Here is a 57,671-nt window from a genome sequence, read left to right on the forward strand (position 1 = left end):
TCCGCCCCGCGCATCACCAGGATCTCGCCGTACACCACTCTGCTGGACTCAACTCCCCATCTGAGGGGTTAACCCCTGAGCTGGTGGGTTGCCCCCTCGGGATCTCGAGGGGCAACCCACCGTGCAAGCCAGCCCCACCCACCACCCCATCTGAGGGGTTAACCCCTGAGATGGTGGGTTGCCCCCTCGGGATCTGGAGGGGCAACCCACCGTTTGAGGGGTTAACCCCTCAGATGGGGTGGGGAGGGGTTAACCCCTCAAACGGGGTGGTGGGTGGGGCTGGGGTGGTGGGGTGGGGTGGGGGGTCAGCGGAGGTCGAGTAGGGAGCGGAGGAGTTGGCCGGAGCGGGGCCAGGTCCATTCGGCTTGCACCCAATCGCGGCCGGCCTTGCCCATGGCTTTGGCTCGGGTCGGGTTGGTGAGGAGTTCGGTGATGCGGAGGGCGGTGGCGATCGGGTTGTAGGGGTCTACGAGGTAGCCGGTTTCGCCGTGGCGGACGGTGTCCGGAGCGCCGCCGGAGTCGCCGACGATCACTGGCTTGGCGGTGGCGGAGGCTTCCAGGGTGACGATGCCGAGGGCTTCGGGTTCGAGGCCGAAACGCCTTGTTCTGCAGGGCATTGCGAAGATGTCGGCGGCATCGACGTACGGTGGGATGTCCTCCCAGGGGACCGCGCCGGTGAAGCGGACGGCGTGGGCTACACCAGTTTGTCTGGCCAGGTCTTCGAGCCGGTCTCGGTCGGGACCGCCGCCGACCAGGAGCAGGACGGCCTCCGGTACGCCGGCCAGCACCCGCGGCCACGCCTGGATCAGCGTGTCCTGCCCCTTCCGCGCCACCAACCGCGAGACGCAGGCAACGACCGGCACATCCTCGAGCCCGAGCCCCTTGCGGACCTGCTCTCCCCCGCAATCCGGGAAGAACCGTGACGTATCGACCCCAGGCGTCAGCCGCCGCATCCGGGCGGCCGCATCGGCAGACAGTGCCGGCGCGATCTGCTCCTCGCACCACCCCGAGACCGACGTCAACGTGTCGGCCGCGTCGCCGATCCGCCGCAGCGCCTGCCGCGTTCCCGGCGTACCGGCCCACCACGTCTCATGCCCGTGAGTCAGCGCCACGATCCGCCGCGCGCCGGCCCTCCGAAGCGCCGGCCCCATCAACCCCAGCGGCGCCGCGGCCCCAAAGACGACCCGATCAGCCCCGTACTCCCGCATCATCCGCACGGCGCTCCGCGTCACCCGCGGCGTCGGCAACAACATCGACGTCCGATCCCGCACGACGGGAAACGGCAGCCCGGCGTCGTACTCCGAACAGCCCGCCATCCGCGACGTCAGCACCACCAGATCCGGCAACTCCGAACACAGCGACCGGACGAACGTCTCGATCCCACCCTGCCGGGGCGGGAAGTCGTTGGTGACGACCAGGACCGTCACTTCTCGACCAGCGGCGGAACGGTCTCGCCGTGCTCGGCAGCCCACGCCCGCCCCATCGCGATCCGCTCCGGCGGCGTCGGGTGGTTGGCGAACAGCCAGTACCGCCAGCGGCTCGGCTCCAGCCCACTGATGTTCTTCACCGACAGCTCATGCTGCATCTCGACGAAGTCCGTCGGATCCTTCGTCAGCTGCAACGAGTGGTAGTCCGCCCGAGCCTCGATCCGGCGGCTGACCAGGTTCTGCACCGGCAACGCGAGCGTCGTACCGGCGACGATCAGCGCGAGCAACAGCGCGGTACCGCGTGGATCCGAGACGCGGGCCCCGAGCAACAACCTCAGCAGCACGATCGCAAAGGCCGACCCCAACGCGCCGACCAGCGTGCCGTGCAAGACATCGTCCTCAGCAGCATGACCGAGCTCGTGCGCCACCACCAGCCGAACCTGCGCCGGCGTCGCATCCTTCAGGAGCGTGTCGTAGACGACCAGCCGCCGCGTCGACCCGAAGCCGGACACATACGCGTTCAGCGTGGTCGTCCGCTTGGACGCGTCGGCGACGAGCACGTCCTTGACCGGTACGCCGTCCTGCTTCGCCAACTGCATGAACTCGTCGCGCTGAGCACCGGCCGGCATCGAGGTGAAGTCGTTGAACTGAGGCTCGACGATCACCGGATAGGCGAACGACACCCCGAGCACCAGCACCGCGCAGGCGATCGCCGCCGGCGCCCACCACCAGGTCTTCCAGCGCTTGGCCAAGGCAATCAACCCGAGGCTGATGGCAACCAACGCCAGCGACAGCAGCAACCAGTTGACCAGCCGGTCCCGCAGCCACAGGTCCCACGCCTCGGTGGACAGCCCGTACTTCCGGGTGACCCGCTCGGCCATCGCGTCGGTCGGCAGCGTGATGAGGCCGGCGATCAGGCCGAGCGCCAGCACCACGACCGGGACGGCCAGGTACCAGCGGCGGATCCGCGTCACGGCGTACAGGCGGCGGCCGAGTGGGCTGAACCCGATCGTCAGCGGAACCAGCAGCGAGAGCACCCAGGAGACCGTTGACCAGGGCAACAACTCGTGCCGGAACTGGTTCTGCTTGTCGATCTCGGCCGCGCTGAAGTCGAGCGCGGCATCAGGCTTCGGCAGGTCGATCAGGTGCCAGGGCGTCGTCGTGATGATCACGACGGCGAGGGCGGCGGCGAGCACCAGGGCGGCTCCGGCGGGAGCCAGTTTGGCGGCCCGCTCAGACACCGGCGAGCCTCTTCAGGTACTTCTGCCAGTCGGCCGTGAACTCCTGCTCGGTCGTCCCGAGCACGGTCTTGAAGGCGTCGGCCAGTCCGGTCCGGCTCTTCGACGTGTGCACAGCGCGGTAGAACTCCACCAACTTGCTCTGCCCTTCCCGCTCGCTGATCAGCCGGCAGGCCAACCAGGCCGATTCGTAGGCCTGGGGCAGCTCGGCCGACGAGGCGGCGAAGGCTTCCGGGGTGGGCAGCGTCTTCGGCGTCCTGCCGGCCCGGACCGCCTTGAACAGCTCCTTCGCCGCCGATTCGTCCTGGACGGACACGGCGGTGAAGGCGACGTAGTCGGCGAAACCCTCGGCCAGCCACAACGGTACCGGCGAGGCGGTAGCGGTCGAGGCGACGTGGGTGGTCTCGTGGGTGAGCACGATCCGGCGGCCCTGCCGGCCGAGTTCGTCGAACAGCTTCGGGTTGGCGACGATCCGGGTCGGCGCACCGGTCGCCGGGGTGTCCAGCTCGGCCATCGTGACAGCGGCGATCTGGGTGTAGGTGCCCGGCTGCGCGCCGAGCACGTACTCCATGTCGGACTGCTTGGCGGGCAGGTAGATGACCGCCTTCTGCTTCCAGTTCTTGCCCCAGACCTTCGTCACCGAGGTGACCGCACGATCCGTCACGTCCGCGTAGTCGTCCGCGTCGGCCTGCGAGTCCAGGCTGATCACCAGGCTGCGCTCGCCCTTGGCGACCTCGATCCCGCCGAGCGCCCAGATCGGCCGCCGCTGGCCGGCCACGAAGCGCTCGCTGAAGGACGCCGCGTACGTCGTACCGTCGCGCGTGACGAAAGTGACCGGCAGGGTCTCGCGGGCCGGTTTGGTGTCGAAGCCGCTGAGTTGCCAGGACACCTCGACCTGGGCCAGCCAGGACTCGGTGCCGCCGAGCTCCCTCTGCCGGTCCGGCGGCAGCGCGCCGATGTCGTCGCTGACGTAGCGCAGCTGGAAGGTGGCCAGCGGCAACTTGCCGAGGTTGCTGTAGATCGTCCGGGCCTGCGCGTCGAAGCTCTTGGCCAGCGGGTCGATGGTGCCGAGGAAGGCCGACTTGCGCTTCTCGTCGATCGAGTCGGCCATCTTCTGCAGGACGGCCTGGCCCGCGGCGGCCCGGCGTACGCCCTCGGCTGCCTCGTCGGGGGTGGACTTCTCGGTGCCGGGGGTCTGGGCGCTGCGGCCGTGCGCGTCCGGATCGGCCGGCGCGTCGGCGATCTTGCGGAGCCCGGCGAACCCGGCCACGCCGACCAGGCAGACGGCGACGCCGAGCGCGACCTTCTTGACGATCGGGCCGTGCGCGGAGGTCCAGGTGCTCACCGTCTGGATCGCGGTCGGGCGACCCGGACCGTCGCCGACCGCGTGCTGGGCCGGGATCTGGATGGTGGTCTGCTCGGACGGCGAGACCCGGTGCTCGGCGAAGTCGTCGTGCCGGCTGAGGTCGCCGCCGGGGTGCTCGCTGGAGTCGGCAGGGGGCATCGTGCTGCCGCGCTCGTCGACCACCTCGGCCCCTCGCTGCTCGTCTGCCCCAGTCAGAGGAGTCAATTCAGAGCCCTCCGGGGACAGTCAAGCATGGGCGAGGTGGGGGTGAACAAACGAGGGCGGCTCCGGGGGCTGATGTCCCCGGAGCCGTGATGCATGTCTGACTGGGCTCAGCCCGGGCGGACCGCGCCGACGTAGCCGCTCATGTAGTCGAGGTCGTCGGTCTTGACCGGCTTGCCCGGGTTCGGGGCGTGCACCATCCGGCCTTTGCCGATGTACATCCCGACGTGGTGGATCGACGGGTTGCCGTAGAAGACCAGGTCACCGGGGCGGAGCTCGGAGCGGCTGACGTGCCGGCCCTCGCTGTACTGCGCCTTGGACGAGTGCGAGAGCGAGACGCCGGCCTTGCCCCAGGCGTACATCGTCAGACCGGAGCAGTCGAACGAGCTCGGGCCGTCGGCGCCCCAGACGTAGCTGTCGCCCTGCTGGTCCAGCGCGGCCTGGACGGCGACGCCTGCGCGGCCGCTGACCGGCACATTGCCGATCGGGTCGTCGGAGGTCCGGTCGCCGCCGCGGGTCGGCCGCTCGTCGCGGGCCTTCTCCGCTTCCTTGTCGGCTTCCTGCTTGAGCCGGTCGCGCTCGGCGTCGCTGAGCTTGCCCAGCACCTTCTCGGCGGCGTCCAGGTTGGCCTGCACCTGCTTCTTCAGGCTGTCCTGCTGCGACTGCACGGCCTGCAGCGCGGCGAGTTCGCTCTGCTCACTGGCCTGCAGGTCGGTGAGCTTGCCCTGGGCGGCCTGGAACCGGCGCAGCGCCGAGTTCTGCTGGCCGGCGAACGCCTGCGCGGTGGAGGCCTGGCTGAGGAACTGGTCGGGGTTCGTCGACAGCAGCAACTGCGCCGTCGTCGTCATCCCGGAGGTCTGGTACCCGGCGACCGCGAGGGAGCCGATCTGGCGCTTGACCGCGTCGACCTGCACCTGCTGCTTGGCGATCCCGGCCTGCAGCGCCTTGACCCGGATCTGCGCGGCGGTGATCTGGCCACGAAGGTCGTTGGCCGCCTCACCGATGTCAGCTGCCTTGGTCTGCAGCGCCGCCACCTGGGCCTTCGCCTGCTCCAGAGTCGGTTTCGGATCCGCGTCCGCCCCCGTCTGGATGAAGATCACTCCCGCTACGACGGCGGTGGAGGTGATGGCGGCGAGGGCAATTCCCTTGAAGCGCTTCGTGCGGCCGATGGACACAGCCCGGTCGGTCCCTTCCTCTTCTCGACGCCGTCCCCGTCAACCCACCTGGCCACTACAGCCGGTCGGTCACCCCTCGGCTACATCTTCGCTGCCCGTCCGGCCTGGTCGACCGACACTGTGAGGCAACGAGAGGTAACAGTAGTAACCGATTCGTGACCGGTGCAATCCGCCCCTCTGGTTTGATCCAAACTTAACGTCCGGAAAGCCTTTGCTTCGGGGTCACTAGACTGCCCCCGACACGGACGGATCGATGGCGGGGGTGGGATGAGCGAGATCGGCCGGCGGGTCAAAGCGCTGCGCCAGCGCTCAGGACTGACCCAGGAAGAGCTGGCCGACAGGTCATCGCTGTCGGAACGGTCCTTACGCGATCTCGAGTCGGGCCGGGTCACCAAGCCCCGGGCGAAATCGATCCGGCTGATCGCCAGCGCACTGGAACTGTCCACCGACGAGACCCGGCACCTCCTGAGCCTGATCGTTGACGAGACACCGGCACCGGCCGCCACGCCCCGACCGGTCCTCCGGCCCGATCAGCTTCCGCTGGACGACATCCACTTCACCGGCCGGTTCGCCGAGCTCCGGGATCTGGATCTGCTGATCTCCGAACGCCCACCCACCCGGATCGCGACGATCTCGGCGATCGGTGGCAGCGGCAAGACCGCCCTTGCCGTCCACTGGGCCCACGGAGCGACCGGCCATTTCCCCGACGGCCGCCTGTACGTCGATCTGCGCGGCTTCACACCTGATCATGAACCGCTCGACCCGGCCGAGGGGCTGGGCCGGATCCTCACCGCGTTGGAGGTCAAGCCGGCCGACCAGCCGCCGACGCTGGAAGAACGCGCGACCCTGTACCGATCTGTGGTGGCCGGTCGCCGGTTGCTGATCATTCTCGACAACGCGGCAACGGCTGACCAGGTCCGGCCGTTGCTGCCCGGCTCCCCCACTTGCGCGACGATCGTCACCAGCCGGGAGCGGCTTCCCGGTCTGATGGTGCGGGAAGGCGCTCATTCCCTGATCCTCGACCCGCTGACGGAGTCCGAGGCCGGCGAACTTCTCCGTACCGTCCTCGGCAACGCCCGGGTGGACGAGGACCGTGCCGCCGCGGCAGAGATCATCTCGCTGTGTGGCCGGCCGCCGTTGGCCCTGCGGGTCGCCGGAGCCAGCATCTCGCTCGGTGCCTACCGAACCCTCCGGCAGGCAGCCGACGAACTGAGCTCCGCGGACCGATTGGAACGCCTCTCGTTGCCCGGTGATCCGACCTCGTCGGTCCTGCCGGCCTTCGAACTGTCCTTCGCCCGGTTGCCCGGTGACCTCAAGGAGTTCTTCGGCCGATTGGGCCTGCTGCCGGGCAGCATCTTCCGGACGAACGCCGCAGCGTCGCTGACGGCCACCTCCGCCGAGCTCGCGGATCGACGACTCCAGCGCTTGGTCGCACTCAATCTGGTGCAGAGCCGGGCCGACGGCCGTTTCGCGCTGCACGACCTCGTCAAGTTGTTCGCCCAGCGCTGCGCGCCCGTGGACGAAGCCGCCCAGAAACGGGCACTCGACTACTACCTGCAGTCTGCTGACGAGGCCAACCGGCAACTGCGGCCGACCAGGGTCCGGTCCCCGATCGATCCGGCACTCGACGGCGTGATCGTGGAGGAACTCAGTACTCCGGACGCCGCCCTGCGGTGGTGCACCGAGGAACTGCCGACGATCGCCGATGCCGTCGACGTGGCCGCCGCCGCGAACCTTTCAGCAGCCGCGATCCAGCTGCCGACGAGCATGATCGACTTCTTCCATGTCCGCAAACACTGGCCGGTCTGGCTGGCCACTCACCAGACAGCGCTGGAGGTCGCGCGCCGGGTCGGTGACCGCGAGCACGAGGGCATCCTGCTGTCCGGGATGGGAATCGCCTGTCTCGAACTCGGCCGGATCGACGAGGCAACGAAGTACCAGGAAACCGCTGCCGGCATCGCCCGTGCAGGCGATCACCGCTTTCCGCTCGCCCGGGCTCTGACGGCGCTGGGCATTCTCGCGATGCACCGGGCCGACTACGCAGCCGCCGTGGAGCACTTCGCCGAGTGCGAGCGACTCGCAGCGGAGGACCAGGACCCGTACGGCGCGATGCTCGCCGTCTTCAATACCGCCTACGCCCACCTGTGGGCGGAGAACTTCGACGAGGCCCGGGTTCTCTTCGAGAAAGCCCTGCCGATGGGTGAGACGCTCGGCGCCGCCGACGTCATCGGAGGGTCCATCAATGCGCTGGCCCTGATCCTGCAAGCCGACGGACAGCTCGAGCCCGCGCTCGACCGATTCCGCCAAAGCGCCGCCGTGGCCGAGCAGAACGGCAATCTCATCGGACTCGCCGAGGCTCGCGGAAACATCGCGCAGACACTCGCCGCGCTGGACCGGCCCGCCGAAGCGCGATCGGTCTTCCTGGCTGCTCTCGAGGCAGCCGAGCAACTCGGCGATCGACGCCTGCAGGCCGAGCTGCAATCGGACCTGGACGCGCTGCCTGCGGCCGGCACTGTCCGATGACAGCCGGCCTCAGCCGAAGCGGCGTACCAGCAGGCAGCCCGCCTGGAAGCGGGACGTGGCACCGAGCGCGACGACCATCGCGCTGATCTCAGCTCGGACGGTGCGCAGCGAGATGCCCAGCTGTCGCGCGATGGCGGCGTCCTTGGCGCCGGTGGCCATCAGCTCGCCGATGACGCGCTGACGGTCGCTCAGGACAGGTGGGCGGTCCAGCGCACCGAGCTCGTAGACCTGGCACACCCCCGCCGGCATCTGGTCGTTTCTCTGCCCGGCCAAGACCAACTGCTCCATCGACATCTCTTCTCCCCAGTAGATGGTCTGACGCTATCCAGGGTCACCGCCCGGTGACAGGCGGTTGACCGGCAGTTTCCCGGCAGTCAGGCGGTATCCGCGGACGCCTGCGGACCTTGCTGTCCATCAGCCGGCAGCTCGATGCTGCTGACGGCGTGGACCAGGCGCAGGGGTGGGACCAGGCCGGATTGGGCGAGGACGTCCAGGGCGGCCAGTTCCTCGTCGTCGATGCGTAGTGAGGTTTGCTCGGGTGGCATGCCGAGCACCACGCTGACCACGCAGTCCCGGCAGCCGGGGCCTCTCATCGCACACGCGTCGCAGTCGATCAGCACAACGTCCTCCAAAGTGGGGAAGCACCCGGACTTGCATCCGGCTGAGAAGGACGCTAAAGACCCCCACCGACAGTTTTCTGCGGAGCACTCAGAGGAAGCGGCCGCCGGGGAGGTACGGGGCCGGTGCGGGCAGGCCCCGGACGGCTAGATATCCCTCGGTCGCCAGGTTGAGTCGCGCGGCCATGCCGACGTCGACCGCCCACTCGTTCGCGCTGGTGATGCAGTTGACCAAAGTGTCGTCCGAGGAGGCTGCCAGAGCCTCCCAGAGGAGGGTTTGGGCCGTTTGGGCGTCGGTGGCCGCCAGGAGTGATGGGCGGGCACGCTGGTCGATGTACACGTAGCCGCGGTGCGGGCGGTCGACGACGAGTCGCTGCGTGGTCAGCAAGAAGGCGTGGTCGGGGCCGTGGCCGGCGCCGCGCAGGCGGGTGTCCAGCTCGTCCATCCAGCCGAAGTCGCTCTCGTCGCCCTCGGTGAGGCCGGTGATCGCGGGGATCGTGGAGCGGTCGACAGCGCCGATCATGCGCATCTGCGGGATCAGCGAGAACCCGGCCAGCCGGTAGCGGCGGGTGGCGGCGGGGTGGGTCGTCGACGAGAACATGCCGGGGCGCTCACCGGCGTACGCGAGAACTGTGCCGAGGAGTTGCTTGCCGATGCCGGTGCCGCGGAGTTCGGGGAGTACGCCGTACGTGGCCAGGTACCAGAAATCGTCGCGGTTCTGGGAAAGCGCGAACCCCTTGATGCCCGAGGCATCGACCGCGATCCAGCAGCCGGCCGGATCGACGGTGAGCAGGTGCCGCGCCCAGCCGATCCATGCCTGGGTGATGTGCGGCGGCCGGGCGGACTCCCCCGGCTCGAGGAACACCTGCTCGGACACGCGTTCGACGGCCGCCAGGTCGTCCTCCCGCAACTGTCTGAGCTCCACCTGGTCGACGGTACGCAGCGGGACGGCGACCCGGCCATTGGTTTTAACCGCGGGCGATCCGGTTGATGAGGGTGGTTGCGGAGAGGGCGCGGGCGCCCATCGTGACGGTGCTTTCGGCCACTTCGCGGTCGGTGGAGACGACCACGATCGGGCGGCCCGGGGGCTCGGCGCGGACCAGTTGGCGGATCACCTCGTCGGCGATCACACCGGCGGGGCTGAAGCGGACGCGGACGCCGCGGGGTGGGTTCAGCTGGACCGGGCCGGACAGTTCGGCGCCGTCGAAGACGACGGTGACCTCGATTCGCCGTTGGGCGACCAGGGCGCCGAGTGCGGTGACGAGGCGCTGGCGCTGGGAGTGCAGCGGGGTGTTCGGCCATGCGGTCTTGGTGACGTTGTAGCCGTCGATGATCAGGTGCACCTGCGGCAGCGCGAGCAGCTCGTCGAAGAGCGTTGGGTCGTCGGCGGGCGCGGTACGGCCGACCGGCGCCGTCGCGGGCTCGACGCCGGCAACTGTGTCGGCCGGGCGGAGGTCTCCCCCGAGTGGCAGGGTCAGTTCGCGACGGAGTCCTCCCGCTGCTTCGACCAAGGTGTCCAGCAGCAGGCGGGTTCTGGTCGAGGCCAGTTCCTTCTCCTGCCCCGCGGTACGCCGGGCCGCGTGCTCGACTGCCTCCAGCTCGGTGATCCGGGCCCGGAGCTTGCGCAGCTCGCGCTCGACCTCGGCCCGGGCCGCGTCGACGCGCTCGTCGGCCGTCGTGGCTTCGACCGTGCGCAGTTCGAGATCGGTCTGCAGGCCGGCGATCCGCTGGCGCGCCTCGTTCAGCTTGCGGCGCAGCGTGACGTTCTCGGCCTTGAGCTCGGTGACCTGCTCGCGCAGGCGTTCGCGCACCTGGCGTGTCTCAGTCCGGGCCTGGTCGAGCTGGTCGTGCAGGCGCGTGACGGCGTCCTCGTCGACGCCGGGCTTCTCCGGCGGCAACTGGGCGGCCTCGGCGACGCGTTGCTCCCAGTCGTCGGGCCTGAGCAGGTAGGCGAGCGCCGCGACCTCTGTCGGCTCGGCGGCCGGTACTGCGAGCCCGTCGGCTACGGCGTCACCCAATTCGGGGTGCCCACGGCGTACCTCGAAAGCGACCAGTTTGCGGAAGTGGTCGTCGGTCTCGAGGATCGGGCCGAGTACGGACGCCGAGAGCTTCGCGCGCTTGCCGGGCGCGAAGCTGGCGAACCGCCGCAGCGGAGCCGGGATGTCTGTCGCGGGCAACTGCCCCAAGGCCTGGGCGGCCAGGGTCAGAACCCGTTGCCGGACGGGTTCGGGCAAGGTGGTGGCAGCGGAGCTCGCGGCGGTGCCTGCCTCAGCCACCGGTCCGCAGTCCGGTCGGAACGGCCCCCTGGCACAGCCAGTGATGCAGACCACAACGCCCGGGCGCGCGGCCCGGAATCGCGGTGATCGCTTGTGTACGCATGACTAGAGCGTAGTCGGTTCACCCCCGTCAGCCACGCTGTTTGTTGTTGATGCTTCACCGAAGTGGCGTGTCCCGGGACGGAATTGTCGGTGGCGGCTTCTAGCGTCGTCGGCATGAGCAGTCAAAGCTCGCCGATCCGCGGCGTCCAGCCGAGCTTCGACGACCTCGGTACGCCGTTGCGCGACGTCACCTTCTGCGTCGTCGACCTGGAGACGACCGGTGGCGCGCCGGGCGAGTCGGGCATCACCGAGATCGGCGCGGTCAAGGTGCGGGCCGGCGAGCTGGTCGCGGAGTTCCAGACGCTGATCAATCCGGCCGAGCCGATTCCGCCGTTCATCGCCGTGCTGACCGGGATCACCGACCATATGGTCGCCTCGTCGCCGCGGATCGAGTCGGTGCTGCCGGCCTTCCTCGAGTTCGCCCGGGGCTGCGTGCTGGTCGCGCACAACGCGCCCTTCGACGTCGGCTTCCTCAAACACGACACCCAGGTGCACGGCTACGACTGGCCCGACTTCGCCGTCGTCGACACCGCGCAGCTGGCCCGCCGGGTGCTGACGCCCGACGAGACACCGAACTGCAAGCTGGGCACGCTCGCGAAGTTGTTCAGGACAACGGTCACACCGAACCACCGGGCGCTGTCCGATGCGCGCGCCACCGTCGACGTGCTGCACGGGCTGTTCGAGCGGGTCGGCTCGCTCGGCGTACAGACGCTGGAGGATCTGCAAACGTTCTCCTCGCGGGTCGCGCCGCAGGTCCGGGCGAAGCGGCATCTGGCCGAGTCGTTGCCGCACGCACCTGGCGTGTACCTGTTCACCGACGATCGCGGCGAGGTCCTGTACGTCGGCAAGTCGAAGGATCTGCGCAACCGGGTCCGGTCGTACTTCACCGCGTCGGAGCAACGCACGCGGATCGGCGAGATGATCGGGATCGCTTCCGGCGTACGGGGAATCGAGTGCGGTACCGCGCTGGAGGCCGAGGTGCGTGAGTTGCGGCTGATCGCCGAGCACAAGCCGCGGTACAACCGGCGATCGAAGTTTCCCGAGCGCCAGCACTGGCTGAAGGTGACGGTCGAGCCGTTCCCGCGGCTGTCGCTGGTCAAGCAGGTGAAGGACGACGACGCCGGGTATCTCGGGCCGTTCAGCTCGCGTAAGACGGCCGAGCGGGCGATGGCGGCGCTGCATGAAGCGTTTCCGATTCGCCAGTGCACGGACCGGATGTCGCGGTCGCCTGCCGGATCGCCCTGTGTGCTGGCCGAGATGGGCCGGTGTGTGGCGCCTTGCGACGGGCGGATCTCGGTGGAGTCGTATGCGCCGTTCGTGACGGGGTTGCGGGCTGCGCTGACGGATGATCCGGCGCCGGTGGTCGCCGCGCTCGATCGGCGGATCGATGTGCTGTCGGCGGATGAGCGGTTCGAGGATGCGGCCGTGCAGCGGGATCGGTTGAGCGCCTTCGTGCGGAGCAGCGCGAAGATGCAGCGGATGGCGTCCGTCACCAGTTGCGCGGAGATCTGCGCGGCTCGGCGTACCGACGACGGTGGGTGGGAGTTGCACGTGATCCGGCGCGGTCGGCTCGCGGCGGCCGGGATCAGCCCGCGGGGCACGGATCCCCGCAAGTACCTCGAAATGCTCCGAGCCTCCGCCGAGACGGTCCTGCCAGGCATCGGTCCGGTCGCGTCGGCCTCACCGGAAGAGATCGAGCTCGTACTGCGCTGGCTCGACTCCCCCGGCATCCGCCTGGTCGAGATGGACGGCACCTGGACCTGCCCGATCAGCGGCGCCGGCCGACACATCGCCCGCCTCGACAACTCCCACTCCGAAGCTCACCACCACCCCAGCGAACGCCGCCGCCGAATGCGCCCCCTCAGCCCCACCGCCCGCTGACCTCACATGCGGGGTGGTGATTGCCGTGGTGGTTCGGTTCGAGCTCGGGGTTGAGGATCTGGCGGATACGCGGTTTGCGATTTCGCCTGTGCAGGAGGCGTTGTTCAGCCTTTGGGTGGTGCGGGATCCGGGGTTGCTGGCGATTCATCTGCCGTGGCGGCGTTCCGTGGTGGACGAGTTGGGGGCGGTTGATACCGGGCTGTTGTTGTCGTTGGTGGGCGAGACGCTGGCGCTGCCGGATTTTCTGACTCCTCGGCCGACGAGTTTTGCGGTGTCGTTCGACGAGGAGCTGGGGGTCGTACGGGCAACGCCTGTCGAGATGGTCCGGCGGGATCTGCTGGCTACGCATGGCGGTCGGCCGCCGGACGCGTTGGCTGCTGCGCGATCGTCCGATGACGCCCAGGTGGCCAGGCTGCTCGACGCGATCTGTTCGGAGCTCAAGGCCTATTGGGAGATCGCGCTCGCGCCGTCGTGGGCGAGGATGCGACTCGTGCTCGAGGGCGATACGACGTACCGGGCCCGGCAGTTGGCGGTCGGCGGCGCGCGGCTGCTCTTCGCCGATCTGCATCCGAACGTGCAGTGGAACGACGGCGTACTACGGATCGACCAGATGCTCGGCAAACACGACGTCTCCGTGTCCGGGCGCGGACTGCTACTGGTCCCGTCGATCTTCGCCTACAAACCGGTACCACCGCTCAGCCCGCACGAATCGCCCGCACTCGCCTACCCCAGCCGCGGCGTCGCCACCCTGTCCACCTCGAACAAACCGACCGGATCCGCCGCCCTCACCGCGCTACTCGGCCAGCCCCGCGCCGTCCTGCTGCGGATGCTCGACGAGCCGCTCCCGACCATCGAGATCGCGCGTCGCCTCGAGGTCACCCCGAGCGCCGTCTCCCAACACCTACAAGTGCTCCACGCAACCAACCTCGTCACCCGGGCGCGCGACGGCCGATATCTCCTGTACCGCCGCAGCGCCCTCGGCGACCAACTACTCGACGGGTAGCGGCGCCCTCTCGTCGATCAGCCCTGCGGCCCGCAGATCCACCCACAGCTGCGGCGGTACCGACGTCTCGAACGACCCAAGATTGGCCTGTACCTCACCCGCCGATCGCATCCCGATCACCACCCCCGCCACCACCGGATGAGCCAACGGAAAGGCGATCGCCGCCGCAGGCAACGTCACCCCGTGCGCCTCGCAGACATCCGCGATCCGATGGGCCCGCTGCAGCAACTCCTGCGACGCCGGCCCATAGTCGAACCGCGCCCCCTCGACCGGCCGCGCCGACGCGAGCAACCCCGAGTTGAAGACCGCCGCGGCCAGGATCGACACCCCACGCTCGGCGCAGGCGGGCAGCAGCGTGTCCAACGCGCTCTGCTCGAGCAACGTGTACCTCCCGGCGAGCATGACCGCGTCGACCTCCGTCTCCTGGACGAGGGTGGTCAGCAACGCCGGGTCGTACATCCCGGCCCCGATCGCCTTCACAACGCCTTCTTCGCGAAGCTCGGCGAGCGCGGGATAGCCGTTGCGCAGGGCATCATCGAAGTGCTTCTCGGCGTCGTGCAGATAAAGCACGTCGATCCGGTCCAGCCCGAGTCGCGTGAGCGAGTCCTCGACGCTGCGCCGGATCCCGTCGCGCGAGAAGTCCCAGACCCTTCGATGCGTCGCCGGGACCTGGAACGCCTCGTCCATCCGCCCTTGCGGATCCTGCTCGACCAGCAACCGGCCGACCTTGGTCGACAGGGTGAACTCGTCGCGCTGGTGTTGGCGGAGGAATTCGCCGATCCGGCGCTCGGAATGGCCGATGCCGTAGTGCGGTGACGTGTCGTAGTACCGGACTCCCCCGGCCCACGCGCTGGCCAGCGTCTCCGCGGCCGTCTCGTCATCCAGCGCCTCGAACAGTCCGCCCAGCGGGCCGCCGCCGAACCCGAGTGCGGTCACCTCGACCCCGGTCCGGCCCAGCTCGCGTCGTACCCCGACCTTCGTCTCTGTCATGGGTCCAGCCAACCGCTCGCCTGCCTGTCCACGAATCGATTAAGGCGGACGCTTAATCGGCGCACATGGCAAAGTTGAGGGGTGACCGATCCGTTCCAGTTCTTCACGCCCTCGCACCGGCACGGCGGCCCCGGCTATCGGGCGCCGGACGACGCGATCGAGAGTTGGCAGAAGCTGGCCGAGGAGGTGCGGCGGGAGCTGGAGCGGATGGGGTTCGCGGCTTCCGTGGTACCGGGTGGTGATCCGCAGGGGTTGCCGCCTGGCGCGCACGTCTGGGTGAACACGGTCGAGCCGTTCGGGGTGACGATCGACTGGGATCCGCCGGTCACCGGCAGTCCGGAGTACGTCGAGAAAGTGCTGACCCAGGACGTGACGAGCGGGCTGTTCTCCTACGTGGTGAACGCCTCGGAGATCATCGTGCGGGCGCTGGTCGAGGTGCTCCGGGAGGCGGGGTTCCAGGTGCTGATCGATCATGCCGGCGGGCGGACGTACAACTACCGGGTGCTGGCGGCTCCGCGGTTCCCCAAGTTCTGAACCGGCTGGGGTGGTGCCGGTGGGGTCGGCACTATGCTTCAGCGCGGTAGGGGGCTGGTTTCGAGGAGAGGACGACATGGTCACCGCGATCGTGTTCATCAAGGCCGACGTCGCACGGATCCCGGAGGTCGCCGAGCAGGTGGCCGCGATCGAGGGCGTCAGCGAGGTGTACTCCGTGACCGGCGGGCTCGACCTGATCGCGATGATCCGGGTCGCCCACCACGATGACCTCGCCTCCGTCATCCCCGACCACGTCAACCGGGTCCCCGGCGTACTGAGCACGGAGACGCACATCGCCTTCCGGGCCTACTCGACGCACGACCTCGAGGCTGCCTTCAGCCTGGGCGAGGAATCCGGTTTCTGAGGTTCTCCTGGTTTTCGAGGGCAGAATTCCACGGTCTGACTGACACGCGCTGAAGTTACGGTGAACGCATGAGCAACCCTCCCGCCGGCTGGTATCCGGACCCCACCGGACAGCCCAACACCATCCGCTGGTGGAACGGGACGCAATGGACCAACCGCACCGACAAAGAAGACCCCGCTGCGGACTCCGCCCCCACGGACGACCCGGCCGCGCCCGACCCGTCACCCGCAACCGACGCCTCGTCGGCACCCCGCATCAAGGCGGTCACCCCTGACGCCACGACCTCCGGGACCGCCGCCTCCGCGTCGGGCGCCACAGCCCCGACGTCCGGCGCCACCGCCCCCACGTCAGGCGGCACAGCCCCCAGGTCCGGTGCCGCCGCTTCGACGTCCGGTGGCACAGCCCGCACGTCCGGCGCCGCCGCTTCGACGTCGAACAGCTTCTGGCCCGCTGCCAACGCCGAACCTGATGGTGCGGTGCTCGATGCTGCTGCTTCGGCGGCGGCGCTGACGCCGGCGGAGAAGGCGAAGTCGACATGGATGGCACCCGTCGAGATCCCGGAAGCCGCCAACCACTGGACCCAGCGCCCGGTACCGGACGACGCGGAGCCGATCACCCAGGAGCAGTTCGAGGCCGAGCCCACGCCCCAAACCGGCTGGACCCTGAGGCTGGCCCCCAACACCTCCAGCTCGGAAACGGCTGCGACTCCCGACCCAGAACCCCAGTCCTGGTCAGCCACCAACTGGACCGAGCCCCCCACGGTCGCCCCGACCCCCAAGGGCCCCGTACCAACCCCAGCCACCACCCAGGTCGATTCCTCGCAGCAGCAGGCTGGTTCGACAGGTACTGACGGCGGCTGGGGCCAAGCCGGCGGCACCCAAGCCCATGGCGCAGCAGCCACCGGCTGGGGTCAGTCACCTCAGAACGCAGCCGACGGCTGGTCGCAGACCGCAAAAGCCACCAACGACCAGACAGCACCTGCCACCTCGCCGCGAACCGGTCAACCGGCCGACGACCAACCTGCCGGCAATCCCTGGGCCGCCGGCGACGACCTAACTGCTTCGAACCAGAACTCCAGCGGCCAACAGCCCGCCGCCACCAACACCGGGTGGGGCACCTCCACTCCCCAGCAACCAGCCGCTGACGGCTGGAGCCAAACCCCCGTGCAAGAAACCGGCTCTGGTCCCTGGACCCAAACGAACGGCCAGCAGACCGACGCAGGCACCTGGCCCCAAGCCAACGGCCAGCAGGCCGGTACGGGCGGCTGGAGCCAGGCAGGCAACCAGCAGAGCGGTGCAGGAGCCTGGACCCAGGCCGACGGTCAGCAGGCTGGTGGCGATGGCTGGGGCGCAACCAGTGGCCCTCAGGCAGGTACTGATGGCACAGCAAACGACGCAAAAGCATCCGGCACCCAGCAGGCGGCAGCCAGCGGTTGGAACACTCCCAGCACCCAGAACACGGCCGCCGAGGGCTGGGGCGCTGGCCCTCAGCAGACCGGCACCAACGGCCCGGACTCCGGCGTACCGCACACCGGCATCGAGGGCCCGGACTCCGGCGGACAGCAGACTGGTCCGGTGGGCTGGGGTTCCGGCACACAACAGGCCGACGACAACGGGTGGGGTTCCGCTGACCCGCAGACCGGCGGACCCGACAGCTCGGCAGCTTCTGGCTCTCCGGAAGCAGGTACCAACGGCTGGGGCTCCTCAGGAGCACCAGAGACTCAGGCCGACGGCTCCGCGGCGTCCAGCACACAGCAGGCTGGCACAAACGGCTGGGGCTCCCCCAGCACGCAGGCCGGTACAGAGGGCTCGGGGTCGTCTGCAGCGCAGGAGACCGGCGCCGCGAGCTGGGGATCTTCGCCCGCACAGGAGACCGGTGCTGCAGGCTGGGGCGAGTCCGCCCCGCCGACGAACAATGCTGCGGGTTGGGGCGAGTCCGCCCCGCAGGCAAACGGTGCTGCGGGTTGGGGTGAGTCCGGCACGCAGGCGAACGGTGCTGCTGGCTGGGGTGCGTCCGGTGCGCAGCAGGGTGGCGCCAGCGGCTGGGGTGAAGCCGGTGCGCAGCAGGGCGGAACCAGTGGTTGGGGTGAGGCCGGTACGCAGCAGGGTTCGGCTGGTGGGTGGGGTCAAGCTGGTGGTCAGCAGGGTGGAGCGGCTGGGGACGGGTGGGGAACTGGCGGCGTACAGGAAGCTGATGCGGGGCAGTGGGGTAGTTCTGCGGCTCAGCAGGCCAGTACAGACCAGTGGGGTAACTCTGTGGCTACCCAGCAGCAGGGTGGTGCTCCGTGGGGAGCTACCGGGCCGCAGACAAGTGAGGCCTCGCCTTGGCAGGGGGATGACGGATCGCAGGGTGGTGGGACTCGTAAGGGCAAGGATGGGAGCGGTGGCGGTGGTGGCGGTAAGACGCCGCTGATCGTCGGCGGGGCAATCTCCGTCGTACTGCTCGTCGTGGCGGCGATCTTCCTGATCACCAACCAGGGCGACAAGAACACCGCCGACCCGACTCCGCCGCCCACCGGCAGCGTACCGACGAACGCCGGCGGCACACCCGGCCAGTCGAAGAACCCCAAGCTCCACGAGGGCAACCGGATCACCTCCGACGCGATCTCGTTCCCGCGCCAGGGCAACGGCTGGTCCGACCGCAAGCGGCTGATCCCGCAACTGCTGAACTCCAGCGGCCAGTACGTCACGCTGCAGAAGGACTTCGACGGCAGCAACGACTGGTACGCGGACATGTTCGTCGGCGGGCTCGGCAACAAGACCCCGTTCAGCGGCGACCCGAAGGCGACGGCGGCGGTACTGCTCGGGCAGGTACACACCTGGAACTACGGCGACATCCCGGTCACGTACAAGGCCGTCGGCAACGGCGCCATCAAGCGTTCGGACAAGGCGGGCTGGTACTTCCAGGAGACCGTCACGGCGAAGTCACCCAAGGTCAAGTCGGTACTCCTGCTGACGGTCGCGGTCTTCGACCTCGGCGACGGAACCGCGGTCGCCTACATCAGTGACATCCCCACCAACCGGCCGGATCTGAGGACGGCCGAGAGCCAGGTCTACAAGGGAATCAACGTTGGCTGAAAACGAACCACCCCGCCCCCCTGCCCGCCACAGCGCCCCGCCGCCCCCACCCCCCGCCGACAACCACACACCCCCGTCAGCACCCCACCCCACCGCCCCGTCCCCCACGGACTACTGGTTCGCCGACTCAGAACCCCCACCCGCCACCCCCTCCACCGACCCAGCCATATCACCCACCAGGTCGGACATACCGTCGCCCGCCGAGTCAGACGGCCTGCCATCTGGCGGGTCGGACAGGCAGACGTCCAGTGGATCGGATGGGTTGAGGTCCAGTGGATCGGACCGGCCGACGTCCGGCGGATCGGACGCGTTGACGTCCGGCGGATCGGACCGGCTGACGTCCGGCGGATCGGACGCGTTGACGTCCGGCGGATCGGACCGGTTGACGTCCGGCGGATCGGACCGGTTGAGGTCAGGTGAATCGGACCGGCTGACGTCCGGCGGATCGAACGCGTTGACGTCCGATGGGTCGGACCGGTTGAGGTCAGGTGGATGGGACGGGTTGACGTCCGGTGGGTCGGACGGGCTGACGTCCGGTGGGTCGGACGGGCTGACGTCCGGTGGGTCGGACGGGCTGGAGGCGGCGGATCCGTTGCTGGGTCAGTCGCGTGCCCCCGCACCACCACCCCCGCAACCACACCGCGCACCGGCAACACCGCCAGCCCAGCCACAGCTACAGGCACCGACCGGTACTACGGCTGCGCCGGTCGGTACTACGGCTGCGCAGACCGGTACTACGGCTGCGCAGACCGGTACTACAGCTGCGCGGCCCGCGGGTACCGGTCAGCAGCAGGCGGCTCCCCCGCCAACGCAGCACTCCCTCCCCACTCAGCAGACCACTCCGGCGCAGGCGCAGCAGCCGCTCCCAGGACAGCAGACGACTCCGCCGCAAGCGCAGCACCTACGCCCAGGCCAGCCAGCGGCCTCGCTGCAGACGCCGCAGACGCCGGCAGTAGAGCAGACGGCTCCTCTGCAAGCGCAGCACCCTCTCGCGGGCCCGCCATCGACGCCGGTGCAGGCGCAGCACACGTTCCCAGCACAGCAGGCGGGGCAGGTGCCGGCGCAGCACCAGCTCCCCACGCAGCAGACGGCTCCGCCGCAAGCAGAACACCCGACCCCGGACCAGCAGACAACTCCGCAGCAGTCGCAGCACCCGCTTCCGGCGCAGCAGACTGCTCCGTCGCACACGGAGCACCCGATCCCGGGTCAGCAGACAGCTCCGCAGCACTCGCTTCAGGGTCAGCAGATAGCTCCGTGGCAGGTCGGTGGTTCGCAGGGTGGTACGCCTTCGGTCGGCGGCGCCTCGCAGGCCGCTGGCTCGCAAGTCGGCCAGCCGGACGTCGGTGGCGCCCAAGCAGGCGCGCTTCAGGCAGGTACAGGTCAAGCCGGTCCAGCTCAGCCGGGTGCGGCGCAGTCCGGTCCGCCTTGGGCAGGTACAGGTCAAGCCGGTGCAGCTCGGCCGGGTACGGCGCAGGCCGGTCCGCCTCAGCCGGGTACAGCGCAGGCCGGTTCGCCCTGGGCAGGTACAGGTCAGGCCGGGGCAGCTCAGCCGGGTGCGGCGCAGGGCGGTTCGGCTCAGGCGGGTGCAGCGCAGGGCAGTTCGGCTCAGCCGGGTGCGGCGCAGGGTGGTTCGATTCGGTCGGGTGTAGGGCAGGCCGGTGCGGGTCAGGCGGGTATGTGGCAAGCGGGTTCGTCGCAGCCGGGTGCAGGTCAGGCGGGTGGGCAGGCGCAGGATGGCGGCTGGTGGGGGCGTCCGTCAGGTCAGCCGGGCGAAGCCGGTCAGGTGCAGAGGCAGCAGGATGCGCGGCCGGGAGTGGGTGGGCCGGCGGATTCGCAGGTTCGGCCGATGTCCAATGAAGTGGGCCGACCCCCAGCGCCATACGGGCCGTCTGCCCACCCGGGGCAGGGTGGGGCGGTTGGTTTGCAGGGGCAGCCGGGTTCGGGGAGGCCAGAGGGCTTTCAGGGTCAGGCGACTTCGTATGGGGCACCGAGTCAGCCTGGGCCGTATGGGGCGCCCGGCCAGCCAACGCAGGCAGGTCGGCCCGGTACAGGTGGACAGCCTGGTGCTTTCAGGCAGACGGGTCCACAGGGGCCTGGCGGCCAGGGCGGACCAGTAGGCCCGCAGGAGCCCTACAGTCCGGGACCGCAGGCGCAATACGGTCCAGGGCCGCAGGAGCCGTACGGGGCGGGTGGGCCTGTTGGCTCGGCTGTGCAGGCGGGGTCGGATGGTTGGGGTGTTCAGCCGGGCGGTGTGGGTGGGCAGTCGGCGGTTGGTGGGCAGCCTGGTCGCTACGGGGCGCAGGGTGGGCAGGCGTCGGGCGGTCGGGGTGGTTGGCAGGCGCAGGCTATGGGCGGCGGGCAGGAGCAGCAGTTCGGCGGTCCGCCGATGGAGGTTCGTGGGTCAGTTGCGGGCAGTTCGCAGGCGCACACCCTTGGGGCGGGTGGGGGTCCTGTTGGGCCTCGCTTGCCGGGTGCAAGTGGGTCGGTGGCGGCTGGGGATGAGTGGGTTGAGGGGGATGAGGGGTACGGGATTGTTGAGGCCGGCCGCCGCGGTGGGGGTGGTGGTGGGCGGAACGGGCGGTTGATCGGGGTTGTGGGGCTGGTTGTCGGGGCGTTGGTGGTGACCGGGGTCAGCGTCAACTGGATCTGGGACAAGGCCGATGCGGTGACGCCGGTTTCGTTGCCGTCAGCAAAGAAGGAGCCATTGCCGACGGTCAGTCCGTCGGCGATTCCGACGACGCCGCCTCCGCCGGAGGGGCGGGTGCTGGGGTCCAACATCGTTGCCTTCAACAAGGACACCATGCCGTTGATGGGCCCGGCCTGGGAGGACAACGGCAGTGGGGAGAGCGTCGGACTGCTCGGCGGGGCGGCGACCTGGTTCACCGTGCACGACAAGTACGACGGCAAGAACGCACGGTGGGGCAACTATGTCGCCTTCGGCGGGCTCAACCCGAAGATCAAGTTCACCAACACGCCCGCAGGGCTGAAGGAAGCGACCGTCCAGGCGACCAGTGCGGCGATCGTGAAGCTGTACGACCCGAACGTGAAGCTGATCGGCAAGGCGACGCACACGCCGATCACGGTGGACGGGCATCCCGGCCACGAGCTGACCATCAAGGTGGAGGTGAAGGTGCCGAAGCTGAAGGAGACCTACTCCAACATCATGGCCGCCGTCATCGACCGCGGTGACGGTACCGCCGACTTCGTGATCGCCGACATCGCCGGCAGCACCCCGACCTGGATCCCGGTCTGGCGCGCGAAGGTGCAGGAGATCAAGATCGGCGGCTGACAAGCCCGAAAGAAGAGCCCGCCGCCCCCAACGACAACGGGGACGGCGGGCTCTTTCAGTACAAGAACTACGAGCGAACGGAAGCGCAGGCATCGACCCAACGGTCCAGCACGTTCTTCGCCTCGCCGGAGTCGATCGCCTCGGCCGCGCGGTCCATCCCCGAGCGGATCCGCGCCACCAACGGCCCGGTACTTCCCTCATGCGCCGCCAACGCCGCGCCGGCGTTCAGCAGTACGACGTCCCGCACCGGCCCCGTCTCGCCGTCGAACAAAGCCCGAGCAACCTTCGCGTTGTACGTCGCATCCGCACCCCGCAACGCCTCGATCGGAGCCGGCGCGATCCCGAGCTCCCGCGGATCCAACGTCTCCGGCCCCTCAACCACCCCACGCCCGACCGTCCAAACCTGCGACGTCGTCCGCGTAGTCAGCTCATCAAGCCCGTCATCGCCATGAAAGACCAACGCATCGATCCCCCGCCGCGCCAGCACCCCGGCCATCAGCCCAGCAACCCGCCCATCCCCGACGCCAACAGCCTGCGCCGACGGATTGCCCGGGTTGGCCAACGGCCCAAGGATGTTGAACGTCGTCGGCACCCCGAGCTCACGACGCGGTACCGACGCATGCCGCAGCGCCGGGTGGAAAGCCGGAGCGAAGCAGAACGTGATGCCGGCCCGCTCCCCCACCGCCTCAACCTGCGCGGCAGTCAGATCAAGCGGAATCCCCAGCTCCTCGAGCACATCCGCCGACCCACAAGCCGACGACGCCGCCCGGTTGCCGTGCTTCAGGATCTTCGCCCCGGCACCGGCCGCGACGATCGCCGACATCGTGGAGATGTTCACAGTGTGTGCTTGATCACCACCGGTACCGACGACATCGAGCGTCCGTCCCGGTACGTCGATCCGCGTGGCGAACTCGCGCATCGTGGCGACCATGCCCTCGACCTCGGACACCGTCTCGCCCTTGGAGCGCAACGCGATCACGAACCCGGCCAGCTGAGCGGGTGAGGCCGACCCGGACAGGATCTGCTCCATCGCCCAAGCGGTCGCGGAGGCGTCGAGGTCCTCGTGCCGGAGCAACGGGTTGAGCACCTGCGACCAGGTCAGCGCACGCCCGCCAGGCGTAGTACCGGCGGGTGAATCCTGTGGGGCGGACACGGCGCCGGGATCAGGTGGTCGCGGGCAGCTTGGCGACCCGCTCGCGGAGGAGCCCCGCGGTCGCCTCGGCCAGCCGGACCGGGTCGATCGGGTGCGAGACAGCGGCCTCCGCACGCGACCAGGTGGCCAGCCACGCGTCCTGCGGGCGGCCGATCAGCACCAGGATCGGCGGGCACTGGAAGATCTCGTCCTTGAGCTGACGGGCGATCCCCATCCCACCGGCCGGAACCGACTCGCCGTCGAGGATGGCCAGGTCGATGCCGCCCTTGTCCATCAGCTTGATCACGGCCGGCTCGGTCGCGCACTCGAAGTACTCGAGCTCGGGCAGATCAGCGGCGGGCCGCTTGCCCAGGGACAGCCGGACGGACTCCCGGGTGCTGCGGTCGTCGCTGTAGACCAGCACCTTCAGCGGACGCTCTGAACTCATCGATTCATCCCAAGCTGTTTGTCTGTAACCAACGGACCCATATCCAACACCGCGAATGCTACCGGGGAGCCTGGTCGGCTCTGCGCGCCTGCTCCTCCAACCGGTCCAGCCGGCGGTCCTCACGCTTGGCCTCACGCTGCGACTGGCGCACCCACTGGACGAACAGCACCCCGAAGAAGACCAGCCCCACGATGTCACCGGAGCCCCAGAGCAGACCGCCCGCGATGTACTGGTCACGCAGCGGCGACGGCGGCCAGGAGCGGCCGAAGCTCGTGTACCAGTCCTCCGCGATCAGTTTGTTCGCGGACATGATCGTGATCCCCAGGAACGCGTGGAACGGCAGCGTCAGGAACGTCAGCAGCAGCCGGAACGGGTAGATCACCCGGCCGGGCACCGGATCGAGGCCCAGCAGCGGCCAGAAGAACAACGAACCGACAACGATGAAGTGGACGTGCAGGAGGTCGTGCAGGCCGGTCGACCGCAGCGTCGCGTCGTACCAGCCGCTGAAGTAGAGCGCCCAGGGGCTCAGGACGAACAGCACGAAGCCCACCAGGGGGAAGCAGAGCACCTTGGCGACATGGGAATGCAATACGGAGAGCAACCATCCGCGGGGCCGCTGCGGAAGGGTGCGCAGGGCAAGCGTCACCGGCGCGCCGAGCGCCATCGCCAGCGGGGTGAGCATCGACAGGATCATGTGCTGAGCCATGTGCACGCTGATCAGCACCGTGTCGTACGTGCCCAGGGCCGACTGGGTGGCGATCACCGCGCTGCCCAGACCGAGACCGACGAAGGAGAAAGTGCGGCCCTTCGACCACTTGTCGCCGCGGGCCTTGAGCCGGTGGACGCCGTACAGGTAAAGAGCGCCGACGACCACGATCACGCTGAGTAGCACCGGCTCGAAGGTCCAGGCGGTCAGCAGCCTGACCGCGCTGAACGGCTCGATCCGGTCGCCGGGTCCGGCATGAAGAGGAAGCACCTGTCAACAGTAAGAAGAGTTACTGGGCGACATGCATGGGGGTGGGCGTGCTGTCGGATACCTCGACCGACATAATGACGCCGTGGCCACTGCAACCGCGCTCCCAGCGTCTCGTGAACACGGACACCACGACCGTCCCAGCATGGTCAGTGTCGGCACGATCGTCTGGCTCTCGAGCGAACTGATGTTCTTCGCCGCCCTGTTCGCGGCGTACTTCACGATCCGGTCGGTGACGACCGCTGCCGCGGCACAGGGGGTGGCATCGCTGTGGGACACCTCCACCGCGATGCTGAACGTCCCGTTCGCGGCCGTGAACACGACGATCCTGGTGCTGTCGTCGGTGACCTGCCAGCTGGGCGTGTTCGCCGCCGAGCACGGCAAGGTCGGCCGGACCGGCTCGGTCGCCAACGTGCGCGCCTGGGGCATGCGCGAGTGGTTCATCCTCACCTACCTGATGGGCGCGGTGTTCATCGCCGGCCAGGTGACGGAGTACGCGAAGCTGGTCCACGAGGGCGTGACGATCTCGTCGTCGCCGTACGGATCGGTCTTCTACCTGACCACCGGGTTCCACGGCCTGCACGTGACCGGCGGTCTCATCGCTTTCGTGTTCGTCCTCGCCAGGACGTACATGGCTCGTAAGTTCACCCACGAACAGGCCGTCTCGGCGATCGTCGTGTCGTACTACTGGCACTTCGTCGACGTGGTCTGGATCGCCCTGTTCGCGACCATCTACCTGCTCAAATGAGTGAGAAGAGACTTTCCTTGTCACCGGCGCGCTTCCTCTCCGCGCGACGACGGCACCGGTCAGCCGGCCTCGTCGTGCTCCTGTTCGGCCTCCTGGCGGTGGGCTCCGCGTACGCCGCGTTCGCCCCTGACAACGCGACGGCGGACACCTCGGCCCAGACCCAGCAGATCGAAGAGGGCAAGAAGCTCTTCGCGGTCGGCTGTGCGAGCTGCCACGGACTGAACGCCGAAGGCGGTGGCAACGGTGAGGGCAAGTTCGCCGGACCCTCGCTGATCGGTGTCGGCGCGGCCGCGGTCGACTTCCAGGTCGGTACCGGCCGGATGCCCGCGATGCAGCCCGGCGCGCAGATCCCGCGCAAGACCCCGGCGTACACCCCGGCCGAGATCGAGGCGCTCGCGGCGTACGTCGCCAGCCTCGCCCCCGGCCCGGCGGTACCGGCCGAGGAGTCGTACGACATCAGCAAGGTCACCGACGAGCAGGTCACCCGTGGTGGCGAGCTGTTCCGGACCAACTGCACGGCGTGCCACAACTTCGCCGGCAAGGGTGGCGCGCTGCCGAACGGCCGCTACGCCCCGTCGCTGATGAACGTCGACCCCAAGCACATCTACGAGGCCATGCTGACCGGCCCGCAGCAGATGCCGGTCTTCTCAGACCAGGTGCTGCAGCCGGACGACAAGCGTGACGTGATCGCGTACCTGAAGGCGCTGCAGGAGCAGAAGGACCCGGGTGGCTTCGGTCTCGGCCGGCTCGGCCCGGTCTCCGAGGGTCTGTGGGGCTGGCTGGTCGGTATCGGCCTGCTGGTCGGCGTGGCGGTCTGGATCGGCGCCAAGGGCGTCAAGGCCAAGGGAGTGAAGGCAGAGTGAGCGACGAGAAGTCGAACCTCCCCGCGGTGAGCGGGGAGCACGGCCATGACAGCCAGGTCGTCCTGGCAGAGCCGATCCCGGACCCGGGTATCGAGCCGCACGAACTGCGCATCACCGACGTCGACCCGAAGGCAGCCGACCGGGTCGAGCGTCAGGTCTCGACGATGTTCGGCCTGGCCGGACTGCTCTTCCTGGGTTCCTGCGTCGCGTACTTCGCGATCCCGCGCGACTCGATCGTCGAGTTCGGGCCGCTGTCGGGCAACGCGAACAACCTCACCCTGGGGCTGTGCGTCGGGATCGGGCTGTTCCTGATCGGCGCCGGCGCGATCCAGTGGGCCAAGAAGCTGATGGTCGACACCGAGATCGCCGAGGACCGGCACGACGCGCACTCCACGCCGCAGCAGAAGACCGAGATCATGGACGCGTTCCAGGTCGGCGTGGCCGAGTCGGGCTTCACCCGGCGCAAGCTGATCCGCCGGTCGCTGCTCGCCTCGATGGGTCTGCTCGGGCTGCCGGCCATCGTGTTCCTCCGCGACCTGGGCCCGCTGCCCGGCCGCAGCCTCTACACGACCATCTGGGCCAAGGGCATCCGGGTCGTCAACGACGTCACGCTGCGCCCGATCAAGCCGTCCGACCTGATCGTCGGCCAGCTGGTCAACGCGGCGCCGGCCAACCTCGCTCCGATCGAGGAGGAGAGCGCGGTCACGTACCAGAACGAGAAGGCCAAGGCCGCCGTGATCGTGGTCCGGATCAAGCCGGAGGAGATCCGGACGCCGGCCGGCCGGGAGAACTGGGGCATCGACGGCATCCTGTGCTACTCCAAGATCTGCACCCACGTGGGCTGCCCGATCTCGCTGTACGAGCAGACCACGCACCACGTGCTCTGCCCGTGCCACCAGTCGACGTTCGACCTGGCCGACGGCGCCAAGGTCGTCTTCGGCCCCGCCGCCCGCCCGCTGCCGCAGCTACCATTGGCCGTGGATTCAGAGGGCTATCTCGTCGCGCAGAGCGGCTTCAACGAGCCGGTCGGCGCGAGCTTCTGGGAACGAGGGTGACAACCGTGTCTGACAAAGACTTTCCGCCTCCGGTCAAGTGGGTCGACGACCGGCTGGGCATCGGGAAGATCGGCAAGAAGAACCTGCGCAAGGTCTTCCCCGACCACTGGTCCTTCATGCTCGGCGAGATCGCGCTCTACAGCTTCATCATCTTGCTGCTGACCGGTGTCTTCCTGACCTTCTGGTTCAAGCCGTCGATGGCCGACGTCACCTACCAGGGCTCGTACAGCCTGCTCAAGGGCCTGCACATGTCGGAGGCCTACGCCTCCACCCTGGACATCTCGTTCGACATCCGCGGCGGTCTGCTGATGCGGCAGATCCACCACTGGGCGGCCGTGCTGTTCGTCGCCTCGATGATGGTCCACCTGCTCCGCATCTTCTTCACCGGCGCGTTCCGCAAGCCGCGTGAGCTGAACTGGGTGATCGGCTTCGGCATGCTGTTCCTCGGCATCATCGAGGGCTTCATCGGCTACGGCCTCCCCGACGACCTGCTGTCCGGTACCGGTCTGCGGATCACCCAGGGCATGATCCAGGCGTCGCCGATCGTCGGTTCGTACCTGACCTTCTTCATCTTCGGCGGCGAGTTCCCCGGCGACGAGTTCGTCTCCCGGTTCTTCACCGTGCACGTGCTGCTGATCCCGGGCCTGATCCTCGCCCTGGTGACCGCGCACCTGTTCCTGGTCGTGTACCACAAGCACACGCAGTACCCGGGTCCCGGCCGGACCGAGAAGAACGTCGTCGGCTACCCGCTGATGCCGGTCTACATGGCCAAGGCCGGTGGCTTCTTCTTCGTCGTCTTCGGCATCACCGCCCTGATGGGCGCGCTGCTGCAGATCAACCCGGTCTGGCTGTACGGTCCGTACAACCCGGCCGAGGTGACCGCAGGCTCCCAGCCCGACTGGTACATGGGCTGGCTGGAGGGCTCCGTGCGCCTGATGCCAGGCTTTGAGAGTCATTTCTGGGGTATCACGCTCAGCTGGAACCTGCTGATACCGGCGCTGATCATCCCGCCGGCGTTCGTCACCCTGGTCGCCCTGTATCCGTTCATCGAAGGCTGGATCACCGGCGACAAGCGCGAACACCACCTGCTGGACCGGCCGCGCAACATGCCGACCCGGACCGGGATCGGCGCCGCGTTCATCACGTTCTACGGTCTGCTCTGGATCGGCGGTGGCAACGACCTGATCGCCACCCACTTCGGGGTATCGCTGAACAACGTGACCTGGTTCCTGCGGTTCGCGGTCTTCCTCGGCCCGGTGCTCGCGTTCTGGGCCACCCGGCGGATCGCGATCTCCCTGCAGCGCGCCGACAACGACCGGATCCTGCACGGCCTCGAGTCCGGCATCATCGTCCGGACGCCCGAGGGCGAGTACTACGAGAAGCACACCCCGATCTCGAACTACGAGGCGTACGAGCTCACCGCCCGCGAGCGGCTGCTTCCGCTGGACATCGGCCCGGAGACGGACGACAACGGCGTACGGGCTCCGAAGCGGGCGCTGAACAAGGTCCGGGCCCGGCTGTCGAAGTTCTACTTCGCCGACGCGGTCCAGAAGCCGACGGCCGCCGAGATCGAGGAAGCCCACGCGCACGGTCACCACGACGAGCACGAGGCAGTAGAGGGCGCCACCGGCACGGTGGAGCTCGACGAGGGCACCTCCCGCGAGGTCTCGCACCACTAGTCACCAGCAGTCGCAGTACCGAAGGCCCCGGCGACCACGCCGGGGCCTTCGCCGTTTCCGAGGGCTGTGTCAGGTGGTGTCAGGGCCGGTGGACGTCGTGGGCGGCATGGGCAGATTGGGCAGGGCGTTCCGGGGCAGGTTCCTCCGACGAGTGGGCGGGGCTGGTAGGGGCGTCGCTGGGCGGGTTGACGGCTCCTGGGGCTCCAGGGGCCGGCTGGGGTCGCTGGGCGGTACCAGCGGCCTCTGACGGGCCTACGGCCGCTTCTGCCGGGCTGAGAGGGTCCACTGCCGGCTTGGAGCGACCGGAAACAGGCAGCCCGCCTGGCGGCTGCGGGGCCCTCATGTACAGCTCGGCCGACGGCGCCCGCACGATGGCCGCCTCGGTGACCACCGGCGACGCAGCCATCGACGTAGTCACCGAATTCAGCAAAGCCCTCCCCAGCTCCTCACCGCCGTCTTCTGCACCAGCTGAGTTCAGCCAGCCGTCGACAACGCTGAACTCCGCGCCGCAAGACCACTCAGCCGTCGCCGGGTGTCGCGAAGCTCGGCCTCCCTGGCATCGAGCCGCTCAGCCAGGGAGTCCAGCTCAGCCCGCAGCCGAGGGCAAAGCTCCAGCGTCGTCCCATGCTCGCCGGTACGAGCACACTCGAGGTACTGCCGGATGATGGCCGTCCCCAGCCCAGCGGCGATCATCGCCTTGATCTGAGCCACCCTGATGACGTCGGCTTCGGCATAGTTCCGGTACCCGTTGCTGTCACGCTCCGGTACCAGCAGCTCCTGCTCCTCGTAGTGCCTGAGCGCCCGCGCGCTCACCCCGCTCACCTCAGCCAACTCACCGATCAGCACCTGCCGCCTCCCCCGTCGCCGACTTGACCTTCACGCTGACGTGAACCCATACCGTCCAGCACCATGACACCAGCAACAACCCACCAGCGCGCCACAATCATCCACGGCTACGGAGCAACCCCCGAAGACCACTGGTTCGGCTGGCTGGCCCAACAACTCGAGTCCCACGGAATCCCCACCAGCGTCCCGCGCCTCCCGAACCCCCTGCACCCAGACCCCACCCACTGGTCAGCAATAGTCCGTACCGCCGTAGGCACCCCCGACGAGCACTCAATAGTCATCGCCCACAGCCTCGGCTGCCTAACCGTCCTCCGCCACCTGGCCTCACTCCCCACCCCTTGGCGGCTAGGCACCCTCATCTTGGTCGCCGGCTTCGTAGACCCACTCCCCGTCTTCCCAGAACTCGACGCCTACATAGCCGACGGCTGCCCCCTGGAAGCGATCACTCCCAACGTCGACCAGCTGACGATCATCCGCTCAGACGCCGACCCGTACGTCCCCCCAGCTCACACAGACCGCCTAGCCGCCCTCCTAGGAACCACCTCAACCGTCATCCCCGCCGCCGGCCACTTCCTCACCACCGACGGCTTCACCACCCTCCCCCAAGCCCTCCGCCCCCTCGGACTCCGACTGGCAACTACCGGGCGGCACCACACGGCGGCTGCCTCGCCCCGCTGACGGCCTTCAGACGTGTTTGCGACCCTCGGCAGTGGCGCACGGCTGTCATCGCCCGAAGGGTCGCCCAATCTGCTGAGACAGGCATCGCCCTCGGCCGCGACGCGCTCAGCGCCAATGAGGTGGCACGCAACGCTGGAGCGCTTCGTAGGAGCCGATGCCCGAGTGAGCCACGGAGCAACAAGCCGGACACCGGCCGCCTGTCGATCGCGGCGGAGAACCGGCACCGGACGTGGAGCTGGCCTCAGCTGAGTCGGCCCAAGTGAGTCGGGCCGGGTGAGTCGGACCGGGTCAGTTGGGCCCAGGTGAGTCGGACCCAGGTGAGTTGGGCCAGGTGAGTTGGGCCAGGTGAGTCGGGTGACGGGTCAGTCAGGTGACGGCTGCCATACGCGGTACCCCCTCGGCCAGGACCAGCGCCAACGATCTGCGGGCGCCAGCCGGGTGGTCGTCTTCGCGCGACGCAGGAGCGCCCGTCGGGTGAGTGGGAGCCGGCGTGGGAGCGAGCGGCGTAGGAGCGAGCACAGTACTCACCAGCCAGCAGCACGAGTCTGCACCAACACCAGACCCAACCCTCATTAGGAGTGGCTTTCAGCACGGGTGGGTGGGAGCTGGCGGCCGTAGGGAGCGAGCGTGGGCGCTGGTGTGGGGGATGCTGTACGACGCAGAACAGCAGCCGGCCGGAAGTACCGGTCGGCTGCTGTCAGGAGAGTCAGGCTAGGGCTGAGCCTGCTTTGTACTGGGCCCAGGTTTCGTTCCAGTCGGTCCAGCCGTTGCCCTTTTCCATGTGGCGGGTGGTGCCGGTGACTACCACCGGGTCGCCACGGAGGGTCTGGCCGAAGTACCACTGGGCGTCTTTGAGGCTCATGCCGACGCAGCCGTGGCTGACGTTCTCGCTGCCCTGGGCGCCGCCGGACCAGGGGGCGCCGTGGATGAACTCGCCGGAGCTGGTCACCCGCTGGGCCCACTGGACGTTGCTGATGTTGTAGTAGTTCGGGTCGCCGGGCTTGATGCCGATGGTGGCGGCGTCCATCCGCTTGGTCTTGAACTTCTCCATGATGACCTTGACGCCGCTGCGGGTGGTGAAGCCGTCCTTGCCCGCGGTGATCGGGATCGTCCGGGCCAGTTTGCCGTTGATCGCGACCGTCATCGTGTGCTTCTTGACGTTGACGGTGGTGACGACCGACTTGCCGATGGTGAAGCTGATCTTGCGGTTCGCGTTGCCCCAGATGTTGCCGCCGGCGTTCACGCCCTGGGTCTTGATGTCGACCGTGACCTTGGTGCCGGCCGGCCAGTACGTCTTCGGGCGGTAGTTGACCTGCTTGCTGTTCTGCCACGACCAGGTGCCGTCGACCGGGACCGACGTGGTCACCTTCAGGCGCTTCTCGACCGCGGCCTTGTCCTTGACCGGGTTGTTCCAGTAGATCTGCACCGGCATCGCGACACCGACGGTCTCGCCGTCGAGCGGGGCGACCGAGGCCTTCAGCTTGCCGCCGGCCGGGCTCAGCGTCTTGAAGGTCGAGCTGATCGGGATCGTCCCGCCGTCGGTGCCCTTCGCGGTGCCGGACAGCGTGTACTTCGCCCCCGGCTTGAGCCCGGGCTCAGCGGTCCACACGGACTTGTCCGCGTTCAGCGAACCGTCGATCTTGTTGCCGTCGTCGTCCTTCAGCGTGATGTCGGACAGCTCACCGCCGGTACTGGTCACCGTGACCGCCTGGTCGGGCTTGACCGCGGTGGCGCCCTTGGCCGGGACGATCTGGACGTTCGCCGCGGCCGGGTCGCCCGACGGCGTGCTGCTCGAGCCAGGCGTCGACGGGCCGCCGGAGGGGTTCGTGCTGCCCTGTGTGTTCCCCGCTGACGGTGCCGGATCGCCCGCCTTGGTGTCGCTGCAAGCGGTGCCGGCCAGCAGCATCGCGCAGATCCCCGCTACGGCAAGACCGTGCTTACGGACGGTACTACTCAACACCCTGAGCTCCCCTGAGATAACGTTCAGCCGCCACGCGAAGCCTAGCTCGCCGAACGGTCATAGCCACGCACTGCATACGTCACCAGTACGGCGGAGCCCCCACGGCCCGCTGTACTGGTGACGTCCGGCAAGCCGGAAAAGTTGACGATCCGATCGATTAGTGAGCGTGGTCACCGCGGTAGTACTCGAAGACCCAGCCACTCAGCGTGACGATGCCGATGCCGGCGCCGACGATGAACAGCCACCAGCCGAAGACCAGCCCGAGCACGATCACCGAGACCGTGCCGGCGCACCACAGCGGCCACCAGGAGTACGGCGGGAAGAAGCCCAGCTCACCGGCTCCCTCGACGATCTCGGCTTCCTTGCGGTCCTCCGGCCGGGCGTCCATCCGGCGGCCGGTGATGGTCAGGTAGAACGCGACCAGCAGGGACAAGAAGAACGTCATCACCAGCGCGGTGGTGCCGGTGGGGTCCTCGGACATGATCCAGTAGATCGGCGTCACGATCAGGACGAACACCGTCAGGATGCCGAAGACCCAGGCCTCCGCCTTCATGCCTTACCCTCTCCGTCCGCGCCGTTGCCGGCCGCGATGTTGCGTTCCAGGTTCTCGACCCGGCCCTGGTCCTCACCGGCGTCCAGCAGGTTGTCCCGCGGAGCGCCGCTGTCCGGGTACTCCGCCATGGCGATCTCCGGGTGGTGGAGGTCGAAGGCAGGGCTCTCGGACCGGATCCGGGGCAGGCTGACGAAGTTGTGCCGCGGCGGCGGGGAACTGGTCGCCCACTCCAGCGAGCGGCCCCAGCCCCACGGGTCGTCGACGCCGACCAGCGGCGACTTGCGCGACTTGTAGACGTTGTAGAAGAACGGCAGCATCGACAGGCCGAGGATGAAGGCGCCGACGCTGGAGACCTCGTTCAGCGTGGTGAAGCCCTCGTTCGCCCCGTACGACGCGTAGCGCCGCGGCATGCCCTCGACACCCAGCCAGTGCTGCACCAGGAAGGTCGTGTGGAAGCCGATGAACAGCAGCCAGAAGTGCAGCTTGCCGAGCTTCTCGTCGAGCATCCGGCCGGTCATCTTGGGCCACCAGAAGTAGAAGCCCGCGAACATCGCGAACACGACGGTGCCGAAGACGACGTAGTGGAAGTGCGCGACCACGAAGTACGAGTCGGACAGCTGGTAGTCCAGCGCCGGCGACGCCAGGATGACGCCGGTCAGACCGCCGAACAGGAAGGTGGTGAGGAAGCCGACCGACCACAGCATCGGGGTGTCGAACGACACCGAGCCGCCCCACATGGTGCCGATCCAGTTGAAGAACTTCACCCCGGTGGGCACCGCGATCAGGAACGTCATGAAGCTGAAGAACGGTAGGTTCACCGCTCCGGTGACGAACATGTGGTGCGCCCACACCGCCACCGAGAGGACCGCGATCCACAGCGTCGCGCCGACCAGGCCGATGTAGCCGAAGACGGGCTTGCGGCTGAAGACCGGCAGGATCTCGGTGATGATGCCGAAGAACGGCAGCGCGATGATGTAGACCTCGGGATGCCCGAAGAACCAGAACAGGTGTTGCCACAGCAACGGCCCGCCGTTCGCGGCGTCGAAGACGTGAGCCCCCAAGGCTCGATCCGCCTCCAGCATCAGCAGCGCGCCGGCCAGGATCGGGAAGGCGATCAGGACCAGGATCGACGTCACCAGGATGTTCCAGGTGAAGATCGGCATCCGGAACATCGTCATACCGGGCGCCCGCATCGTGATGATGGTCGTCACGAAGTTGACCGCACCCAGGATGGTACCGAGACCGGCCATCCACAGACCCATGATCCACAGGTCACCGCCGACACCCGGCGAACGGACCGCGTTCGACAGCGGCGCGTAGGCGAACCAGCCGAAGTCGGCCGCACCGCCCGGCGTGAAGAAGCCGCTGATCGTGATCAGGCCGCCGAACAGGAACAGCCAGAAGCTGAACATGTTCAGCCGCGGGAACGCCACGTCGGGCGCGCCGATCTGGACCGGCATGATCACGTTCGCGAAGCCGACGAACAGCGGCGTCGCGAACAGCAGCAGCATGATCGTGCCGTGCATGGTGAAGAGCTGGTTGTAGACCTCTTCGTTGACGATCTGCAGACCCGGCTTGGCCAGCTCGGCCCGGATCAGCAGCGCCATCACGCCACCGATCAGGAAGAACGCGAACGACGTGATCAGGTACAGATGCCCGATCAGCTTGTGGTCGGTCGTGGTCAGCCACTTGACCGCGATCTGGCCCTTGGTGCGCCGCCTGGGCAGCGCGGTCGCCGCACCGATGGCGCCTGTGCGCTCGGCGAAGTCGGTCACTTCTCGCCCTCCTGCTCACCGTGGCCGGGAATGGTCGTCGCGTCCTGACCGCCGGTCGCCGCCCCGGTCTGGCCCTTGGCGGCCAGCTCCTTGAGGTGCGCCTGGTACTCGTCCGCGGTGACCACCTTGACGGTGAAGATCATCCGGCTGTGGTAGAGACCGCACAGCTCCGCGCACTTGCCCGCGAAGGTGCCGGTCTTGGTCGGGGTCAACTCGAGCTTGTTGGTGCGGCCCGGGATGACGTCGAGCTTGAAGTAGAAGGCCGGCACCCAGAACGAGTGGATGACGTCCGGCGAGGTCAGGTCGAAGTGCACCGACTCGTTCACCGGCAGCCACAGCGTGGCGGGGTTGTCCAGCGTGCCGGTCTCCCAGACGCCTTCCTGCCCGTCGACGGTGTCCTTGTAGTTGAAGGTCCACTGCCACTGCTGGCCGACCACGTTGATCGTGTGGGACGGGTTGTCCGACATGTGCGTGATCTTGTTGCCGTGCTCGACGGTGTAGAAGAACAGCACACCGATGATCGCGAACGGCGCCAGCGTGTAGAGCACCTCGAGCGGCAGGTTGTAGCGCGTCTGCCGCGGGGCGTCCTCGTTGCGCCGGCGGTACCGGACCGAGGCATACAGGATCAGGCCCCAGGTGAGCACACCGATGATCAGGGCGGCGATCCAGGCGCCGATCCAGAGGCTCTTCATCGCCTCGGTGCGGTCGGACGCGCCCGGGGGCAGACCGAGCCGTTTCCACTGCTCGGTGGTCTCCGACGAGCAGCCGGTCAGCACCAACGTGCCTACCGCTACTGACGTCGCCACCAGCAAGCGTCGCTTCGCCGGACGTACCGCGGCGCGGGCCCTCTTCAGACCTGCTGCGCGCACCACTCCGGGCGTGCCGTTCGAACCCACGGGGCGCCTTTCCCTTCCCAGGTGAGACTGACGACAGAACACTACTGGACACCTCTGGCGGTTCTGCGCATAGGTAGGGCTTAGCGTTTCCCGTGTGAGCAACCGTGCATACCTAGATGCCGCGACAGCGGAACCACTGCATCCCGCAGCGCGGGAAGTGTTGCTCTCGGCATTGGAATCCGGGTGGGCCGATCCGGCCCGGCTGCACCACGAGGGACGGACGGCCAGACTGCTGCTCGACAACGCCCGTGCGGTGCTGGCCGAAGGCCTCGGAGTACGGGTGGATGAGCTGTTCTTCACCGCCTCCGGCACGGCCGCCATCCATGCCGGGTTGCTCGCTGTGACGGCTGCCCGGCGGCGGGTCGGGGACGTGGTCGTGCACTCTGCGGTGGAGCACTCCGCAGTACTCCATGCGGCGGCAGCAGCCGGTACTGCGAACGAGATCCCCGTCGACAGCCTCGGACGAGTCGACCTGGACGCCTTCACGGCACAGGTCAGGCAACCCGGTGTAGCCGTCGCTGCGCTCCAGTCGGCCAACCATGAGGTCGCTACCCGCCAGCCGATCGCGGAGCTCGCCGAGGCGTGCGCAGCCGCGCAGGTGCCGCTGTTCGTCGACGCAGCCGCCTCGATCGGGCATGACGTCGTACCAGCCGGGTGGTCCGCGTTGACGGCCAGTGCCCACAAGTGGGGCGGGCCGGCGGGCGTCGGGCTGCTCGCCGTACGGAAGGGGACGCGGCTTGCGCCGAGCTGGCCCGTGGACGAGCGGGAGGACGGCCTCTCCCCCGGCCACCCGAACGTCCCCGCTGCTCTGGCGGCCGCAGCGGCTCTGCAGGCGCGACTGCTGGAGGCTGAGGAGCTCAACAAGCAGCACCGGGCGTGGATCGACGAGCTGCGGCACCGGGTCGCGGCAGACATCACCGACGTCGAGGTAGTCGGCGACCCGGACGACCGACTGCCACACGTACTCACCTTCTCCTGCCTGTACGTCGATGGCGAGGCACTGGTCACCGCCCTGGACGCCGAGGGCTTCTCCGTGTCGAGCGGCTCAGCCTGTACTGCGAGCACGCTCCGCCCCTCGCATGTGCTCGCAGCCATGGGTGTGCTGACCCACGGCAACGTACGCGTCTCCCTGGGCCGCACCTCCACCCACGACGAGGTCGACCGCTTCGCTAGCGTCCTGCCCGGCATCGTGCAGCGGATCCGGGCCGAGGTGGGCATGTGACGCTGGACTGCCGCGGCATGCTCTGCCCACTCCCCGTGATCAAACTCGCCCAGGCGTTCCCCAGCCTGCAGATCGGCGACACCATCACCGTCCTGGCCGACGACCCCGCCGCCGCCACCGACATCCCCGCCTGGTGCCGCATGCGCGCCCAGGAACTCGTCTCCGCGACCGGCGGCGAGTACGTCGTACGCCGGCTCAGCTAAAACGGTTGGCGCCCACGGGCGGGGCGTTGCGAGACTTCGCTGCGTGACTGACTTCGCCTACAAGCCGACGCTGACCGGAGAGCTGGTCGTCCTGCGGCCGGTGACCGAGGACGACTATCCGGCGATGCAGGTCGCCATGGACGATCCCGATGTGGTGCGGTTCACCGGGAGTCGGGGGGAGATCGGCGAAGAGGCCGCGCGCAAGTGGTACCGGACCAGGGGCGAGCAGACCGACCGGCTGGATCTGGCGATCGTCGACAAGGCCAGTGGTGAGGTTGTCGGGGAGGCTGTGCTCAACGAGTGGAGTCCGGAGGACGAGAGCTGTAACTTCCGGATTCTGATCGGGCCGGCCGGCCAGGGGCGCGGGCTCGGCACCGAGGCGACCCGGCTGATCGTCGGGTACGGGATCGAGCAGCTCGGGCTGCACCGGATCGATCTCGGCGTCTACGCGTTCAATCCGCGGGCGCAGCGGGCGTACGAGAAGGCCGGTTTCGTCACCGAGGGGGTCAAGCGGGATGCCCTGAAGTGGGACGGCGAATGGGTCGACGAGATCGTGATGGCGGTACTGGCCACCGACTGGAAGCCGCTACCTTCGACCACGTGACCGATTTAGTCTCGAAGGCCCAGCGGATCGCCGTACTGACCGGCGCCGGAGTCTCCACCGCCTCCGGGATCCCGGATTTCCGTGGTCCGCAGGGCCTGTGGACGAAGAACCCGGCCGCGCAGGCGATGTTCGACATCGACGAGTACGTCGCCTCGACCGAGGTCCGGGCCGAGGCCTGGAAGTTCCGCCGCGCGGCCGCCGCCTGGGACGCCGAGCCCAACGCCGGCCACCGCGCCCTCGTCGACCTCGAACGCCAGGGCCGCCTGACCGGCCTGATCACCCAGAACGTCGACGGCTTGCACCAGAAGGCCGGCTCGGTGCTCGTCCACGAACTCCACGGCACGGTCTGGTACGTCGATTGCCTCACCTGCGCCGATCGCGTCCCCATGGCCGAGGTCCTCCCCCGCCTCGAGGCAGGCGACCCCGACCCGGCCTGCGAGCTCTGCGGCGGCATCCTCAAATCCGCCACCATCTCCTTCGGCCAATCCCTGGACCAAGCTGTCATCGACGCAGCCACCAGAGCCACCCAGGAAGCCGACCTCTTCCTCGCGATCGGCACCTCCCTCCAGGTCTATCCCGCCGCCGGCCTCTGCGACCTGGCCCTCCGGGCCGGCATCCCGCTCGTCATCCTCAACGCCGAGCCCACCCCGTACGACGACGAAGCCACCGCCGTGATCACCACCCCGATCGAGGAAACCCTCCCCGGCCTCGTCGCCTGATTCACGGATTCGCGGTAAAGGTGCTGACGATTCGGGCCGGCGCGGTGAGGGACTCCGGAGCGCCGCCGGCCCTGTTGGGCGGGCCACTGGCAGGTTTCGGCCCCGGACCGCCCTGCACGCACAACCCGCGGCAACCCCTTCGACACGCCGAGGTAACCGCTTACCCGTCGAGTTGTGCATGCACCCACCGCCCCTGTTGCCCCAAGCAACCAAATTCGAGCCAGCTCGCCTCGCTGCCCTAGGCTCAGACCCCTCCTCGGGATCCCGATAGCTGCGAACCACGGCCGTCCTCACCGCGGCAACCACGACCCTCCCCGGCCACCCGTCACCTGACCGCGACCTTCCAGGTCTTCCGTCGGGCTGGGGAGGGAGTTAGCGTCCCCGGCAGGCCGTACTGGCGTGGGAGGGGACCGAAATGCGTGGGTTCAGGCGAGGTATTGCAGGCGTGACCGTGGCGGCGGTGATCGCGCTGGGACTGGGGACAGCGTCGACCGCGACGGCACAACAGGCGACAGGACTACCGGCGACGGCGCAAGCGCAACGGGTGATCACGGTCGCCGGTTCGCTGCAGAGTGAGCTCGGCTGTCCGGGCGACTGGGATCCGGGCTGTGCTGCGACCAGTCTGGGCGCGGCCGCGCCGTACACGAAGGTCTTCGACGTCCCGGCCGGCAGCTACGAGTTCAAGGTCACCGTCAACGGCGCCTGGGACGAGAACTACGGCGCCGGGGGTGTGCGCGACGGGGCCAACATCCCGCTGCGGCTCGAAGGGCCGGCCAAGGTCCAGTTCAGCTACGACGACACGAGCCACGTCGTCGCGATGAAACCGGTCGACCTGGCCGGGCCGGCGGTGACCGCGGCCGACCAGGCGCTCGCGTCGCCCAGCCTGCGGCAGGACCTCACCAAGGAACGCTTCTACTTCCTGATGGCCGACCGGTTCGCGAACGGCAACAAGGCCAACGACTCCGGCGGCCTCACCGGCGACCGGCTGACCACCGGGCTGGACCCGGCCGACAAGGGCTTCTACCACGGTGGCGACCTGGCCGGCGTGATGCAGAAACTCGACTACATCAAGTCCCTCGGTACGACGTCCATCTGGCTGACCCCGTCGTTCAAGAACCGGCCGGTCCAGGGCGAGGGCGCGAACGTCAGCGCCGGCTACCACGGCTACTGGATCACCGACTTCACCCAGATCGACCCGCACTTGGGCACCAACGCGGACATGCAGCAGCTGATCACGCTGGCGCACCAGAAGGGGATGAAGGTCTTCTTCGACATCATCACCAACCACACCGCCGACGTGATCGCCTACCAGTCCGGCCAGTACGGCTACATCCCGAAGTCGGCGTCCCCGTACAAGGATGCCAATGGCAACGTCTTCGACGACAAGCTGTACGCCGGTGGCGACACCTTCCCGCCCCTCGACGCGCAGACGTCCTTCCCCAACGTGCCGATCTTCAAGACTCCCGCGGACGCGACCGTCAAGCAGCCCGCCTGGCTGAACGACCCGACGCTCTACCACAACCGCGGCGACTCCACCTTCGCCGGCGAATCCGCGGAGTACGGCGACTTCGTCGGGCTGGATGACCTGTTCACCGAGCAGCCGAAGGTCCGCGACGGGATGATCGACGTCTACAAGACCTGGGCCGAGCTGGGCATCGACGGCTTCCGGATCGACACCGTCAAGCACGTCAACCTGGAGTTCTGGCAGAAGTTCTCACCGAAGATCCTCGAGGCGGCCAAGGCGAAGGGCACCAAGAACTTCTTCATGTTCGGCGAGGTCTACGACGCCGACCCGAAGTTCATGTCGACCTACACCACGGCCGGCGCCCTGCAGGCGACCCTCGACTTTGGGTTCCAGCAGAACGCGGTCGCCTACGCGAAGGGCGACCCGAGCACCAAGCTGCGCGACCTCTACGCCAACGACGACTACTACACCGACGCCGACTCGAACGCCTACCAGCTGCCGACCTTCCTCGGCAACCACGACATGGGCCGGGTCGGCACCTTCATCAAGCAGTCCGGCGCCAACGGGCAAGAACTGCTCGCCAGGGATGAGCTGGCGCATTCGCTGATGTACCTCACCCGCGGCCAGCCGGTGATCTACTACGGCGACGAGCAGGGCTTCACCGGTCCGGGTGGCGACAAGGACGCCCGGCAGGACATGTTCGCGACCAAGACCGCCGACTACACCGACGACGAGGTCGTGGACGGCACCGGTACCTCGACGATCGGGAGCAAGGACAGCTTCAACACCAACTCTCCGATGTACAAGCACATCGCGGGGCTGGCCGAGCTGCGGGCGAAGTACCCGACGCTGGCCGACGGCACCCAGGTGCACCGCTACTCCTCCAACACCGGCGGGCTCTACGCCTTCAGCCGGTTCGGGAAGGACAACACGGAGTACCTGGTCATCGCCAACAACGCCACGACGACCAAGACGGCGACCATCCCGACGTACATGGCCGATGGCCGGTTCAGGTGGATCTACGGTGGCGGCAAGCAGCTCAGGGCCGATGAAGAGGGCCGAGTGGTCGCCACAGTGCCTCCGCTGTCCGTCTACGTCTACAAGGCCACAGAGCAGCTCCCCCGCCGGCTGGCGGCTCCCCCGGTCTACATGAGCTCGCCAGAGCCGGGTGCGGCGGTCAGTGGTCGCGCAGAGATCGCAGCAGCCGTCCCTGCTAACACCCCTGTCACAGTGACCTTCGGCTACCGCCCAGTCGGTACTACGGCTTGGCAGCGGCTCGGGACCGACGACAACGCGCCGCACCGGGTGTTCCAGGACACCAGCAAGCTCCCCAAGGGCACCCTGCTCGAGTACCGGGCAGTCCTGAAGGATGCGTCTGGCAACTACTCGGTGTCAGGCTCGTACGGAATCGTCGGGGACGCGCCAGCCCCAACCCCGGGCGGCGGTGGCCAGGACCCGGTCTCCCAGCCGGCCAACGTCAGCGTGCCGGGCGATCACAACAGCGAGATGGGCTGTCCCGCGGACTGGTCACCCGACTGCCCGCAGGCGCAGCTGACCCTGGACCCGAAGGACCAGGTCTGGAAGGGCACCTACACGCTCCCGGCCGGCGAGCACGCGTACAAGGCAGCCATCAACAAGACCTGGGACGAGAACTACGGAGCCGGCGGCAACGCCAATGGCGCCAACATCTCCTACACCGCTCCGGCGACCCCGGTGACCTTCTACTACGACCACGGCCGGCACTTCGTCACGTCGACCGCCGAGGGACCGATCGTCACGGTGCCGGGGTCGTTCCAGTCCGAGCTCGGCTGTCCGGCGGACTGGTCCCCCGACTGCATGCGTCCCTGGCTGACCGACCAGGATGGCGACGGCACCTTCACCTGGTCGACGAGCAAGATCGGAGCAGGCAGCTATGAGGCCAAGGTCGCACACGGCCTTTCGTGGGACGAGAGTTACGGCGCCGGGGGCAGCCCGACCGGCGGCAACATCCCGATCACCGTTCCGGGCGACGGGTTGGTCGTCACGTTCTCGTACGTCCTCGCGACCCACGTGCTCACGGTGACGACCTCCAAGCCCGGCGTGCAGCCGGATCTCAAGCAGGCCAAGGCCTACTGGCTCGGCAAGGACCTGCTCGCTGTACCGGCGGTAGCGCATCCCGAGTGGTCGCGCTGGCGGCTGCACTGGTCGGCGACCGGGTCGCTGGCGGTGGACGCCGACGACATCGGCGGCACCTCCGCCGGACTGCGCGTCGACCCCAGCGGGATCCCGCCCACGGTCCTCGCCAAGTTCCCAGCGCTCAAGGGCTATGTCGCGCTGAGGCTGGAGCACGGCGATGCGAAGAAGATCCTCACCGGGCAGCTCGGGCTGGCGCAGTACGACGACGCCGGGCGGTTGCTCGACGCGACGGGGGTGCAGATTCCCGGCGTACTGGATGACCTGTACGGCGCCGCGGCGGACCGCTCGTACGGCGTGACGTGGAACGGCGGGACGCCCAAGTTCTCCTTGTGGGCGCCGACCGCCCAGGGTGTCACTCTGCTGCTGGGCGACCAGCGGATCGCGATGCAGCGCAACACCGACGGCTCGTGGACCGCTGACGGGAAGCGGAGCTGGGAGAACGCGCTCTACCGGTTCGAGGTGAAGGTGTACGCGCCGAGCACCGGCAAGGTGGAGACGAACATCGTCACCGATCCGTACTCGGTCGCGCTGGCCACCGATTCGGCGTACTCGGTCGCGGTGAATCTCGCGGCGCAGGCCGGCAAGCCCGCGCTGTGGAGCGACACGCCGTCGCCGACGCTCGCCCGGGCGGTCGACTCGACGATCTACGAGCTGCACGTGCGGGACTTCTCGATCAACGACGCCTCGGTACCGGCGGCTCATCGCGGGACGTACCTGGCCTTCGCGGACGAGGGGAACGGCACGAAGCACCTGCGGTCGCTCGCGCAGGCCGGGTTGAACACCGTGCATCTGCTGCCGACTTTCGACATCGCCTCGATCCCGGAGACCGGGCAGCAGACGCCTGCCTGCGACCTCAAGTCCTACCCGGCGGATTCGGACCAGCAGCAGGCCTGCGTGACCGCGGTCGCCGCGAAGGACGGCTTCAACTGGGGCTACGACCCGTACCACTGGCTGGCGCCGGAGGGGTCGTACGCGACGTCCAAGGACGGGCTGGCGCGGGTCGCCGAGTTCCGGACGATGGTCGGCGGGCTGCACAAGTCCGGTCTGCGGGTCGTACTGGATCAGGTCTACAACCACACGCCCGCGGCCGGTCAGGCGCCGACGTCGGTGCTGGACAAGGTCGTACCGGGCTACTACCAGCGGTTGAACAAGACCGGTGGCGTGGAGACGTCGACCTGTTGCAGCAACATCGCCACCGAGCACGCGATGGCCGAGAAGATCATGGTGGACAGCACGGTGTCGTGGGCGCGCAACTACCACGTCGACGGCTTCCGCTTCGACCTGATGGGCCATCACAGCAAGGCGAACCTGCTCAAGGTCGGGGCCGCGCTGGACAAGCTGACGCTCGCCAAGGACGGCGTCGACGGCAAGAAGATCTACCTGTACGGCGAGGGCTGGAACTTCGGCGAGGTCGCGAACAACGCGCTCTTCGTGCAGGCGTCGCAGGGCAACCTCGGTGGTACCGGGATCGGCACCTTCTCCGACCGGATGCGCGACGCGGTCCGTGGCGGCGGGCCGTTCGACGACGACCCGCGGGTGCAGGGCTTCGGCTCCGGCGCGGCGAGCGACCCGAACGACGCGCCGATCAACGGTACGCCGGCCGAGCAGGCGAAGCGGCTCGCGCACGACACCGACCTGGTCCAGCTCGGGCTGGCCGGCAACCTCCGCTCGTTCACCTTCCGCTCGGCCGACAGCGGGACCGAAGTACGGGGTGACGGCGTCGACTACAACGGATCACCCGCCGGGTACGCCGATCAGCCGGTCGAGGTGATCAGCTATGTCGACGCCCATGACAACGAAACGTTGTGGGACTCGCTCACCTACAAGCTGCCCGCGACGCTGCCGATGGCCGACCGGGTCCGGATGAACACGTTGTCGCTGGCAACGACCGCGCTGGCTCAGACACCGTCGTTCTGGCATGCGGGTGCGGACCTGTTGCGGAGCAAGTCGCTGGACCGCAACTCGTACGACTCGGGCGACTGGTTCAACACCCTGGACTGGACGGGCGCCGACAACGGCTTCGGCCACGGCCTGCCCCCGAAGGCCGACAACGAAGCCAAGTGGCCCTTCATGAAGCCGCTGCTCGCCAACCCGGCGCTGAAGCCTTCCCAGGCCGATGTGACGACAGCGAGCGCGGCCGCTGCCGATCTCCTCAAGCTCCGCTTCTCCACGCCGCTGTTCCGGCTGGGCTCCGCGGACCTCATCAACCAGAAACTCTCCTACCCCCTCAGCGGTACCCCCGCCGCCAAGCCGGGCGTCGTCGTGATGCGCATCGACGACACCGTCGGGCCCAACGTCGACCCAGCCCTGAAGGGCGTGGTGGTCGTCTTCAACACCACCGGCTCACCGGTCACCCAACAGATCCCGGGCCTGGCCGGCGCCAACCTCACCCTCTCCCCCGTCCAAGCCGCCGGCTCAGACGCCACCGTCAAGCAGACCACCTGGACCGCGGCGACCGGCACAGCAACAGTCCCGGCCCGCACGGTCGCAGTACTAGTCCAGCCCTGACAGGAACACCTCGGCCACCAGGTCGTCGGACTCGGCTGCTTCGGCGTCGACCGTCGTGCGCGACATCGTGCACTGACGGTCGGCGCCGCGGCTGTGGAAGCTGCTGGTGAGGTACCCGAAGATCCCTCCGTTGTGCCCCCAGAGCACCGTCCCGTCGGCCAACTGCCGACGCGCGATCCCGAGCCCGTAGTCGCCAACCGTCGTGAGCATGGCTTCAAGCTGCGCCGCAGGAAGCAACTCACCGGCCAGCAGCGCGGCGAAGAACTTGTTGAGGTCGGCAGCAGTCGAGATGAGCTCACCGGCCGCCCAGGCCTGCGACGGATTCAGCTCGTCCAGGTCAACGGACTCGTCGTCGACCAGCAGATACCCATGCGCGTGCGGCTGGGGCAGCTTGGGCTCGTCGCCGGGGACCAGGGTCTGGTGGAGGTGCAGGGGCTCGATCACTCGCGCTCGCACGGCATCGGCGTACGAGCCGCCAGTGATCTCCTCGATCAGCAGACCGAGCAAGGTGTAGTTGGTGTTCGAGTACGACCAGTCGGCGCCCGGCGCGAAGAGCGGCTCATGCGCGAAGGCTAGGGCCAGCGCCCGCTGCGGTGCCCAATGATCGAAGCGCTCTCGGACGATCTGCGCCGGGTCGGGGAGGTCGTCGGTGTAGTTGTAGAGGCCGCTGGTGTGGTTGAGGAGACGGCGGACGCTGATGCCGTCGCCGGCCGGTACGACGCCGGGCAGCCACTGCTCGATGGGCTGATCGAGGTCGACCAGTCCCTCGGCGACCAGCGACAGGACCACGGTCGCGGTGAAGGTCTTGGTGACGCTGCCGATCCGGAACCAGCCGTCAGGGGCGACCGGTTGGCGGGAGTCGAGGTCGGCGACGCCGGCTGAGCCGCGCCACTCACGATGTCCGTCGCGGTAGTGCATCAGTACGCCGGTGGCACCGGCTTCGACCAGGCGATCCAGGATCCGCTGCATGCCGGCCACCCTACGAGCGGGCTGCCAGGCGCTCGCGCCACCAGTCTTGGAACGGGTTGCCCATGGGGGCGCCTTGGAGTTGGTTGAGGAGTGGCTCGAGGTCGGACGGGTCGGCATCGTCGATGTGCATGGAGAGGTAGCGCCAGGGGCGGCCGCGCGGGATTTCGGTGGGGAGGCCGATGCCCAGGCTGCCTTCGTCGATGGCTTGGAGGACCTGATCGGGGTCCTGGAAGGCCAGTAGGCGGTCCAGAAGGCCGCCGGTCAGGACCTCTGTGATAGCGGCAGCGCAGCGGTCCGGGCCTTCGGAGACCGGGTACGACCACAGTTCGGTGGCTGAGCCCGTCACGAAGGCGGCTGGGGCTGGTACGCGCTCGGCGATCACGCCCCACGTGATCGAGGGCGACTTCGAACCGGCGTGAAAGGCGAAAGCTGCCGACGGGATCACGGCCCACTCGAGGTGGAAGCCGACCTTGGCCGGGTCGCCGGTGAACGGGGCGAAGGCAGCCAGTACGGCGTTGCCGGGGGCACCGGCCGGCGGCATCAGCAGATACCGCCGCCCGGACTTCCGGAAGCCGGCCGCGCCGAACACCGGCGCGACCGCCTTCACCAACTCGTCGAGAGGTTTCACCCGCCCATCATCACCGAACCAGGATCACGACAGGCCCGATCGGGATGACGATCGGAATGCCGCCGGGAGGCAGGGGCACCTTCCACTGGTCGCCGGTCTCCGGCGCTGGTGCCGGGGCGGGTACCGGGGCGGGCACGGACTGCCGCCATTTCTTCCACATGTCGTCGTCGGCCGAGAACTCGCGCAGCGAACCGATCTCCTGATGCCCCTGGATGTGTTTGGTGGCCTTGTCGTCGTTGTCGTCGCCGTAGGTGACCGCGCCGTCGACGATGCCCCAGTACTTCGTCTTCGGGAACCCGGCGACGTCCTGGTACGGTCCGCCGATCGTCCACCCGCTCCGGGCGAAGACCGGGTGGCCTTCCTGCGAGTAGTCCCGGAGATGATCGGCGTACCACTGGGCCTCCTTCTGCGCCCGGTAGTTGATGTCCTGGCCGAGCGCCTTCACCTCCCAGACGTAGATCGTGTCCGCACAGAACCCGTTCTCACAGCTCGTTGCGACGAGCACGATGTCGGCCTCCCCAGGGCGGTTGCACCCCGGGATCTGCGTCCACGTCGTCTTGTCCGCGCAGTCCTTGTTGCCTTGCGGCACCGGGACCTTGAACTGCAGCCTGATGTTCTTGAAGCCGAGTGCCTGGGCCTGCCGGACGATGCGGTTGCCCGCCGCCGTCTGCACCGCGTTGTGTTTGGTGGTGTAGTCCTTCGGGTGCAGCAGGTTGGTCCCGTTGGACTCCGGGCTCGACGGGCAGACACAGGTGCCGTCAGCAGCCTGGTACTCCGTACACAGCGGGTCGTCGCACAGCCGCATGCCGGTCGGGTCGGACGAGCTGACCGGGCTGTTGTTGGCGTAGGCATAGCCGTTGAGCGCCTGCGGAACGGCCGGGTCGAGGATCCTGTCGACCGAGATGAAGCGGCCCGTGTCCGGGTCGTAGGCCCGGGCACCGATCTGGGTGAGGCCGGTGGACGAGTCCTGCGTCCCACCCACGAATCCCTTCTCACCGGGCAGGTCGATGGTCGTCCCCCGCGGGCCACCGAATGGCAGGGTCCGCTGCTGGACCACCGACTGGGCCTGGGAGTCGATCGCGAGCTGCTGGGTGTTGTGGTGATCGTTGGCCAGCCACGAGAGCGAGGTCGGGGTCCTGACCGCGATCCCCGCTCCGCCGTGGTCGTAGTACCGGGTGGCCGTCAGTGCGCCGGTGGCACGGTCCAGCCGCAGCTCCTGGTTGCCCAGCGAGAGCGTGGTGCTGTCCGGATCCCGCCGGAGCAGGCGGGTCCCCTTGCCGTCGTACTGGAACTCGGTCGTCTTGCCGGCCTCGGTGACCTTGGTGAGGAGACCGTCCGGACTCCAGGTGAGAGTCTGTCCGCCCTTGGCCGTCGTGTTGCCGCTCTGGTCGTAGGCGTAGTTCTCGGTCCTCGAGCCGGTGGTGACCGAACTGACCGCATGGGGCTGCGAACTGCCCGGTGCCGGATAGGTGGAAGTGCTGACGACATCGGCAGGTCCCGAGTGCCGGGTCTCGCTCTTGCGGTTGCCGGTGCTGTCGTAGGTGTAGGACGTCCAGTACGGCGCCGCGCCGGCGAGCTTGTCCTTGGCGGGTGCGGTCTCGCAGCCGCTCTGCGGGGTCCACGCCTCGGTCAGGCGCTGCAGATAGTCGAACGAGAAGCACTGCAGATCCGCGGGACGGTCCAGCGGGGTGTCCGCGATCGAGGTGATCCGGCCGGACCGGTCGTACGTGTAGTGCACGTCGGACTGCATCGGCTTGGGCAGCTCGGCGTCGACGATGGTGCGGTTGAGCTTGCGTGTGCTGTCGTCGTAGTAGCTCGACAGCCAGACCCGCTTGTCCCCTTCGCCGAGTTGCACCCGCTGCTGCTCGCCGTACCGGGTGTAGTCCGTCTGCAGTGCGTACTCGACGGTCTGGCCCTGGGGCCCGCCGTAGGTCCGCAGGGGCCGGCCGGCGTCGTCGTACGTGTGGAAGACCGACTCCTTGAACAGCCCGCCGACCTCTGGGTAGGTCTCGCTGGCGAGGCTGCCATCGACGTTGTACGTGCTGCTCGCCTCGTAGGTCTTCCCCAGCGGCCCCTCGGTCTCCGGCAGGGTGAGCGAGGTCTTGAGCGGAAGATAGAGTGCGCTGTACGCGAGAACCGACTCGCGATAGGCGGCTCCACCGGGACCGAAACTGGTCACCGTGGCGAGCTGCCCCTTGACCGGCGAACCGTTGTCCAAGGTGTCGTAGGTCCAGACCGCGACCTTCGTCCCGCTGGTGGAGCCGACGTAGTCGGCCGTCTTCCGGCCGAGCGCGTCGTAGGTGTGCACCAGCGTCTGGTGCCGGGCGTCGGTGGTCGAGACCACTTGCCCCAGGTCGTCGTAGCTGGTGGTGGTGACCCCCTTGTCCGGGTCACTGCGCCAGATCTCCTGATCACGGAGGTTGTAGCGGTACGCCCAGCGGTTGCCCGCCGAGTCGGTCACACTGGCCAGCCGCCCGCTCGGCGTGTAGCTGTAGGCCGTCTTGTCGAAGTCTCCGGACGGCGAGGACCCGTGGTACTGCCGGAGCTCGATCGGGCGCTCCTGGGCATCCGTGATGGTTCTGGTCGCCGTGGTGCCGTCCGGCGGGTCGACGGACGTCCAGTCGCCGCCGTACCGGGTGCTGGTTCGCCACAGCTCGCGGCCGTCGCCACCACCGTGGTAGATCGACTCCACCGCTCGTCCGCCACCGTCGTACTGGGTGGTGGTCAGTCCGGGGACTTCGTTGTCGTTGGCAACCCAGAGGTCGGTGTCGATCGGCTTGTCGTTGTAGTAGGGCTGTGTCGTCTTCGCCGGCCGCCCCTGCGAGTCGTACCGGGTATCGGTCAGCAGCCGGCCACCACCGGCCGCCGGTGACTGGGTCTGCCGCTGACGCAACAGGCCGTCGTACAGGGTGTTGGAGCTGACGTAGTTGCCCCGCGGGCCGAGCGTGGTCGTGGTGACCACCGAGGGCCCGTCGTTGCGGACGGTGTAGCTGTAGCGAGAGTTACCGGTCTGCGGTGGCTTGGCGGTACGGCTCCGGTTCGGCAGCCAGGTCTCGACCAGCCTGCCGAGGGCGTCGTACGCCGACTCCGTCCTGCGCTGATTGGCATCGACCACCAGGATCGGGTGTCCCCTGGCCGGTTCCATCGTCGTCGTCGTGGTGTGGCCGAGCGCGTTGGTCGCGGTCGTGCTGACGACCGGTCCGCCCGTCGCAGGCGTGTAGGTGGCCGTCGACATGTTCCCGAGGGAGTCCTTGTTCACGGTCAGCCGGCCGTGCAGGTCGTACTCGGCCGTGGCGATCGTCGTGTACTCCGGCGCGTTCGCCGACCCGCCGACCCGCTGCTCCAGCCGGGTGACCGAGCCGGACGTCGGCGCCGTAGCCGGGGCCTGTCCGTCGAACGAGGTCCGTACGTCGGAGAGCACGTCCGCCGGGTACTTCGGTGTGGTGGCGCAGTTCACCGCCACCTTCTCCACCCGCGACGGCAGGGTGAGCAGCCACTTCTCGTCGTTGCGGAGATAGGTCGTCCGGGTGCAGGTGTCATCCGTGGTGACCGCGAGATCGCCGGCGTCGTCGACCTGGATCGCCTGGCCGCGGTCGTCGTACTCGGTGCTGGTCTCGGTGACCCGCCAGCCGCGGCCCGCGTCGAGCGCGGCGTACTCGCGCTTCGTTCCCGGCCTGACGATGTAGGCGTTGAAGGCGCCACGGGTCGCGGTCGGCCCTTGCCAGGCCGGGTCGGTGATCGTCTTGCCGAGGACCGTGTCCGAGTCGCCGTCGTAGGTGGTCGTCTCGTACTCGGTCCCGGCCAGCCAGTCCTCGTCGGCATGGACGCCGCCCTCGGAGTCGGTCACCGACACCGTCTTGGTGCCGCCGTCCTTGTTCAGGCGGTCGCCGTTCATGCCGCGGTAGAAGCGCTGCTCCGAGCGGGTGATCGGGCCGGCCTCGTCGTGCTCGCTGCCGCCGCGGATCACCACCCGGCCGAAGCCGCGGAACTCGTTCCAGGTCTTCTTGTCGGCGGGGGTGAACTCGGACTGGTCGTAGTGCCAGGCGGCGCCGTCCAGGTACTCGTAGTGGATCTCTTGCTGGGTGCTCGAGCTGAGCCGGTCGGACTGGATCACCGACTCGACGACGTACTTGTTGAAGTAGTCGGTGCGCTCGGCGAAGTCCTTCTTCGTCCAGCGGACCGGGAAGCAGCGTTTGGTGTTCGACTCCGGGTTGGTCGGCGGCGCGAGACAGTCCGGTGGCGCGTAGTTGACCGAGATGACGCCGCCGGACTCCGAGACGATGCCGGTGATCCGGTACCGGATGATCGGCGACAGGTTGTCCGACTGGTAGACGCGGTTCGCCATCTTGGCGCCCTCGAACGTCACCGCCGGCAACGTGATCGAGCCGCCGCCGGCCAGTCCCGTGTGAGTGATCGACTTGAGCCACAACGCGGCCTTGTCGCCGTCGCCCGGCGCGGGGAACTGCTGGTCGAGATCCCAGCGGTCGACATCGGCGTACGTGTCGTCGCCGGTCCGCACCTGGGTGGTGATCGCGCTCAGCCGCTTGGTGGTCCAGAAGGTCGGCGAGTAGTGGTCCTTGCAGGTCGCGACCACGCAGCGCTCGTCGAGCGGGACGTCCGGGAAGTTGTCCTTCTTCTCGTAGACACAGGTGCTGCCAGGGACACAGCGTTCGGCGGTCGTGAACAGGACCCGGCCGGTCGGCTGCACGTCGAGCCCCGTGTGCAGGCCGTACTCCGCCTTGGTCAGCCAGCCGCCACGGATGTAGGAGACGGCCGTGTCCTTGACGTTCTGGCCGTACGAGTTGCTCTCGGTCTCGTAGTCGTACTGGATGACGTTGCCGTACCGGTCGATGACCTGGTCCAGGTTCCACTTCCACGCCTGGGTGCAGACGGAGGTGGCGAAGGTGCTGCCGTGACACGGCTCGTCGGTGTCGTCGCCGTACACCGGGACGGTCCAGGTCGACTTGGCGGCGGGCCGGGACCCGAACAGGTACTGCGTGCCGTCGACCGTGGTGATCCGCCAGTACTCACCGTCCTTGGCCCCGTTGGCCGCACCGGTCAGCTTCTCGATCCGCGACCCGTTGTCGTTGCGCTGACGCCACCCGTTGGCGCCGATGATGAGCTGGCCGCCGCCGCCCGGGTAGGAAGCGGTGGCGTTGTCCGACCGCCAGCACAGGTCCCCCGCGTTCTGGCCCTTGTTGCTGCCTTCCTTGTCCTCGGAGCAGCCGCCATAGGTGCGCTCGATCGAGCCGACGTCGAGGTCCCAGCCGTCACCGACCCAGGACGGCTGGTTGTTGGTCGCGCTGGTCCGGCCGTCCACTGCCGACGAGGAGTAGGACAGCGCCAGCGAGGGCTGCAAGCCACCGGGAGCCGGCGGTACGTCGATCGGGTACGACCAGGTGAACGTCCCCGACTGCGCCGCTACGCTCCAGGTCGAGGACGGCGCCAGCTGCGTCGCGTGCTGCGTACCGGACCCCTCAGCGGCCGCTCCGGACTGCGGCTGATCACCGCTCAATGCGCGGGTGCTGGCCTCGTCCTTGCCTCTCGGCTGCATCTGCTGGCCGGTGACGTTGACGGAGGGCACGTTCGGCAGTGGGACGCTCGGACCGCCTCCGGCCGCCGCCGCGGTGACCGTGGTCGGTGGCGACCCGACCAGTACCGAGATGAACAGAGTTGCCGCCAGGACACCGGCCAAGCGGCGGCGCGTTCGTGTTTCCTTCACAGTTGTGACACCCCTCCCCTGTGCGGGTGGGCATACCCGCACAGGTGATGGTGGTGCCTGTCACCGGTCCTGATCGACCTGTTCCATCAGCATGGAAGAGGTCGACGGCTCAGGGCACCTTCACCAGCAGAGCGGCAGGGTCGACCGTTGCCGTGAGAGTGCTGCCGTTGGCGATCTGGTCGCCGTCCAGTTCGCGGCGGACCGTCGTCGACGCCTTCACCCGGATGGTCTGGCCGGTGAAGCGCTCGATGTGCCGGCCTTCCTGGACGCGCTTGACGACCAGGCTCAGGGCCAGCCGGGGCCAGTGGCTGACGCGACGCGGCGCCAGCACGACCAGGTCGATCTTGCCGTCGTCGGGCTCGGCGTCCGGGAGCAGCGGGATGTTGGCCTGCAGGGTGCCGACGTTGCCGATCACGACGGTGCGGGCTCGCCGGCGTACCGGAGGCCGGTCGTCGATGGTGATCTCCACCCGGATGAACGGGTGGTTGAGGTTCTTCACGGTCGAGACCACGTACGCCGCCCAGCCGACGTGCTTCTTCAGGCCGTCGGGGGCGTCGGCGATGATCGCGGCGTCCAGCCCGAGGCCGGCCATCACGACGAAGCGGTCGTCGTCGAGCTGGTCGCCCTTGACCGTGACGCTGTCGATGCGGTGTTCGCCGCCGTCCAGGAGCTGGCCGAGGGCCTCGTCGAGGTCGAGCGAGATGCCGAGATTGCGGGCCAGCAGGTTGCCGGTACCTGCGGGAAGTACCGCGACCGGGATGCCGGTCCCGGCCAGCTCGGCGCAGACGACCCGGACGGTCCCGTCGCCGCCGGCCACGACGACCAGGTCGACACCCTCGTCGATCGCCTTCCGCGCCATCGACGAGCCGGGGTCGTCCTCGGTCGTCTCCAGCCACAACGGCTCGGCGACGCCGCGTTCCGCGAGCGCCGCTGCGACCTTGCTCTGAAACCCGTCGGGGACCTTGATCGGATTGAGGATCACGGCGGCTGTGGATATCACTGTGCTTTTTGTCCGTTCGACGGGATAACTTGCTCGGGTGAGCAGCCTCCTACGGAGTACCCCAGAAGACCAGGGCCTATCCGCCACCGCACTGGACGCCTTCGTCGGCGCGCTCGACGCGTCCGCGCAGGAGATCCAGACACTGATCCTGCTGAGACACGGCAAGGTCGTGCTCGAGGAGGCCTGGGCGCCGTACCGGATCGAGGATCCGCACCTGCTGTTCTCGATCTCGAAGAGCTTCACCTCGACCGGGATCGGCCTGCTCGTCGCCGACGGCAAGCTCTCGATCGACGACAAGGTGGTGTCGTTCTTCAGCGCGGACGAGCTGCCGGACGAGATCAGCGACAACCTGGCCGCGATGGAGATCCGGCACCTGCTCACGATGTCGACCGGTCATGCCCAGGACACCATCGAGGCGCTCGGCCGGGACGAGCGGATGATCCGCACCTTCCTCGGCCTGGAGGTCGCGCACGCGCCGGGCGCTCCGTTCGTCTACAACACCGGCGCGACCTACATGCTGTCCGCGATCGTGGGGAAGGTCACCGGCGAGACGCTGCTCGACTACCTGCGGCCGAGGCTGTTCGGGCCGCTCGGCATCGACGAGGCGACCTGGCCGACGTCGAAGGAGGGCGTCACGCTGGGCGGCTGGGGGCTGAGCATCAACACCGAGTCGCTGGCGCGGTTCAGCCAGTTCCTGCTGCAGCGCGGCGAGTGGGACGGCAAGCAACTCGTGCCCGCGGCCTGGATCGACGAGGCGACGAAGAAGCAGGTCGACAATTCCTCCGAGACCAACCCGGACTGGCAGCAGGGGTACGGCTACCAGTTCTGGCGCGCCCGCAACAACGCGTACCGGGGCGACGGCGCCTTCGGTCAGTACTGTCTGGTCTTCCCCGATCACGACGCGACGCTCGTCATCACCAGCGCCTCGCCGGACATGCAGGCCGTCATGGACATCATCTGGGAGCACCTGCTGCCGGCTCTGCAGGGCGAAGCAGGCGACGGTACTGCGCGGCCGCCGCGGCTCGAGCTGGTGCCGCCGACCGGCGCGACCTATGCCGGCGACGGGCGGACGTACGAGTTCGACGCCAACCCGATGGGGATCGCCGCGGTCCGGCTCGACCCGGACGGTACCGGCACCTTCACCCTCGTGCCCGGCTCGCTGGCCGACGATGCGCAGGCGACCACGGGCAGGACGCAGGAGCTGAGCTTCGCTCCCGGGCCGTGGCAGGAGGATGTCGACAAGCTGCAGGACACCCCGCAACGGCTGGTCACCAGCGCGTACGGGGACGGCGACACCTTCGTCGCCATCGTCCGCTACCTCGAATCGCCGTATGTCGTCACGCTGCGCTGCCGGGTCGACGGTGAGGCGCTGCAGATCGACCTGCGCTTCAACGTCTCCTTCTGGCCACCGGAGCTGACCCTGCGCTCACGCTGAGCACGTGACGCGGGTCATAGTCACACCCGCGCTCTCCGCCGTGTCCCTGGGTCGTCAACGGTGAGACGGAGGATGACATGAAGGTGTTGGTGGCAGGTGCGACCGGCGGGCTCGGACGTTCGCTGGTGCCGAAGCTGATCGCGGCGGGGCACGACGTGACCGGGATGATCCGGTCCGAGTCGGGCGCGGCCGGCGTACGGGCGCAGGGTGCTCAGGTGGTGCTGGCGGACGGGCTGGATGCTGCCGCGGTGAAGGCGGCCGTCGGGTCCGTGCAGCCGGAAGTGGTAGTGCACCAGATGACGGCGCTGAGGTCCGGGATCGACTTCAGGAAGTTCGACGAGAGCTTCGCGCTGACCAACCGGCTGCGCACCGAGGGCACGGACAACTTGCTCGCTGCCTCGCACGCGGCCGGCGTACGGCGGATCATCGTCCAGAGCTACGCCGGCTGGAACCTGCAGCGCGGTGGCTCGCCGACCAAGACCGAGAGTGACCCGCTGGATGCTCACCCGGTCGCCGCGACCAGTCAGACGATGGCCGGCATCCGCCACCTCGAGGCGGCCGTCACCGCAGACCAGGCAATCGAGGGCCTCGTACTCCGGTACGCGAGCTTCTACGGTCCGACGGGCGCGATCGGCAAAGGTGGCGAGCTGGTCGAGCTGATCCGCCGCCGCAGGCTGCCGTTGATCGGCGACGGATCCGGCGTCTGGTCCTTCATCCACTACGACGACGCGGCCGATGCGACCGTTCGGGCAGTCACGACGGGCGACCCCGGCATCTACCAGATCGCCGACGACGACCCGGCCTCCGCTGCGGTCTGGCTGCCCGAGCTCGCCCGCATCCTCGGCGCGAAGCCACCACGTCACCTCCCGGTCTGGCTGGCCAAGCTGGCCGCGGGTGAGGCAGCGGTCTCGGCCTTCACCCAGATCCGCGGGGCGGACAACGGCAAGGCGAAGGACGCCTTCGGCTGGCAGCCCGGCTACGCCAGCTGGCGACAGGGCTTCCGCCACGGCCTGTGAGCGGCGTGAGGTGACGGCCGGTCCCAGCGCCTGGTCACCCGTTCGGGCAGGGGTGTCTTTCCGAACATGCAGCGTCCGGCGGATTCGCCCCCTTGGGTGGTGCGAGCTGCTTACGGTTCCAGCAGACCGAAGTCATCGCTCAAGGGGGATACACCCATGCGTTACAAGTCGTTGCTCGCAGCAACCGCGCTGCTTGCTTCCGGACTCGCGTTCGGCACGCCCGCCGAGGCGGCGCCGTCCGCCGCGCCTGCTCTTCCCGAGTGCAAGCCGCTGGTGCCGGCGAAGCTGATCATGCGGAGGCGCACGACGAACTACACGGTCGGCCTGGCCGCCTCCTGCCCCGCAACCCTGTACAACGCCGACTGGAAGGGCATCCAGCCCGGCGACCCGGAGAAGACGAAGCTCGAGTTCCTGAACGGCGACCGGTTCGCCGAGCTCCAGCTGTCCGCCTTCGTCTCACCGGTCGGCCGGGTCACCTGGACGCCGACCAGCGAGACCGGCACCGACTCGCAGGGTGACGACGTCGCCATCCTCAAGCCGGTCCCGTCCGTGACGAAGTACGCGTCGTCGGCAACGGTTTCCGGCAAGCGCGTCGGCGGCACCACGACGGTGGTCGCCACGGTCGGCTACTACAACCCGAAGGCGAACGCGTTCGTCCGCTGGCCGTCGAAGGCCGTCACCCTGCAGTACAAGGTGCCGGGCAGCACGAAGTGGCTGTACCTGCGCAAGGTGACCACCAACAAGGTCGGCCAGGCCGCCTTCACCTGGACCCCGAAGGCGACCCGGTACTACCGCGCGGTCGTCCCGGCGAACACCACCATCTGGGACTTCACCACCGCCGCCATCAGCAAGTGAGCTCGCAGGCCGCGTCCCCCACTGGGGGTCGCGGCCTTCCGCTGCGAAACTGACTTCATGATCACACCCGCCGAACAAGCCGTCCTCGATCGCGTCGACGAACAGCTGCTCGTCCGGATCACCCAGAACCTGCTGCGGGCGCCCGGGCAGAATCCACCCGGCGAGGAGGCTGCGACGGTCTCTGCGTTGAGCGCGGCCGCGATCGAACTGGATCTCGATGTCGTAGCCACCCGGGTCGAGCCCGGCCGCGACAACCTCACCATCACCCTTGCCGGCGGCAACGGCCCGGGCCTGCTCCTCCTCGGCCACACCGACGTCGTCCCGATCGGCGACGGCTGGACCAGGGACCCCTTCGGCGGCGAACTGCTCGACGGCCGCATCTACGGCCGCGGCGCCTCCGACATGAAAGGCGGCCTCGCCGCCGCACTCGCCGCCCTCGCGGCGCTTCGCGGCGTCGAGCTGAGCGGCCCGGTCGAGCTGGCCGCCCTGATGGACGAGGAAGAAACCGGCAAGGGAATCCGCGCCTACGTCGAAGCCACAAGGCGGGACGCCACCGCCGATGGCGGCGACAGCGGAGGCAGTGGTGTTGGCGGCGTCGGCGGCGGCTCGTGGCTTGGATGCATTACGGCTGAGCCGACTGACTTGCAGACCATCATCGGCGCGCGTGGCGACTCGTATCTTCGGGTGGAGATCCATGGGAAGTCCTGCCATGCGGGGAATCCGGCCGATGGGGCGAACGCCATCTACGGCGCGGCTGCTGTGGTTGCGGAGATCGAGCGGTTGCATGCGGAGTTGGCCGAGGCGCCGCATCCGTTGCTGGGGGCGGCTACTTGGAGCGTCGGGCAGATCCAGGGTGGTACGGGTGGTTCGATCGTGCCGGCCGAGTGCGTGCTCGTCGCCGACCGGCGGCTGCTTCCGGGTGAATCACCTGAGGCCGTTCTCGACGATCTCAAGGCCCGGGTCGCTGCCCTCGAGCTGGAAGATCGCGGCCTTTCGGTAGAGCTCGCGATGCCGATGGAGATGCCCGCGTTCCTCACCTCCGCCGATACGGAGCTGGTCACCGTGACCGATGCGGCGCTCGCCGACGCCGGTGGACCACGGCTCCCGCTCGGCGGTTGGACAGCTGCCTGCGACGGCGGTTTCGTAGCGCGCGACCTCGGCGTACCGGTCGTAGTGCTCGGCCCCGGCTCCGTCACCGACCAAGCCCACCGCGCCGACGAATCCGTCGGCGTCGATGAGCTGGTGGTAGCCGCCCGGACCTACGCCCTGACTGCCCTACGGCTACTTGGCTGAGCACTGATCGATGACCGGTACGGAGCCGGCGACTCGCAGAGCGGCGGTCGAGAGCAACCGGCGGACTGGGTCACCGCAGACCGCGTCAGAAGGTTCGGTCGAAGGTGATGAAGAGGCCGTTGGCGTCGATCGTCACGGTGCGGGCGTCGCTGACGATGCCCTTGATCGCACCGATCTTCTGGCCCGGC

45 protein-coding genes (1 of these 45 running past the window's edge) are annotated in these 57,671 nt (G+C 68.4%); 21 read left to right on the forward strand and 24 right to left on the reverse strand.

Going from position 1 to position 57,671, the window contains the following annotated elements:
- Positions 1 to 305: 305 nt before the first annotated feature.
- From ABD116_RS35185 to ABD116_RS35200, 4 genes are all read right to left on the reverse strand, one after another.
- Positions 306 to 1,427 carry a glycosyltransferase family 4 protein gene (locus ABD116_RS35185; protein WP_343980729.1) on the reverse strand — a complete coding sequence of 374 codons (1,122 nt, stop codon included), beginning with the start codon at positions 1,425 to 1,427 and terminating at the stop codon, positions 306 to 308.
- Complete coding sequence (locus tag ABD116_RS35190) at positions 1,424 to 2,668, reverse strand: M48 family metallopeptidase (protein WP_343980731.1); 1,245 nt, start codon at positions 2,666 to 2,668, stop codon at positions 1,424 to 1,426. Before ABD116_RS35190 ends, ABD116_RS35185 begins: the two co-directional genes overlap by 4 nt.
- Entirely contained in the window at positions 2,661 to 4,193 is a 1,533-nt protein-coding gene (locus tag ABD116_RS35195) for a gluzincin family metallopeptidase (protein ID WP_343980734.1), read from the reverse strand. Before ABD116_RS35195 ends, ABD116_RS35190 begins: the two co-directional genes overlap by 8 nt.
- Before the next feature lie 149 nt (positions 4,194 to 4,342).
- Positions 4,343 to 5,407, reverse strand: a complete 1,065-nt coding sequence (locus ABD116_RS35200; protein WP_343980736.1) for a C40 family peptidase — start codon at positions 5,405 to 5,407, stop codon at positions 4,343 to 4,345.
- A 267-nt stretch (positions 5,408 to 5,674) separates the two neighbouring features.
- Between ABD116_RS35200 and ABD116_RS35205 the strand changes: the two genes are divergently transcribed.
- The gene (locus ABD116_RS35205; protein WP_343980739.1) at positions 5,675 to 7,930 is read left to right on the forward strand and encodes an ATP-binding protein; all 2,256 of its coding nucleotides are present in this window, start codon (positions 5,675 to 5,677) and stop codon (positions 7,928 to 7,930) included.
- Between the two features lie 9 nt (positions 7,931 to 7,939).
- Here the strand turns inward: ABD116_RS35205 and ABD116_RS35210 are convergent, their stop codons facing one another.
- The 4 genes from ABD116_RS35210 to ABD116_RS35225 form a co-directional block, all read right to left on the reverse strand.
- A complete protein-coding gene (locus ABD116_RS35210; RefSeq protein WP_343980742.1) occupies positions 7,940 to 8,218 on the reverse strand; it encodes a LuxR C-terminal-related transcriptional regulator in 279 nt (92 codons plus the stop codon).
- 86 nt (positions 8,219 to 8,304) lie between these two features.
- The gene (locus tag ABD116_RS35215) at positions 8,305 to 8,550 is read right to left on the reverse strand and encodes a hypothetical protein (protein WP_343980745.1); all 246 of its coding nucleotides are present in this window, start codon (positions 8,548 to 8,550) and stop codon (positions 8,305 to 8,307) included.
- 88 nt (positions 8,551 to 8,638) lie between these two features.
- Positions 8,639 to 9,472 (reverse strand): GNAT family N-acetyltransferase, encoded by an 834-nt coding sequence (locus tag ABD116_RS35220; protein WP_343980748.1) that lies wholly within the window; start codon positions 9,470 to 9,472, stop codon positions 8,639 to 8,641.
- A gap of 43 nt (positions 9,473 to 9,515) precedes the next feature.
- On the reverse strand, positions 9,516 to 10,823 hold the full coding sequence (locus ABD116_RS35225; RefSeq protein ID WP_343980751.1) for an NYN domain-containing protein: 1,308 nt from the start codon (positions 10,821 to 10,823) through the stop codon (positions 9,516 to 9,518).
- A 216-nt stretch (positions 10,824 to 11,039) separates the two neighbouring features.
- On the opposite strand from ABD116_RS35225, the gene ABD116_RS35230 reads away from it, so the two are divergent.
- Together ABD116_RS35230 and ABD116_RS35235 are read left to right on the forward strand one after the other, a co-directional pair.
- Positions 11,040 to 12,806 carry a DEDD exonuclease domain-containing protein gene (locus ABD116_RS35230; RefSeq protein WP_343980754.1) on the forward strand — a complete coding sequence of 589 codons (1,767 nt, stop codon included), beginning with the start codon at positions 11,040 to 11,042 and terminating at the stop codon, positions 12,804 to 12,806.
- Positions 12,807 to 12,831: 25 nt separating this feature from the next.
- Entirely contained in the window at positions 12,832 to 13,809 is a 978-nt protein-coding gene (locus ABD116_RS35235; RefSeq protein ID WP_343980757.1) for an ArsR/SmtB family transcription factor, read from the forward strand.
- On the opposite strand, the gene ABD116_RS35240 is transcribed toward ABD116_RS35235, so the two are convergent.
- The gene (locus ABD116_RS35240; RefSeq protein WP_343980759.1) at positions 13,795 to 14,799 is read right to left on the reverse strand and encodes an aldo/keto reductase; all 1,005 of its coding nucleotides are present in this window, start codon (positions 14,797 to 14,799) and stop codon (positions 13,795 to 13,797) included. The two genes, ABD116_RS35235 and ABD116_RS35240, sit on opposite strands and share 15 nt — an antisense overlap.
- A gap of 81 nt (positions 14,800 to 14,880) precedes the next feature.
- On the opposite strand from ABD116_RS35240, the gene ABD116_RS35245 reads away from it, so the two are divergent.
- The 3 genes from ABD116_RS35245 (at position 14,881) to ABD116_RS35255 (ending at position 18,774) form a co-directional block, all read left to right on the forward strand.
- Complete coding sequence (locus ABD116_RS35245; protein WP_343980762.1) at positions 14,881 to 15,333, forward strand: hypothetical protein; 453 nt, start codon at positions 14,881 to 14,883, stop codon at positions 15,331 to 15,333.
- A 76-nt stretch (positions 15,334 to 15,409) separates the two neighbouring features.
- Positions 15,410 to 15,697: an Lrp/AsnC family transcriptional regulator gene (locus tag ABD116_RS35250; RefSeq protein WP_343980764.1), complete on the forward strand. Its 288-nt coding sequence runs from the start codon at positions 15,410 to 15,412 to the stop codon at positions 15,695 to 15,697.
- Between the two features lie 68 nt (positions 15,698 to 15,765).
- The gene (locus tag ABD116_RS35255; protein ID WP_343980767.1) at positions 15,766 to 18,774 is read left to right on the forward strand and encodes a hypothetical protein; all 3,009 of its coding nucleotides are present in this window, start codon (positions 15,766 to 15,768) and stop codon (positions 18,772 to 18,774) included.
- Positions 18,775 to 19,447: 673 nt separating this feature from the next.
- On the opposite strand, the gene ABD116_RS35260 is transcribed toward ABD116_RS35255, so the two are convergent.
- Together ABD116_RS35260 and ABD116_RS35265 are read right to left on the reverse strand one after the other, a co-directional pair.
- Positions 19,448 to 19,666 (reverse strand): hypothetical protein, encoded by a 219-nt coding sequence (locus ABD116_RS35260; RefSeq protein WP_343980770.1) that lies wholly within the window; start codon positions 19,664 to 19,666, stop codon positions 19,448 to 19,450.
- Between the two features lie 9 nt (positions 19,667 to 19,675).
- On the reverse strand, positions 19,676 to 20,158 hold the full coding sequence (locus ABD116_RS35265; RefSeq protein WP_343980773.1) for a hypothetical protein: 483 nt from the start codon (positions 20,156 to 20,158) through the stop codon (positions 19,676 to 19,678).
- 1,101 nt (positions 20,159 to 21,259) lie between these two features.
- Here ABD116_RS35265 and ABD116_RS35270 point away from each other — a divergent pair.
- Positions 21,260 to 22,063: a hypothetical protein gene (locus ABD116_RS35270; RefSeq protein ID WP_343980776.1), complete on the forward strand. Its 804-nt coding sequence runs from the start codon at positions 21,260 to 21,262 to the stop codon at positions 22,061 to 22,063.
- Between the two features lie 67 nt (positions 22,064 to 22,130).
- Here ABD116_RS35270 and trpD read toward each other — a convergent pair whose 3' ends face one another.
- The 3 genes from trpD to ABD116_RS35285 are packed head-to-tail and all read right to left on the reverse strand — an operon-like array spanning position 22,131 to position 24,619.
- Entirely contained in the window at positions 22,131 to 23,216 is a 1,086-nt protein-coding gene (trpD, locus tag ABD116_RS35275; protein WP_343980779.1) for an anthranilate phosphoribosyltransferase, read from the reverse strand.
- 10 nt (positions 23,217 to 23,226) lie between these two features.
- The gene (locus tag ABD116_RS35280) at positions 23,227 to 23,643 is read right to left on the reverse strand and encodes an Rv3143 family two-component system response regulator (RefSeq protein WP_343980782.1); all 417 of its coding nucleotides are present in this window, start codon (positions 23,641 to 23,643) and stop codon (positions 23,227 to 23,229) included.
- A 58-nt stretch (positions 23,644 to 23,701) separates the two neighbouring features.
- Positions 23,702 to 24,619, reverse strand: a complete 918-nt coding sequence (locus tag ABD116_RS35285) for a cytochrome c oxidase assembly protein (RefSeq protein WP_343980785.1) — start codon at positions 24,617 to 24,619, stop codon at positions 23,702 to 23,704.
- A 31-nt stretch (positions 24,620 to 24,650) separates the two neighbouring features.
- Between ABD116_RS35285 and ctaE the strand changes: the two genes are divergently transcribed.
- The 4 genes from ctaE to qcrB are packed head-to-tail and all read left to right on the forward strand — an operon-like array spanning position 24,651 to position 28,961.
- Positions 24,651 to 25,364, forward strand: coding sequence for an aa3-type cytochrome oxidase subunit III (gene ctaE / locus ABD116_RS35290; protein ID WP_486327396.1), 714 nt, complete (start codon positions 24,651 to 24,653; stop codon positions 25,362 to 25,364).
- Positions 25,361 to 26,227, forward strand: coding sequence for a cytochrome bc1 complex diheme cytochrome c subunit (gene qcrC / locus ABD116_RS35295; RefSeq protein ID WP_343980790.1), 867 nt, complete (start codon positions 25,361 to 25,363; stop codon positions 26,225 to 26,227). The genes ctaE and qcrC overlap by 4 nt, the downstream gene beginning before the upstream one ends.
- A gap of 26 nt (positions 26,228 to 26,253) precedes the next feature.
- Entirely contained in the window at positions 26,254 to 27,282 is a 1,029-nt protein-coding gene (gene qcrA, locus ABD116_RS35300) for a cytochrome bc1 complex Rieske iron-sulfur subunit (protein WP_343981516.1), read from the forward strand.
- Positions 27,279 to 28,961, forward strand: a complete 1,683-nt coding sequence (qcrB, locus tag ABD116_RS35305; RefSeq protein ID WP_343980794.1) for a cytochrome bc1 complex cytochrome b subunit — start codon at positions 27,279 to 27,281, stop codon at positions 28,959 to 28,961. Before qcrA ends, qcrB begins: the two co-directional genes overlap by 4 nt.
- 474 nt (positions 28,962 to 29,435) lie before the next feature.
- Here the strand turns inward: qcrB and ABD116_RS35310 are convergent, their stop codons facing one another.
- A complete protein-coding gene (locus ABD116_RS35310; protein WP_343980797.1) occupies positions 29,436 to 29,807 on the reverse strand; it encodes a MerR family transcriptional regulator in 372 nt (123 codons plus the stop codon).
- Positions 29,808 to 29,870: 63 nt separating this feature from the next.
- Between ABD116_RS35310 and ABD116_RS35315 the strand changes: the two genes are divergently transcribed.
- The gene (locus tag ABD116_RS35315; protein WP_343980800.1) at positions 29,871 to 30,485 is read left to right on the forward strand and encodes an RBBP9/YdeN family alpha/beta hydrolase; all 615 of its coding nucleotides are present in this window, start codon (positions 29,871 to 29,873) and stop codon (positions 30,483 to 30,485) included.
- A gap of 706 nt (positions 30,486 to 31,191) precedes the next feature.
- Here the strand turns inward: ABD116_RS35315 and ABD116_RS35320 are convergent.
- The 4 genes from ABD116_RS35320 to ctaC all read right to left on the reverse strand — a co-directional run bounded on the left by ABD116_RS35320 (position 31,192) and on the right by ctaC (position 35,579).
- On the reverse strand, positions 31,192 to 32,445 hold the full coding sequence (locus ABD116_RS35320; protein ID WP_343980803.1) for a L,D-transpeptidase: 1,254 nt from the start codon (positions 32,443 to 32,445) through the stop codon (positions 31,192 to 31,194).
- Positions 32,446 to 32,602: 157 nt separating this feature from the next.
- Positions 32,603 to 32,998, reverse strand: coding sequence for a cytochrome c oxidase subunit 4 (locus ABD116_RS35325; protein WP_343980806.1), 396 nt, complete (start codon positions 32,996 to 32,998; stop codon positions 32,603 to 32,605).
- Positions 32,995 to 34,743, reverse strand: coding sequence for an aa3-type cytochrome oxidase subunit I (gene ctaD / locus ABD116_RS35330; protein WP_343981520.1), 1,749 nt, complete (start codon positions 34,741 to 34,743; stop codon positions 32,995 to 32,997). Before ctaD ends, ABD116_RS35325 begins: the two co-directional genes overlap by 4 nt.
- A gap of 26 nt (positions 34,744 to 34,769) precedes the next feature.
- A complete protein-coding gene (gene ctaC, locus ABD116_RS35335) occupies positions 34,770 to 35,579 on the reverse strand; it encodes an aa3-type cytochrome oxidase subunit II (protein WP_343980808.1) in 810 nt (269 codons plus the stop codon).
- 184 nt (positions 35,580 to 35,763) lie between these two features.
- On the opposite strand from ctaC, the gene ABD116_RS35340 reads away from it, so the two are divergent.
- The 5 genes from ABD116_RS35340 to pulA all read left to right on the forward strand — a co-directional run bounded on the left by ABD116_RS35340 (position 35,764) and on the right by pulA (position 44,565).
- Positions 35,764 to 36,891, forward strand: coding sequence for a cysteine desulfurase family protein (locus ABD116_RS35340; protein WP_343980811.1), 1,128 nt, complete (start codon positions 35,764 to 35,766; stop codon positions 36,889 to 36,891).
- The gene (locus ABD116_RS35345) at positions 36,888 to 37,094 is read left to right on the forward strand and encodes a sulfurtransferase TusA family protein (protein WP_343980813.1); all 207 of its coding nucleotides are present in this window, start codon (positions 36,888 to 36,890) and stop codon (positions 37,092 to 37,094) included. Before ABD116_RS35340 ends, ABD116_RS35345 begins: the two co-directional genes overlap by 4 nt.
- Before the next feature lie 43 nt (positions 37,095 to 37,137).
- Positions 37,138 to 37,698, forward strand: a complete 561-nt coding sequence (locus tag ABD116_RS35350) for a GNAT family N-acetyltransferase (protein ID WP_343980815.1) — start codon at positions 37,138 to 37,140, stop codon at positions 37,696 to 37,698.
- Positions 37,695 to 38,417 carry an SIR2 family NAD-dependent protein deacylase gene (locus ABD116_RS35355; RefSeq protein WP_343980818.1) on the forward strand — a complete coding sequence of 241 codons (723 nt, stop codon included), beginning with the start codon at positions 37,695 to 37,697 and terminating at the stop codon, positions 38,415 to 38,417. Before ABD116_RS35350 ends, ABD116_RS35355 begins: the two co-directional genes overlap by 4 nt.
- Before the next feature lie 445 nt (positions 38,418 to 38,862).
- Positions 38,863 to 44,565: a pullulanase-type alpha-1,6-glucosidase gene (pulA, locus tag ABD116_RS35360; RefSeq protein ID WP_343980821.1), complete on the forward strand. Its 5,703-nt coding sequence runs from the start codon at positions 38,863 to 38,865 to the stop codon at positions 44,563 to 44,565.
- Here the strand turns inward: pulA and ABD116_RS35365 are convergent.
- The 4 genes from ABD116_RS35365 to ABD116_RS35380 form a co-directional block, all read right to left on the reverse strand.
- The gene (locus ABD116_RS35365) at positions 44,551 to 45,534 is read right to left on the reverse strand and encodes a serine hydrolase domain-containing protein (protein ID WP_343980824.1); all 984 of its coding nucleotides are present in this window, start codon (positions 45,532 to 45,534) and stop codon (positions 44,551 to 44,553) included. The two genes, pulA and ABD116_RS35365, sit on opposite strands and share 15 nt — an antisense overlap.
- A 10-nt stretch (positions 45,535 to 45,544) precedes the next feature.
- Positions 45,545 to 46,162 (reverse strand): hypothetical protein, encoded by a 618-nt coding sequence (locus ABD116_RS35370; protein ID WP_343980827.1) that lies wholly within the window; start codon positions 46,160 to 46,162, stop codon positions 45,545 to 45,547.
- 10 nt (positions 46,163 to 46,172) lie between these two features.
- Positions 46,173 to 51,884: an RHS repeat-associated core domain-containing protein gene (locus tag ABD116_RS35375; protein WP_343980830.1), complete on the reverse strand. Its 5,712-nt coding sequence runs from the start codon at positions 51,882 to 51,884 to the stop codon at positions 46,173 to 46,175.
- Positions 51,885 to 51,993: 109 nt separating this feature from the next.
- Positions 51,994 to 52,866, reverse strand: a complete 873-nt coding sequence (locus tag ABD116_RS35380; protein ID WP_343980834.1) for a diacylglycerol/lipid kinase family protein — start codon at positions 52,864 to 52,866, stop codon at positions 51,994 to 51,996.
- 55 nt (positions 52,867 to 52,921) lie between these two features.
- On the opposite strand from ABD116_RS35380, the gene ABD116_RS35385 reads away from it, so the two are divergent.
- From ABD116_RS35385 to ABD116_RS35400, 4 genes are all read left to right on the forward strand, one after another.
- Entirely contained in the window at positions 52,922 to 54,319 is a 1,398-nt protein-coding gene (locus ABD116_RS35385) for a serine hydrolase domain-containing protein (RefSeq protein ID WP_343980837.1), read from the forward strand.
- Positions 54,320 to 54,396: 77 nt separating this feature from the next.
- Positions 54,397 to 55,335, forward strand: coding sequence for an NAD-dependent epimerase/dehydratase family protein (locus ABD116_RS35390; protein WP_343980841.1), 939 nt, complete (start codon positions 54,397 to 54,399; stop codon positions 55,333 to 55,335).
- A 156-nt stretch (positions 55,336 to 55,491) separates the two neighbouring features.
- On the forward strand, positions 55,492 to 56,190 hold the full coding sequence (locus tag ABD116_RS35395; protein ID WP_343980844.1) for a hypothetical protein: 699 nt from the start codon (positions 55,492 to 55,494) through the stop codon (positions 56,188 to 56,190).
- Positions 56,191 to 56,247: 57 nt separating this feature from the next.
- Positions 56,248 to 57,483, forward strand: coding sequence for a M20 family metallopeptidase (locus ABD116_RS35400; protein WP_343980847.1), 1,236 nt, complete (start codon positions 56,248 to 56,250; stop codon positions 57,481 to 57,483).
- An 85-nt stretch (positions 57,484 to 57,568) separates the two neighbouring features.
- On the opposite strand, the gene ABD116_RS35405 is transcribed toward ABD116_RS35400, so the two are convergent.
- On the reverse strand, positions 57,569 to 57,671 hold the end of the coding sequence (locus ABD116_RS35405; RefSeq protein WP_343980850.1) for an outer membrane protein assembly factor BamB family protein. Its footprint extends 1,352 nt past the window's final position; only the last 103 of its 1,455 coding nucleotides appear in the window; the start codon falls outside the window, past its right edge — the gene reads right to left on this strand; it ends in the stop codon at positions 57,569 to 57,571.

The sequence above is a fragment of the Kribbella koreensis genome, from assembly GCF_039525325.1.
Classification (GTDB): domain Bacteria; phylum Actinomycetota; class Actinomycetes; order Propionibacteriales; family Kribbellaceae; genus Kribbella; species Kribbella koreensis.

Excerpts from the sequence above, each read along its gene's own strand:
- ABD116_RS35205 (WP_343980739.1), top strand. The coding sequence starts at position 5,675 with ATGAGCGAGATCGGCCGGCGGGTCAAAGCGCTGCGCCAGCGCTCAGGA.
- ABD116_RS35210 (WP_343980742.1), bottom strand. The coding sequence starts at position 8,218 with ATGGAGCAGTTGGTCTTGGCCGGGCAGAGAAACGACCAGATGCCGGCG.
- ABD116_RS35230 (WP_343980754.1), top strand. The coding sequence starts at position 11,040 with ATGAGCAGTCAAAGCTCGCCGATCCGCGGCGTCCAGCCGAGCTTCGAC.
- ABD116_RS35240 (WP_343980759.1), bottom strand. The coding sequence starts at position 14,799 with ATGACAGAGACGAAGGTCGGGGTACGACGCGAGCTGGGCCGGACCGGG.
- ABD116_RS35250 (WP_343980764.1), top strand. The coding sequence starts at position 15,410 with ATGGTCACCGCGATCGTGTTCATCAAGGCCGACGTCGCACGGATCCCG.
- ABD116_RS35255 (WP_343980767.1), top strand. The coding sequence starts at position 15,766 with ATGAGCAACCCTCCCGCCGGCTGGTATCCGGACCCCACCGGACAGCCC.
- ABD116_RS35280 (WP_343980782.1), bottom strand. The coding sequence starts at position 23,643 with ATGAGTTCAGAGCGTCCGCTGAAGGTGCTGGTCTACAGCGACGACCGC.
- ctaE (WP_486327396.1), top strand. The coding sequence starts at position 24,651 with ATGCATGGGGGTGGGCGTGCTGTCGGATACCTCGACCGACATAATGAC.
- qcrC (WP_343980790.1), top strand. The coding sequence starts at position 25,361 with ATGAGTGAGAAGAGACTTTCCTTGTCACCGGCGCGCTTCCTCTCCGCG.
- ABD116_RS35315 (WP_343980800.1), top strand. The coding sequence starts at position 29,871 with ATGACACCAGCAACAACCCACCAGCGCGCCACAATCATCCACGGCTAC.
- ABD116_RS35325 (WP_343980806.1), bottom strand. The coding sequence starts at position 32,998 with ATGAAGGCGGAGGCCTGGGTCTTCGGCATCCTGACGGTGTTCGTCCTG.
- ABD116_RS35365 (WP_343980824.1), bottom strand. The coding sequence starts at position 45,534 with ATGCAGCGGATCCTGGATCGCCTGGTCGAAGCCGGTGCCACCGGCGTA.
- ABD116_RS35390 (WP_343980841.1), top strand. The coding sequence starts at position 54,397 with ATGAAGGTGTTGGTGGCAGGTGCGACCGGCGGGCTCGGACGTTCGCTG.
- ABD116_RS35395 (WP_343980844.1), top strand. The coding sequence starts at position 55,492 with ATGCGTTACAAGTCGTTGCTCGCAGCAACCGCGCTGCTTGCTTCCGGA.
- ABD116_RS35400 (WP_343980847.1), top strand. The coding sequence starts at position 56,248 with ATGATCACACCCGCCGAACAAGCCGTCCTCGATCGCGTCGACGAACAG.